This window comes from Burkholderia sp. 4NA327C6 (assembly GCF_005502655.1).
Lineage (GTDB): Bacteria > Pseudomonadota > Gammaproteobacteria > Burkholderiales > Burkholderiaceae > Burkholderia > Burkholderia contaminans.
The window spans coordinates 1-44,730 of the sequence record NZ_SCNZ01000059.1 but is presented as its reverse complement, the minus strand read 5'-3'; the positions used below and the strand labels follow the sequence as shown (position 1 = coordinate 44,730).

At 62.2% G+C, this 44,730-nt stretch carries 41 protein-coding genes and 3 pseudogenes; 25 read left to right on the top strand and 19 right to left on the bottom strand.

The genetic code is table 11. From position 1 onward, the window contains the following. Positions 1-129 precede the first annotated feature (129 nt). Complete coding sequence (locus FFS49_RS36615; RefSeq protein WP_007182647.1) at positions 130-861, top strand: IS6 family transposase; 732 nt, start codon at positions 130-132, stop codon at positions 859-861. Positions 862-906: 45 nt separating this feature from the next. Here the strand turns inward: FFS49_RS36615 and FFS49_RS36610 are convergent, their stop codons facing one another. Then, complete coding sequence (locus FFS49_RS36610) at positions 907-1,803, bottom strand: LysR family transcriptional regulator (RefSeq protein WP_060091940.1); 897 nt, start codon at positions 1,801-1,803, stop codon at positions 907-909. 105 nt (positions 1,804-1,908) lie between these two features. Between FFS49_RS36610 and FFS49_RS36605 the strand changes: the two genes are divergently transcribed. The 6 genes from FFS49_RS36605 to FFS49_RS36575 all read left to right on the top strand — a co-directional run bounded on the left by FFS49_RS36605 (position 1,909) and on the right by FFS49_RS36575 (position 10,990). Continuing rightward, on the top strand, positions 1,909-2,715 hold the full coding sequence (locus FFS49_RS36605; protein ID WP_060091938.1) for a phytanoyl-CoA dioxygenase family protein: 807 nt from the start codon (positions 1,909-1,911) through the stop codon (positions 2,713-2,715). Positions 2,716-3,029: 314 nt separating this feature from the next. Beyond that, positions 3,030-4,334, top strand: a complete 1,305-nt coding sequence (locus tag FFS49_RS36600) for an MFS transporter (protein ID WP_060091936.1) — start codon at positions 3,030-3,032, stop codon at positions 4,332-4,334. A gap of 369 nt (positions 4,335-4,703) precedes the next feature. After that, positions 4,704-5,606 (top strand): TnsA endonuclease N-terminal domain-containing protein, encoded by a 903-nt coding sequence (locus FFS49_RS36590; protein ID WP_223274428.1) that lies wholly within the window; start codon positions 4,704-4,706, stop codon positions 5,604-5,606. 1 nt (position 5,607) lies between these two features. After that, entirely contained in the window at positions 5,608-7,812 is a 2,205-nt protein-coding gene (locus tag FFS49_RS36585; protein WP_027813535.1) for a Mu transposase C-terminal domain-containing protein, read from the top strand. Then, positions 7,809-9,299, top strand: a complete 1,491-nt coding sequence (locus FFS49_RS36580; protein WP_046196986.1) for an ATP-binding protein — start codon at positions 7,809-7,811, stop codon at positions 9,297-9,299. The genes FFS49_RS36585 and FFS49_RS36580 overlap by 4 nt, the downstream gene beginning before the upstream one ends. 5 nt (positions 9,300-9,304) lie before the next feature. Continuing rightward, on the top strand, positions 9,305-10,990 hold the full coding sequence (locus FFS49_RS36575; protein ID WP_027813537.1) for a TniQ family protein: 1,686 nt from the start codon (positions 9,305-9,307) through the stop codon (positions 10,988-10,990). 161 nt (positions 10,991-11,151) lie between these two features. Here the strand turns inward: FFS49_RS36575 and FFS49_RS36570 are convergent, their stop codons facing one another. From FFS49_RS36570 to FFS49_RS36550, 5 genes are read right to left on the bottom strand one after another with little or no spacing between them, the layout of a single operon-like run. Continuing rightward, positions 11,152-12,195 carry a YncE family protein gene (locus FFS49_RS36570; protein WP_027813538.1) on the bottom strand — a complete coding sequence of 348 codons (1,044 nt, stop codon included), beginning with the start codon at positions 12,193-12,195 and terminating at the stop codon, positions 11,152-11,154. Then, positions 12,192-13,433: an MFS transporter gene (locus FFS49_RS36565; RefSeq protein ID WP_027813539.1), complete on the bottom strand. Its 1,242-nt coding sequence runs from the start codon at positions 13,431-13,433 to the stop codon at positions 12,192-12,194. Before FFS49_RS36565 ends, FFS49_RS36570 begins: the two co-directional genes overlap by 4 nt. Positions 13,434-13,482: 49 nt before the next feature. Then, positions 13,483-14,217, bottom strand: coding sequence for a superoxide dismutase (locus FFS49_RS36560; RefSeq protein ID WP_223274430.1), 735 nt, complete (start codon positions 14,215-14,217; stop codon positions 13,483-13,485). A 34-nt stretch (positions 14,218-14,251) separates the two neighbouring features. Beyond that, positions 14,252-15,436, bottom strand: coding sequence for a chromate transporter (locus FFS49_RS36555; RefSeq protein WP_027813541.1), 1,185 nt, complete (start codon positions 15,434-15,436; stop codon positions 14,252-14,254). Further along, a complete protein-coding gene (locus FFS49_RS36550) occupies positions 15,433-16,413 on the bottom strand; it encodes a chromate resistance protein ChrB domain-containing protein (protein ID WP_027813542.1) in 981 nt (326 codons plus the stop codon). The genes FFS49_RS36555 and FFS49_RS36550 overlap by 4 nt, the downstream gene beginning before the upstream one ends. Before the next feature lie 253 nt (positions 16,414-16,666). Here FFS49_RS36550 and FFS49_RS36545 point away from each other — a divergent pair, with 253 nt between their 5' ends. The 9 genes from FFS49_RS36545 to FFS49_RS36505 all read left to right on the top strand — a co-directional run bounded on the left by FFS49_RS36545 (position 16,667) and on the right by FFS49_RS36505 (position 27,370). Further along, positions 16,667-17,356: a response regulator transcription factor gene (locus FFS49_RS36545; protein ID WP_027813543.1), complete on the top strand. Its 690-nt coding sequence runs from the start codon at positions 16,667-16,669 to the stop codon at positions 17,354-17,356. Beyond that, positions 17,346-18,626, top strand: coding sequence for a HAMP domain-containing sensor histidine kinase (locus tag FFS49_RS36540; RefSeq protein WP_027813544.1), 1,281 nt, complete (start codon positions 17,346-17,348; stop codon positions 18,624-18,626). The genes FFS49_RS36545 and FFS49_RS36540 overlap by 11 nt, the downstream gene beginning before the upstream one ends. A gap of 124 nt (positions 18,627-18,750) precedes the next feature. Then, positions 18,751-19,032, top strand: coding sequence for a DUF4148 domain-containing protein (locus tag FFS49_RS36535; RefSeq protein ID WP_046543880.1), 282 nt, complete (start codon positions 18,751-18,753; stop codon positions 19,030-19,032). A 161-nt stretch (positions 19,033-19,193) separates the two neighbouring features. Further along, on the top strand, positions 19,194-20,588 hold the full coding sequence (locus tag FFS49_RS36530) for a TolC family protein (protein WP_027813545.1): 1,395 nt from the start codon (positions 19,194-19,196) through the stop codon (positions 20,586-20,588). Then, positions 20,588-21,655, top strand: coding sequence for a metal transporter (locus FFS49_RS36525; RefSeq protein WP_027813546.1), 1,068 nt, complete (start codon positions 20,588-20,590; stop codon positions 21,653-21,655). Before FFS49_RS36530 ends, FFS49_RS36525 begins: the two co-directional genes overlap by 1 nt. Before the next feature lie 65 nt (positions 21,656-21,720). Then, entirely contained in the window at positions 21,721-24,858 is a 3,138-nt protein-coding gene (locus FFS49_RS36520; RefSeq protein ID WP_027813547.1) for an efflux RND transporter permease subunit, read from the top strand. 63 nt (positions 24,859-24,921) lie between these two features. Beyond that, positions 24,922-25,422, top strand: coding sequence for a DUF2127 domain-containing protein (locus FFS49_RS36515; protein WP_034176083.1), 501 nt, complete (start codon positions 24,922-24,924; stop codon positions 25,420-25,422). A gap of 108 nt (positions 25,423-25,530) precedes the next feature. Continuing rightward, on the top strand, positions 25,531-26,736 hold the full coding sequence (locus FFS49_RS36510) for an MFS transporter (RefSeq protein WP_046196988.1): 1,206 nt from the start codon (positions 25,531-25,533) through the stop codon (positions 26,734-26,736). 31 nt (positions 26,737-26,767) lie between these two features. Next, positions 26,768-27,370, top strand: a complete 603-nt coding sequence (locus FFS49_RS36505) for an undecaprenyl-diphosphatase (RefSeq protein ID WP_027813550.1) — start codon at positions 26,768-26,770, stop codon at positions 27,368-27,370. 566 nt (positions 27,371-27,936) lie between these two features. Here FFS49_RS36505 and FFS49_RS36500 read toward each other — a convergent pair. The 3 genes from FFS49_RS36500 to FFS49_RS42235 form a co-directional block, all read right to left on the bottom strand. After that, positions 27,937-28,158 (bottom strand): hypothetical protein, encoded by a 222-nt coding sequence (locus FFS49_RS36500; protein WP_027813551.1) that lies wholly within the window; start codon positions 28,156-28,158, stop codon positions 27,937-27,939. Between the two features lie 198 nt (positions 28,159-28,356). Continuing rightward, positions 28,357-30,015 (bottom strand): NRAMP family divalent metal transporter, encoded by a 1,659-nt coding sequence (locus FFS49_RS36495; protein WP_027813552.1) that lies wholly within the window; start codon positions 30,013-30,015, stop codon positions 28,357-28,359. A 113-nt stretch (positions 30,016-30,128) separates the two neighbouring features. Next, complete coding sequence (locus FFS49_RS42235; protein ID WP_164531308.1) at positions 30,129-30,269, bottom strand: hypothetical protein; 141 nt, start codon at positions 30,267-30,269, stop codon at positions 30,129-30,131. A 708-nt stretch (positions 30,270-30,977) separates the two neighbouring features. Here FFS49_RS42235 and FFS49_RS36490 point away from each other — a divergent pair. Genes FFS49_RS36490 through FFS49_RS36480 form a run of 3 tightly spaced genes read left to right on the top strand, consistent with a single transcriptional unit; the run spans position 30,978 to position 32,795 of the window. Continuing rightward, complete coding sequence (locus FFS49_RS36490; protein ID WP_027813553.1) at positions 30,978-31,250, top strand: metal/formaldehyde-sensitive transcriptional repressor; 273 nt, start codon at positions 30,978-30,980, stop codon at positions 31,248-31,250. Positions 31,251-31,259: 9 nt separating this feature from the next. Further along, positions 31,260-32,567 carry a CDF family Co(II)/Ni(II) efflux transporter DmeF gene (gene dmeF, locus FFS49_RS36485; protein WP_027813554.1) on the top strand — a complete coding sequence of 436 codons (1,308 nt, stop codon included), beginning with the start codon at positions 31,260-31,262 and terminating at the stop codon, positions 32,565-32,567. A 3-nt stretch (positions 32,568-32,570) separates the two neighbouring features. Then, on the top strand, positions 32,571-32,795 hold the full coding sequence (locus tag FFS49_RS36480) for a DUF1289 domain-containing protein (protein ID WP_027813965.1): 225 nt from the start codon (positions 32,571-32,573) through the stop codon (positions 32,793-32,795). Positions 32,796-33,287: 492 nt separating this feature from the next. On the opposite strand, the gene merE (FFS49_RS36475) is transcribed toward FFS49_RS36480, so the two are convergent. From merE (FFS49_RS36475) to merT, 6 genes and pseudogenes are all read right to left on the bottom strand, one after another. Beyond that, a complete protein-coding gene (merE, locus tag FFS49_RS36475) occupies positions 33,288-33,524 on the bottom strand; it encodes a broad-spectrum mercury transporter MerE (RefSeq protein ID WP_027813555.1) in 237 nt (78 codons plus the stop codon). After that, on the bottom strand, positions 33,517-34,173 hold the full coding sequence (gene merB / locus FFS49_RS36470) for an organomercurial lyase MerB (protein ID WP_027813556.1): 657 nt from the start codon (positions 34,171-34,173) through the stop codon (positions 33,517-33,519). The genes merE (FFS49_RS36475) and merB (FFS49_RS36470) overlap by 8 nt, the downstream gene beginning before the upstream one ends. A 17-nt stretch (positions 34,174-34,190) precedes the next feature. After that, on the bottom strand, positions 34,191-35,870 hold the full coding sequence (gene merA / locus FFS49_RS36465; RefSeq protein ID WP_027813557.1) for a mercury(II) reductase: 1,680 nt from the start codon (positions 35,868-35,870) through the stop codon (positions 34,191-34,193). Positions 35,871-35,915: 45 nt separating this feature from the next. Beyond that, a pseudogene (gene merC / locus FFS49_RS36460) lies at positions 35,916-36,349 on the bottom strand (organomercurial transporter MerC). Between the two features lie 18 nt (positions 36,350-36,367). Further along, entirely contained in the window at positions 36,368-36,643 is a 276-nt protein-coding gene (gene merP / locus FFS49_RS36455; RefSeq protein ID WP_027813558.1) for a mercury resistance system periplasmic binding protein MerP, read from the bottom strand. 14 nt (positions 36,644-36,657) lie between these two features. Continuing rightward, positions 36,658-37,008, bottom strand: coding sequence for a mercuric ion transporter MerT (merT, locus tag FFS49_RS36450; RefSeq protein WP_027813559.1), 351 nt, complete (start codon positions 37,006-37,008; stop codon positions 36,658-36,660). Positions 37,009-37,078: 70 nt separating this feature from the next. Here merT and merR point away from each other — a divergent pair, with 70 nt between their 5' ends. From merR to FFS49_RS36420, 6 genes and pseudogenes are all read left to right on the top strand, one after another. Beyond that, positions 37,079-37,513 (top strand): Hg(II)-responsive transcriptional regulator, encoded by a 435-nt coding sequence (gene merR, locus FFS49_RS36445; RefSeq protein WP_027813560.1) that lies wholly within the window; start codon positions 37,079-37,081, stop codon positions 37,511-37,513. 71 nt (positions 37,514-37,584) lie between these two features. Next, positions 37,585-37,994 (top strand): annotated as a pseudogene (locus FFS49_RS36440) (DMT family transporter); the annotation flags it as partial. 386 nt (positions 37,995-38,380) lie between these two features. After that, positions 38,381-40,063 (top strand): Mu transposase C-terminal domain-containing protein, encoded by a 1,683-nt coding sequence (locus FFS49_RS36435; protein ID WP_011494284.1) that lies wholly within the window; start codon positions 38,381-38,383, stop codon positions 40,061-40,063. Between the two features lie 2 nt (positions 40,064-40,065). Continuing rightward, positions 40,066-40,974 carry a TniB family NTP-binding protein gene (locus FFS49_RS36430; RefSeq protein ID WP_013741668.1) on the top strand — a complete coding sequence of 303 codons (909 nt, stop codon included), beginning with the start codon at positions 40,066-40,068 and terminating at the stop codon, positions 40,972-40,974. Next, positions 40,971-42,188 (top strand): TniQ family protein, encoded by a 1,218-nt coding sequence (locus tag FFS49_RS36425; protein ID WP_060091933.1) that lies wholly within the window; start codon positions 40,971-40,973, stop codon positions 42,186-42,188. Before FFS49_RS36430 ends, FFS49_RS36425 begins: the two co-directional genes overlap by 4 nt. A gap of 60 nt (positions 42,189-42,248) precedes the next feature. Continuing rightward, on the top strand, positions 42,249-42,863 hold the full coding sequence (locus tag FFS49_RS36420; RefSeq protein WP_000904941.1) for a recombinase family protein: 615 nt from the start codon (positions 42,249-42,251) through the stop codon (positions 42,861-42,863). 52 nt (positions 42,864-42,915) lie between these two features. On the opposite strand, the gene merE (FFS49_RS36415) is transcribed toward FFS49_RS36420, so the two are convergent. The 4 genes and pseudogenes from merE (FFS49_RS36415) to FFS49_RS36400 all read right to left on the bottom strand — a co-directional run. Next, positions 42,916-43,152, bottom strand: coding sequence for a broad-spectrum mercury transporter MerE (merE, locus tag FFS49_RS36415; protein ID WP_001087806.1), 237 nt, complete (start codon positions 43,150-43,152; stop codon positions 42,916-42,918). Beyond that, a complete protein-coding gene (gene merD, locus FFS49_RS36410) occupies positions 43,149-43,514 on the bottom strand; it encodes a mercury resistance co-regulator MerD (protein ID WP_060091944.1) in 366 nt (121 codons plus the stop codon). Before merD ends, merE (FFS49_RS36415) begins: the two co-directional genes overlap by 4 nt. Positions 43,515-43,554: 40 nt before the next feature. Continuing rightward, the gene (gene merB, locus FFS49_RS36405) at positions 43,555-44,181 is read right to left on the bottom strand and encodes an organomercurial lyase MerB (RefSeq protein WP_060091931.1); all 627 of its coding nucleotides are present in this window, start codon (positions 44,179-44,181) and stop codon (positions 43,555-43,557) included. 39 nt (positions 44,182-44,220) lie between these two features. Further along, positions 44,221-44,730, bottom strand: a pseudogene (locus tag FFS49_RS36400) (mercuric reductase); the annotation flags it as partial.

The following is a 44,730-nucleotide window of genomic DNA, read 5'->3' as shown; positions in this document are numbered from 1 at the left end:
GTGATCACCTTTGTATCCCCTGCTCAAAGATTGAGCAGGGCATTCAATCACGTGGGTCAAAATTCGATGAAAATTTTCAGCTCTAGTGGGTCAGTTCTGTGCGGACATCAACAGCGGTAGAATGGCGAGATGAAAAAGAGTACCTCGCCGTATCACGGTTTCCGTTTTCCATCCGCAGTCATCAGCTGCGCGGTGCGCTGGTATTACCGCTTCAACCTTAGCCTGCGTGACATCGAGGAATTGCTGCTCGAACGCGGCGTCGTGGTCAGCTACGAGTCGGTGCGCAACTGGTGCGACCGGTTTGGTGCGATGTTCGCCTGCCGGGCCAAAGCAGTTCGGCCGCGATCGGGCGCGACCTGGCATCTCGATGAGGTGTTCGTGAAACTGCGCGGGGAGCCATACGTGCTGTGGCGCGCAGTAGACGAACATGGGACCGAACTGGATGTGCTGTTGCAGAAGAAGCGCGACAAGGCCGCCGCAAAGCGCTTCTTCAGAAAGATGCTGCGCTCGTACCCGGTACCGCGCAGGATTGTTACCGACCAGTTGCGTAGCTATCCGGCGGCAAAGGCCGAGGTGCCACAGTTGGCCAATGTGAAACACGTGTTCGTGAAGGCGGCGGCCCGGGTAAACAACCGGGCGGAAAACAGCCACCAGCCAACGCGCCGACGTGAGCGCCAGATGCAGGGTTTCCGTGATCCACGACGCACGCAGCGCTTTCTGTCGAGCTTCGGACCGATCCGGCAGCACTTCGCCTTACCCCGTCATCGCATAGACGCTGCTACACACCGTGCCCAGCTGAAGCAACGTCTGGACAGCTGGTATGGCTGGAGCGCAACCGATCTGGGCACCGACACCCCATAATCAGAAGGAATCCTACACACTGTCGATTCGTACGGCCATCTGCCTTCAATTTGACAAGGCCCGCGCGGCTATTTCGCACGCGAGTTGAACAAAAGCGCCTAGCGCAGCGGGCGGGTTGGGTTCCTTCCACGCGAGGTACAGTTCGCTTTTCGCGTGCTGTTCACGCAGCGGACGATAAACGACGTTGTCCATGTGCGTTCGTTGAACCGACGCAGGTACGAGCGTTACACCAAACCCGGCGCTTACGAGGCCAAGGGACGCGTAGATCTGTCCCATTTCGAAGCTTGCGGAAGGAGAGAAGCCTGCCAGGGCGCACAACTGGTTGATGGTGGCGTGATAGTCCGGCGCGACATCTTTCCGGTAATTGATGACGCGCAGGTGCATACAGTCCTTGATGGAAATCTGCCGTTTCGCTGCGAGAGGGTTGTCCTTCGCGATGGCAACGTAAAACGGCTCCTGAAGCAACAAGACGCTGTTCAGTTGGGTATCCGACGGCACAGAGCGAACGAAGGCCAGATCGACGTCCCCTCGATCCAGCGCATTGATCTGCTCCGCAGAGGAAAACCATCGAAGTTCGACTGTCACCGCAGGGTAATGTTGCTGGAATTCACGCAAGAGCGGCGGCAGCAGCGTGTACGCGATGTGCTCAAAAAACCCGACCGCCACCCGGCCGATTTCCCCTCTTGCTGCGCGTTGCGAATCCACGATCGCGGAGTTCGTATCCGCCAGAATTCGCCTGGCCCGTTCTTCGAAAACCTGGCCCGCCGATGAAAGGAACACGCGTTTGCCCCGGCGCTCGAAAAGCGCCACGCCGAGTTCCTCTTCCAGTTCGCGGATCTGGCGGCTCAGCGGCGGCTGCGCCATGTGCAGTTCATCCGCCGCCTTCGTGAAGTTGAGTGTGCGTGCCACCGTCAGGAAGTAGCGAAGATGACGCAGCTCCATTTTGGAACCTCTTAGGTATCGATACGCAACTTATTATATCTTTTACATTGGACGCGACGGGTCGTAGGATCATGACATCACACCAACAACTCAGGAGATGCCCTCATGAAACTTACCGCGTCACAATTGGAAGCGTATGAGCGCGATGGGTTCCTTGTTCTGCCGGAGCTTTTCTCGGGAGAAGAAGTCGAGCATATGAAGAGCGAGTTGCGCCGAATCCAGAAGATTGACACCGACCATCTCGTCCGTGAAAAAACGGGCGGCATCGCGAAGACGATCTACAAAGTTCACGAAGCAGAGAGTCCGACGGCATCGGCGGTCTTTCACTCCGCAGTGCGCTCCCCCAGATTGCTCGATCCGGCACAACAACTGATCGACGATCCCGAACTCTACGTCTATCACACGAAGTGCAATCTGAAGACGGCTATCGACGGCTCCGTCTGGCAATGGCATCAGGACTTCGGAACCTGGCATATCGACGGCGTGAAAGAACCGCAGATGACAACCGCGTTGGTCATGCTCGACGAGCCGACCGAAATGGGCGGATGTCTCTACTTCATCCCGGGAAGCCACAAGCTTGGTTCACTCGATCCGACCTTCGATGAGGCAACCGGTTACCGCTTCTACGTTGTACCCAAGCCGACGATGCTCGATATTTTGTCCAGCCATCCCAAGGCCGTGCCTATCATCGGCCGCCCGGGAACAGTCGTGTTCTTCGACGCCAACATCGTGCATTCCTCGGGTCACAACTTGTCCGGTGACGATCGATGGCAAGCCTATGTCGTATACAACCAGGTGAAGAACAAGCCTGAACCGGTCGAGCAGCCGCGACCGGATTATGTGCGCTCGACCAATTTCGTTCCTCTCGAGCTTGGCTCAGACGAGATTCTCGACAGAGTTCAGATCGGCTGAACTTGCGCGCGCGTCGCTCGCCGGGACGCATGTACCTGGCGAGCAGCGGCAAGTCATATCAACAGGGTAAGCCTTATCTCCTGAATGTCGGGCAGCCGAAGCGTGACCTCGCGTTTTCTCTCCGAATGCGGCCATCACGACGACGCGTCAGGCCTGTTGCTCTGATGGACGCAGGTGAAGCAATACGTACGCAGAGTGCCGCGCAAGGACGCATGAAAGGTATCTACCGCCAATAGTCGTTAGATGTAACTCCGGACGTAGCGCTGTGCAATACGAAAACTAATACTTATTTTCCGAGAATATAAGGAGACGGAATGATCGAGAAGTCCAAGAAATTAAAGCGCATACAGGTAGCATCAATAGCGCTTCTGACGCTGGCCGGGATTGTGAACTATCTCGATCGGAGCACGTTGTCTATCGCGAACCATTCCGTCAGCAGTGAACTCGGGTTGTCGGCATCTCAGATGGGAATGTTGCTGTCTGCCTTTTCGTTCGCTTACGCCTTTGCGCAACTGCCGGTCGGGGTGCTTCTCGACAAACTTGGTTCGCGAGTGATGCTCGGACTTGGAATGTTCGTCTGGTCCGCCGCTCAGTTTAGCGGAGGGCTCATAACAAGCCTTCATCAGTTCATCATTGCGCGTATCGCGCTCGGAGTAGGTGAATCGCCAAACTTTCCGGCTGGCGCAAAAGTAGTCAGCGAGTGGTTTGGCATTCGTGAGCGAGGTCGACCGACGGGCATCTTCATTACTTCCTCGACGATTGGGCCGGCTCTCGCGCCCCCGATTTTGACTGTGATGATGCTGTCGTTCGGTTGGCGGCAAATGTTCATGATCATGGGAGGCTTCGGAATTGCGGTGTCGATCGGCTGGTACTTGATCTATCGTGACCGGAAAAGCGTAAAGCTCTCGGATGGAGAAACTGCCTATCTGAACGAAGGTGCGAGCGATGCTAAGGTCGAGCGCAAGATGACCATGTCGGAATGGCGCAATCTGTTTCTGACGCGCACCACCTGGGGCATGATTCTCGGCAATGCGGGCATCATCTATATGCTGTGGCTCTATCTGACATGGCTGCCTGCGTATCTCGAGCGCGAGCGTCATTTGTCGCTCGCCAGCACCGGATGGTTGGTGTCGATCCCCTATCTGTTCGGCACGATCGGCATGCTATCGAGCGGCTTCGTCGCTGATGCGTTGCAGGCCCGCGGTGTCGCGCCGATTCGCAGTCGAAAATGGCCTATCTGTGTCGGTCTGATCGGTGGGGCTTTATTTACGGTTCCCGCTGCGTTCACGCCGAATCTGACACTTGCGATTCTCTATCTCTGCGTCGCGATGTTCTTTGTCCAGATGGCATGTGGCGCGAGTTGGGCACTTGTGTCTGTGGCTGCGCCGCGGCACATGGCGGCATCCCTTGCGAGCATTCAAAACTTCGGCGGTTATTTCGGCGGCTCGTTCGCGCCTTTTGTCACCGGTATTGTCGTCGATCGGACGCATTCGTTTGTCGACGCGTTCCTTATCAGTGCTGGAATCGCGCTTCTGGCTGCGCTCGTCTACGCACTGATGGTTGGGAAGCGCGTCGACGAGCCGAAGGTCGCCGTGTCGGCACCGCCGCTCGCGACATAACCAGTTTGCGCAGGCCGGTATAACCGTTCTATAAGATTTCCGGCACACGGAAAGACTTTCTTTCATTTGGCGAAGTTAAATGAATCAGTATAGAAACCTGATCAACGGTGAGTGGGTAGCTGGCGAACACTGGCGACCCAACGTGAGTCCGTCGGATAGCAACGATGTAATCGGTGAATACGCCGACGCCAATGTGCTACAGACCGAGATCGCAGCCGCTGCGGCACGTGAGGCCTTTTGCTCATGGTCAAAGAGTGGTGTCATTTTCAGAAGACGACTGCACCAATCAACGAGACATGAAGCCTGCTGTTGTGAACCGACAATAGAGCTCGACACAAGACAATAGTTCTTGACACAAAACAATAGAGTTTGACACAAACGAATGCCTCGCTATACTGCACGATTTTGTTCGACCGGGCGGATATGCGAGGGCGACGTTTCAAGACGCAGAACGACATCGACAGGTACGTGGCGCAAGGCTACGGACAGGGTTCCGGTGTGGACTACAAGCCGTGGCTTCGCGTACAGGACGTGCCATCGCGTGGCCGTTCTCGAAAGGTTAAGGGCCTCAAGACTGGGCGCGTCCACCACGTGCTCTCCGATCTCGAATACGCGTACCTTGTGGTACTCGAATTCTCCGAGCGCGTGATCGATATCCGGGAGCAGTTCCCGTTGCTCCCAGTTTCGCCGATCCAGGATGTCGCGACGCAGCGTGGCATTCGATATCCGCGTTATGCTCAAACAACGGTGCCGTTCGTGATGACGACCGATTTCGTCGTCACCGTCAGGACAGACGACGGTTTGGCGCGTGAATACGCTCGTACCGTGAAATACGCGGACGAACTGTCGTCAGGGAACAGGCTCCTGCGCACTCTGGAAAAGCTCGAGCTCGAGAGAGCCTGGTGGTTGCAGCGCGGGGTTGACTGGCAGATCGTCACCGAGCAGAGCGTGGATCCCGTGCTCGCCAGAAATCTCATCTGGCTTCGCGGCAGCGCGCAGATCGAGCGAGACATGCAAAGTGATGAGCTACGCGCCCGGTTCGTTGAGGGCATTGGGGATGCCGGAAGCCATGACCGGACCCTGTCGTCGCTTCTGCGCACGGTCAGCTATCGGCTGCGCATGCCTTATCCGGATGCCGTCAAGCTTTTCAAGTATCTGATCTGGCACAAGGTACTCCTGGTTGATCTCAGGACGCCGATGTTGTTGACATCGCAAGCACCTAAGATTCAGGTCATGGCGAGTGGTGCGGCGCCCATAAAGCGGGCGGCGTGACATGGCCAATACGATTGCATTGCCCAATACGGTTATCGAAGCACTGTCTGATCAGCTACCGTTTGAAGGGATCGCCCGTATTCTCTGGATCGACGAAGCGGCTGCAAAGACCACGTTGATTACGATAGCGGAGACGCCAAGGAAGCCGTGGGTCGTCGCGAGTGAGGATGTTCGCATGTGGTTCCGGCGCGGCGACGTCCGGCCCAGTCAGTTCCGGTTGCCGGCCTATATGCTTCAGGTTGAAGAGGATATCCCGAAGGGCGAACGGGAAATACGGGATCGCAACTGGGAGCGCATTGCTCGTCTGGTCGACACGGCAGTACCGGGTGAAATTTTCGAGGGACGCGCGATGGGCGCGCTCGTCGCGCTGCATGCCGAAGCGACAGGGGCGCAACGCAAGACCCTGTACCGCCTTCTCTATCGATACTGGACGTTCGGGCAAATTCGCAATGCATTGTTGCCGAACTACGAGAACGTCGGAGCACCTGGTAAGGCTCGCGTGTTCGCTGCCGGCAAGCGCCCCGGGCGTCCGCCGAGGCATTCCGCGACGCGCGGCGCACATTGCGGAAAGATTCTTGGCGAGGACGACAAGAGCTTTATCAGGATCGGGTACTCCCTCTTCAAGAACAACGAAGTGGCGTCCGTGACGGACGCTTACCATCGCACCTTGAGACGATTCTACGTCGAGGAACACGTTGTACCCGGCACATCGACGGACGATCTCACGCTCAAGCCGCTAGACCAGTTGCCGAGTCTGCGGCAGTTCAGCTACTGGGGGAAAAAGGCGTTTGACGATCTGACCGTCCAGCGCTCGCGTGCGGGCGAGCGGCGCTGGCAGAAAGATCATCGCGGGCTGACGGGACGCGCTGGCGACGGGGTGTATGGCCCCTGTCACCGCTTCGAAATCGATGCGACGATCGCCGACATTTATCTCGTGAGCCGGTACAACCGGAACTGGGTGATCGGTCGTCCTGTGATTTACGTCGTCGTCGACGTGTTTTCGACCATGATCGTCGGTATCTTTGTTGGCCTGGAAGGACCGGGCTGGAACGGCGCCCGTCACGCGCTGTTTAACGCGTTCACCGACAAGGTCGCGTTTTGCCGCACGTACGGCATCGAGATTGAGTCGTCCGCGTGGCCCTCGCACCATCTTCCGCACGAACTGATGGCCGACCGGGGCGAAATGCTCGGGCAGGCGGCCGAGGGCCTTGTGGCTGGGCTGGGCATTGATATAGCGATCGCGCCACCGTTCCGGCCCGACTGGAAGGCGATCGTGGAGAGCCGGTTTCGCCTGCTGAACAAGACGTCGCAGATCCACTGGATCCCGGGCGCAGTCAGGGAGCGGATTGCCGAGCGCGGCCAGCGCGATTACCGCCTGGATGCCGTCCTCGATCTGGCGGAGTTCACCAACATCATGATCAGCAGCGTGCTGCATTACAACCACCACAGCCGCCGACCGGACCGGCTCACAACGGACATGATTCACGAGGAACTCGAACCATCGCCCATCAATCTGTGGCGTTGGGGGATGGAAAATGGGCTGGCAACTCCCAATACGCAACCTCATGACCTCGTGTATCTGCATCTGCTGCCACGCGAAAGCGCCTCGATCCAGCGCGGTGGGATCTGCTTCAAGGGCATGTACTACACGTGCGCCTACGCGATTGAGCAAAACTGGTTTGCGAGGGCGCGCAGAGACGGGCGCCGCACCGTAACCGTCTGGTACGACCCGAATGATACGACGCACGTGTGGCTCCAGGACAGCAAGCGCAACTTTGTGCGCTGTGACCTGCTCGCTTCGGAGGAGCGGGTCGCACAACGCCGGCTGGAGGAAGTGCTGGACATGCTCAAAATGACTGGATCGCCGACAGGCGAAAGCACATATGCGGCGCTCAACGACAGGATCCGCCTGGACGCGCATATTGGTGCGGTAGTTGGACAGGCCCAGATGGACAAGCGAGCGGCGCAGCCGGTCGCGCCAGTGCCGGTCAGCAACCAGGCAGCGGACATCAAAAGGCATCGGGCGTTCGAAAAGGCAGCCGAGCGGCAACGCCCGGTGACGTTGCCGGGCCCCGATCAGCATGCGGTGGATGTGCCCGTAACCACGCCGGCTTCGTCGAGTGTGGCCGAGGCTTATGCTGGCGAGCGCGGCGGCGAAGTGTTAAGCCTGCTTGGACGACTACGCGACAAGGGGACGAGGTCATGACGCCTGCCGGAATACTCGTTGCCGCCGAATATGCCGATTCGCCCATTGCGCAATATCAGGGCAATCCCCTCATTGAGGCATTGCCGCCGATCCGCTCGGAAGCGGACGCCGCGGCTTGCATGGCGCTGTTTCCCGATGAGCCCGGCGGCGAAACCGGGCTGTCGAAGGAAGTCCGCCTGCACTGTATCGACCGGTTGCTGCACCTGGTTCAGCCACTCCCGATTCATCTGGAACTTGAGTCGGCGTTGTCCGCTTTGATACGCAGCGGCTATGTCGGCCGCAATCCCCTGTCGCAGTCGACGTGGCGGCACGTGTATTCGCTTGCCCTCGGTCAGGCAAAAGAAAGCGGCTTCCGTTCGACGGCTTCCACGCTGAGTGTCGTGGGCTTGAGCGGGATCGGCAAATCGACGGCACTGGAGTCCATCCTGCGACTCTACCCGCAGGCGATTCGCCACCGGCAATACCGGAGGCAGGAACTGGTTCAGGTCCAGATCCCGTGGCTGAAGATCGAATGTCCATTCGACGGTTCGCTTACCGGGTTATGCCACGCGTTCTTTCGCGCTCTCGACCGGGCCATCGGAGAGGAACGGTATGCCAGACGCTATCGTTCGATCCGGGGCATTGTCCAACTCGTCCATCAGATCGAGCAGATCGCGAGTACCCATTTCGTCGGCGTGTTGATCATCGACGAATTGCAGCATCTGCGGGTTGCAAAGACGGGCGGCAAGGAGAACATGCTTAATTTCTTCGTCAACCTCATCAACAGCATCGGCATTCCGGTCGTGTTTGTGGGGACCAATTCCATGATCGAACTATTCTCCGACGTGATGCGTAATGCGCGACGCGCCACAGGTCTGGGGCTGAGCGACTTCCGGCAACCGAAGCGCGATGATCCGGCGTGGGCACTGCTAGTCGATGCCGCGTGGCAATACCAGTGGGTTCGTCATGTCGAACCCCTGACGGACGAGCTTCGGAAGGTGCTGTACGATCTAACTCAAGGGGTGACGGACTTTCTGATCAAACTGCTCGTGCTCGCCCAGCGACACGCGATTCACACGGGTGAAGAGCGGCTGACGCTCAAGCTGTTGCGTACGATTGCCGACACCAGGATGCAGTTGCTTAAGCCGGCGCTCGACGCGTTGCGAAGCGGTGACACGAAGCGCATGTCGAAGTTCGAGGATCTGCTTCCACCCGACAGCCAGATTGCCGCGATGATGGGAGCGATCGATGGGGATGCGCGCGTTTCGTCGCGCCTGGCGATGCTTCAGGACATGCGGCGTCCTCCCGCCGGAAACGCTGAGGCATCCTTGTCCCCCATCGCGGTAACGAGCGGAATTCCATCGACCGGTGTAAAGCAATCGGGAGTTCCGGTTCCTTCCGAAGCCCGGCGCCTCGTTGAATGCGATGCACCGTTTGTCGCCCTGCGCGATGCCGGATGGCTGCAGGCAGACGCGCTGGAATTCTCCACGGCATATGCCGATTGCTAGTGCCGATGCGGAATCTGCTGTTCTTTGTCCCGTCTTTACCTGACGAGACCATCCAGTCGCGCGTTGCCCGACATCATGTGCTGTCGGGCAACCGGGTGGAGAGCGACACCTTTCTTGACCTGTTCGACAGTGCGCCGTTTTCGCTCGAGCAAATCGTACCGCCATCCCTCATGCGGCTTGCGGATCGTGTGAACGACGGCTCGCAGGCAGCCCTGCAAACGCTTCTGGCAGGCAACACCCTGTGGCCGCTTTTCGAGCCGTTTCTGGACGGCGTGTTGCAGCCGCTGACGGCTGACGTTGGAGCGATGATGAGCCGGTTACCACGTCGTGTTGTCGGCCTCTACGGCGAAGCGCATCTCTGCCCGGCCTGCGTTGAAGAGGACATTCATGCGTTCGGGATGGGGTACTGGCACCGGGCGCACCACGTCCCGGGCGTGAGCATGTGTTGGCGGCATGGCGCGCGCCTGCTTTCGAGTTGCCCGCAGTGCCACCGGCCTTTCCAGTTTCGCCAGCGACTACTACGCCAACCGTGGCTAGCTTGCCGCTGTGGCTGGCAGGTGACTGCGGCGGAAGATGATGGCATGGCAGGCTCACCGATCCCGCTGCAATACGCGCGCTTTGCTCGCGATCTGCTTAACCGTCCCCTGGGCCGGGTGGACCCCTTTCGCCTGCGCGTGGCGTACCAGAACCGCATTCGAGAGCTAGGCTTCAAATGGGGGGCAAGGCTACAGGCGAAAGCGTTCCAGGAACACCTGATTGAAGAACTGGGCGAAACGTTCCTCTCTGCAGTGGATCCGGCGTTCGCCGCGAAGCGGATGAGCTTCTGGATACGCTTTGCACCGGGCAACAGCACGGTATGCGATATGCCGATTACGCGGCACCTGTTGCTCGCGATGTATCTGTTTGGTACGCGGGACGAACTTGCATTGAGCCTGCAGCGTGTGTCCCAGGAAGAGACTGCGATTAGACGCACCAGGACAGTTGAGGAAGGCCCGACACTTGAGGGGGCGGCGGTGTCGATGCCGCGTATAGCGCACCGGCGTCGAATACGGGACGAGCTGAGAAGAAACCCGCAAACGACCATCCAGGATCTGTGGCGCAAGGTATATCGTGTCACCTCGTGGCTCTACGAGCATGACCGGGAGTGGATACAGGAGACCCTCTCGATTTCGGCAGCAGATAGAGTGGGCGGTGGTCAGTCCGCAGCGAAAACCGTATCTCCGGACGACGAGCGCTTCGCCGCACTCGTCGACGAGGCCGCCGTTGCGATGCTCGCTAGGCCGGGAAAGCCGCAACAGGTGACAAAGGAGCGATTACTCGCGGTTCTTCCGGTGCGCATTGCCGACACGCCCCGGCAACGCGAGCGATATCCCGACACGCTAACGCGGGTCACGGATAACCGGGAATCCACGTGGCACTTCAGGGCGCGGCGACTGTGGTGGGCATACGCACTGATGAGCGCACGGGGCGACGCCGCGCCGGCGAGAGAAGCCGTGATCTTGTCTGGCGTTGGCCATTACGCGGCCCAGGCAATCATTGAACATTGCGGATGGGAACCTGTGTTGCCACTTGCTGCGAAGTTTGATGCGCTGGCGAAGCTGTCTGAAGCGGGAATTACGCCGAAATGGGAGGGGCCGCCCGCGTGGCAAGGCCGAGCCATTGGAGGGCGTGCCTATCAACGTCGGCCGTAAGGCGATTCGAGAGAAAATCAAGCTCGGCGTCTGGTGATCCTTGGCTGGCGGGGGCGGCTACCGTCGCCACCCAGATCCTCAACGAAAGGTTCCTGCGCCAGGCAAAACTCGATCGCGATGCGCCTCATGCGGCAATCTAAACTGCGCTCCGCGCCTGTCCCTCATCGCGGCGCCATGATCCGTAACACGGGATGTCCATCGACGTCCTTGAGCGCAAACCAGGCATCGTGTGATGCTGCGTCGACACTGACGACGTGGGCATCCGGTCCCACACGGCCATCCCCGATTTTCACCACGTGCGAAGTGTCCACGTGGAACATGGACACCACGCCCGCCTCGCCCGCGACATAGACCGTGCGCAGCGCCGGATCGTACGCCAGCACGTCCGGCGTGCCGCCGACATCGAACGCCGCGATCTCCTTCATTGTGCGCATGTCGAGCACTAGCAGACGATCGTTGTCCTCGCAGGCAATCAATGCCAGACGGAATTCCGGCACGATCAGCAGACCGTGATTGCCCCGCGCGCCAGGCAGCTCAGTGCGGGCGACCACGGTGTCGGTGCGGGGATCGATCTCCACCAGTTGGCGTCGCGACTGCACATTGACGAAAACGTGCCGCGATACTGGATCGTACTGCGTGTTCCCCACTTCACCGCCGAGGGACACGGTCGCGACGCGCCGGTTCGTCGAGCCGTCGATCACGGTCTCTGTCTCGCCGGTTTCGTCCGATACGTAAAGCTTCTGAACGTCAGGCACCCAGGCCATCCCATCGGGATAGACGCCACCGGGCGTCCTCGCGACAATCTTCAGCGTGTCCGCGTCGATCGCGACGATCTTGTTCGTGCCGGTGGCCGAGGCGTAGACACGGGACAGCGCCGGAACAGCCAGCACACCATGTACGGCGGACACACCCGGAATGCGCGCGACAACGCGCGAAGCGAGCGTGTCGAAAACGACGACTTCGCCGTCGCCCAGATGAGCGATGAACAGCAGGTGCCGCTGCGGGTCGTAGCTCTCGTAGTCGAACCGCGACGCGCAGCCGGGTAGTGGCACATCGCCGATCAGCTTCAGTGGCAGGGTATCGATGGCCGGGTCATCCGAACCGTGCGCGACGCACCCTGTGCCGCCCCCGGCGATCACCGCGAACCAGACGACCATGGCGACCCTCGCCGCAAGTTGCCCACACAATGAACTGCCGCGAATCATGGCGCGCCTCCATCCGGCCGGATATGGCGGAAGGCGGCAAGCACGGCGAGATCGTAGGCAATCTTGAGCGTCCCGCACGCGATCAGCGGCGCAGCAAGCCATCCGGCTGCGAGCATCGCTGCGGCAATCGACGGCGCCACGGCCGCGGCAAGGCTGCGCGGCACAGCCGTGAAGCTCGCGGCAGCAGGCCGCTCAGCGGGCGTCACGACGGCCATCACGTAGGCGCTACGCGTCGGCACATCCAGCCGGGAAAGTGCACTGCGCAGGAGCAGCAACGTCAGGGTCAGCGGCAGGGATGCCGTCAATGCCGCGGCAATCAGGCACACGCTCGACGGGATGTGGGTGAACACCATCGTGTTGAGTAACCCGATCCTGCGCGCGATCGGCGCCGCGGCAAGCAGCGAGCCGGCACTGAGCAGCCCCGACCAGAAGAAAAACTGCCCGGCCGCAGCCAGCGAAAGTCCGAAGCGCTGGATCAGCCACAGCGTCAGCAGCGAGTTGACAAGCAGGCCGCCGGCGAACGCATCGACGCTGAACAGGAGCGCCAGACGCGTCACAATCGCGCGCGATGGACCCAGTGGCACGTGCGCCTTCGCGGCGTGCACTGTCTCCTTTGGCAAACCCAGATACAGCAGGAAGACCACGCTGCCCGTCAGCGCGTAGACGACGAACATCGCGCGCATGGCGAACAGTCCGGACATGCCGGAGCGCACCGCGAACCATTGCGGCAAAGCTGCGAGCAGCGAGCCGAGCGCCGCCGACAGCCCGCCCACGAGGCTGTAACGCGCGAACAGCGCTGTCCGGGAATCGGGGTGCGACGCTTCGGCGAGGCGTGCGTGTTCCAGCGGCAGAAAAAGACTGACGTCCCCTGAACTGGGATTGAGGGTGCCGATAAAGGCCACCACGAGCAACGGCCACAGGGTTGAGAGGCAGCCGAACGCAAGCCCTGTCGCGCCCATCAAGGCCGCGGCGAACAGCAGCAGCGGGCGGTGCGGGTAGCGGACGCTGGTCACGCCGACCAGGATCGTGGCGAGAGCTGATCCCAGCAATGTGGCCGTGCCAATCAGGCCGACCGTGAGTTGCTCGAAGCCGAGGGCGAGAAGATACGCGGGCAGCAGTACCGCAACGAAACCATCACAGACTCCGCGCAAACCTCGCGCCGCGAGCAACAGCCGCGCGCTGCGATCGATGCCCGGCGGCCGCAGCAGGTCCGACAGGGGTGCACGGACAGGGGGCATCAATGTCTCCACATTCGGGCCTGCATGCGGCCTTGTACCGCCCCCCTTGTCAGGCCAGGGCGTGCGACTGCATTGCGGCCTGCAGTCTCAACGCTGCGTTGTCCCAGTTGAGGATGCTGAACAGCTGGTTGACGTATTCGTTGCGGCGGTTCTGGTACTTCAGGTAGTAGGCATGCTCGAACACGTCGAGCACCAGAATCGGCTGGATGCCCCACGCGGTGAGTTTCTGGTGGTTCTCGCACTGCAGGATCATGAGCTTGCCGGTCGCCGGCAGATAGCCGACGACACCCCAGCCCGAGGCCTCGGTGGCAATGGTCGCAGCGACGAGTTGCGCCTTGAATTTCGCATACGAGCCGAAATGGCGGTCGATCGTTCTGGCGAGCTCGCCTCCCGGCTCACCAACCTTGCCAGAAATGCTCGTCCAGTAGATCGTATGCAGGATATGGCTGGAAAGCTGGAACGCCAGTTCTTTCTCGTGGAATTTCACCAGCGCAAAGTCGCCGGTTTCCCGTGCCCGGGCCAAGCCTTCTTCCGCCTTGTTCGCCGCAGCGGCGGCGGGCTTGTGATGGAAGTTGTAGTGGAGTTCCACCGTGTGGGCGTCGATTACCGGTTCGAGCGCATCGTACGCAAACGGCAGCGGTGCCGCCGCGTAGTTGCCGTCCGCGTTGACCAGTCTGTCGGTAAAGCCCGACGCACTAGCCGCGTGAACCAGCTGCGCCTGGGCCAGCATCATGCCTGCCCCCACTGTGGCGGAATCATGCAGAAACGTGCGACGTGTCTTCATTTGCAATCCTCACAGTTTTCGTGAACGCACCCGATTAATGGGCGTGCAGATGGACAAGCGGATAGAGGGCGAGACCCGTCAGGGCCGCGGCAACCACGATTGCGGGTTCCGGAAGCTTCTTCACACGCCAGAGCAGCAACGCGGTCGCGAGCGCGATGAGCGCGGTCGGCCAGTCGATGACCGAGCGCTTTGCGATCACAATGACCGAGCCGGTAATCGCCCCCACGGCTGCGGCGGTAATGCCGTCGACAAACGCCTTGACGGCGGGGAGCCGCCCATATTTCTTGAAGTACGGCGCAGGCAGCACCGTGAACAGGTAGCACGGGATGAACGTCCCTAGGGCAGCGATGCAGGCGCCAGCCAGCCCGGCGACGAGATACCCAATGAAGCCCACGGTAATGACGACCGGCCCCGGCGTGATCATCGCAACGGCCACCGCATCGACAAACTGTTTCTCGTTCAGCCAGTGGTGTTCCGTCACGACACCGCCGTAGAGGAAAGGCACGATCGCGAGGCCTGAGCCGAACACGAACGCGCCCGCCTTCGTGAAGAAAAGCGCAATCTGACCGAGCAGCGGAAGGTCCAGACCGCTCAGCGGCCCGGCAAGGGCCGGTGCCTGTGTCGCGGCCAGCGCGTTGATCCCGCCTTTGCCCAGCCATTGAGGCGGCGCGCGGCGTAGCCAGTTGACGATGCCACCGGCGATAAAAAGCCAGGCGATTTCAGACTCGGTCACGACGGTCACTGCCGCGAGGATCAGGAAGACCGCCCAGAGCAGCCGGTCCTTTCCGAGCGTCTTCGTCGTGAGCTTGTATGCGCTCATCGCAATGATGCCGACGACCGCCGCGCCGACGCCGTAGAAAACGGCCTGCATCCACGACAGTCCGCCGAAATGCGCGTAGGCCCAGCCCAGCACCACCACCATCAGGAACGACGGCAGCACGAAGGCGAGACCGGCGATGGTCGCGCCCAGCAGCCGGTAGTGCACGAAGCCGAGATAGATGCCGAGTTGCGCCGCAAGCGGGCCCGGCATCATCTGCGCGAGGGCCAGCCCTTCGCGATAGTCTCCCTCGGTAATCCAGCCACGCTGTTCGACCAGATCGCGGCGCATGTAGCCGACCAGCGCGACCGGGCCACCGAATCCGATCGTGCCGAGTTTGAGCATGTAGAGCGCCATCTGGCCCAGGCTGTATCCGGGCGCGTGTGCGGTGGTTGTGCTCATGAACGTTTTCCCGTGTCGCGCGCTTTTTCGACCGCGGCGAAGTGTGTGTACATCGAGTCGAGGACGGGACTCATGTCACTGAGCAACTGGTCGTCGTCAGCTGCACGCTCGCGCGTGCCCGCAATGATCGCTTCGAAGCCGATGGCCTCCGGCACCGGCGTGCCGCCCACGTCGAGCGCATGCACCATTGAGCTAAGCCGCATGAGCGCCGGATCACCTTCGAGTCCGAAGCTCGCCAGCAGCACTTCGAACGTCACACGTTCTCCCACATGCGTGAAGACCGCGCCGTCGAAATCGAAGCCGAGCGCGTCCTTCGGGCAATCGTCCGGCGAGGGCAGCCAGACGAAGCGGGCCTGCACGTCGATAAACCGGCGGATCAGCCAGGCGCTTGCCACGCGATCCACCCACAGCCGTCGGCGGGTTGCCCACGTGCGCCCCTGGTAGTCCAGGACGGACAGCAGGCGGATTGCGCGGTCCGCCGAGTGGGGCTCGCCAGGCGAGAGCACCGTATCGACGTGGGCCACGAAATCCTGCCACGCCACCTCCGCGCGCGTAGTCGCTTCCCCAGGGAAGAAGTCGATCGCGACAATGGTCTCGTAGTCCTTGCGCAGGCGTCGCTGCAGTTTCGTCAGTTCGGTGGCGGACTGCCCGGACACGGTCTTGCGCGCTTCGGCCAGTGTCCGGATGAAGCCATCGTACTCATCGGCCAGGTCGAAGAGTCCGCGGAATTCCGCGTCCTGCGAAGCATCGAGACTGGGGGCGCGCAGAAGGTGCGCTGCGCCACCGCTCTCGCCGATCGCCGCGACCAGCTCGCGCAGCATGTTTTCCCCTTCAGGACTGTAAGGAAGCAGATAGATGCCGTCGCGCAACACCGCGCAGCCTTTCCCCTTCAGGGCGCGCCAGAAGCGCATGCGGGCTGTCGCATTCCCGGTGGGTAGCGTCAGGACAAGGACGGACCAGGTCATCAACGTATTCATGTAGACAATGCTACGTTTATGTAGCGATATCTACAAGTTAACTTTGTGGGCGTGATGCAGAAGACTGACCAGATGCGATGTCATCCGGCCGCGCCAGTCCGCTCGTTACACTGATGAACCACAGGCCACGGATGCCCCAGCGCTGCCACAATAGGGATGTGCCCATCGTCTATCCGGCTTTCCCGACTCCAGTACACGCAGTCTGCGGTAGCATCAAGCTCTCTTCCAGCCGAGACGTGACGAACGCAAGTCCATGAAGGTTCTTATTGTCGAAGACGATTCCGCGATCGCAGCGAACCTCTACGACTATCTCGAAGGTAACGGCTATGAGGTCGACATTGCTTCCAATGGCAAGGCAGGACTGCGGATGGCGATCGCCGACTCGTGGGACGCCATCCTGCTCGATCTGGCGCTGCCCGGCATGGACGGACTCACGCTCTGCCGCAGGTTGCGCGAAGAGGCGCGGCGGGACACACCGGTGCTGATGCTCACGGCCAGGGACGCACTGGACGACAAGCTGGAGGGCTTCGTGCACGGTGCCGATGACTATCTGGTCAAGCCGTTCTCGCTGAAGGAGGTCGGTGCACGTCTTGGGGCCCTGATCAAGCGCTATCGCGGGCAGGTCGCCACCATGGATCTTCTATTCGCCGACGTAAGACTGGATCTGTCGACGATGACCGTCGAACGGGCCGGGCATCCGGTCAAGCTTCCCCCAAAATGTCTTCAGTTGCTGCGCATCCTGCTGCAGTCGCCTGCGCGCATGTTCACTCGCGCCGAGCTTGAATCTGAAGTCTGGGGTGAGGAGCTGCCCGACAGCGACACACTGCGCACGCACATCTACACCCTGCGCAGGGCGCTCAGCGAGCAGGGCGAGGCCGACCTTGTCGAGACCATCCATGGCGTCGGCTACCGGCTCGTTGCACCTGATCAAGATGCGAAATAGCCTGCGCTTCAAGGTCGCGCTTTTCTTCTCGGTGCTGACCATCGCGTTGCTGGTCGCCCAGGCGCTCGGCGTGAGGACACTGGCCGAGGCACAGGAAGAGCGGCTGATCACGGCACTCATCCATGACGACATGACGAATGTGCTCAAGAGTTACGAAGCCAACCCGTCCCTGCTGCCGCCCTTCGATGTCCGAATGAATGGCTATGTTTCGGGCGCGGACAGCCGGACCATTACGCTGCCGGTGACGATCGGGAGTCTGCCTGCCGGCACGCACGAAATCATCATTGACGGACGGGAGATCCACGTCGCGATCGAGCCGCTCGGCGCGGCGCGGCTGTACCGCGTTTACAACTTCAGTATTTACGAAAAGCATTTCAAGGAAGTCATCAATGCCCTGATGGCAGGCACAGGTGTCTTTGCATTGCTCACGATCTGGCTGTCCTTCGGCCTGTCGGGTCTGTTGGTGCGGCAGGTTGCCGGTCTCGCGCGGCAGGTCAAGGAACTGCGGCTCGGCGGGGCGGTACCGATCCAGCCCGGCAGGTACGATGAGACGGAACTCGTCGGGCTCGTGGAGGCTTTCAACGACTACCACCGGCGCATTGCCGACATGATTGCTCGCGAGAAGGAGTTCACGGGGAATGTGAGCCACGAACTGCGAACGCCGCTTACGGCAATCAAGACGAGCTGTGAACTGCTTGAACAGGATCCGGCGATCAGCGGCAAGTCGCGCACACGTCTGCAGCAGATCGAGCGTGCGGCCGACAACATGCGCGAACTCGGCAACGCGCTGCTGACGCTCGCGAGAGAGGATTCGGCACGCGAGGTCGAGCCGATGGCGCTCGCGAACCTGATTGAAACGTCGCTGACGCGTTTCGCCGACCGTTTTGCCCGAAAGGACCTGGCGGTCGTCAATGCTGTGGAACGCGGTGTTTGTGTGCTGGCAAACCGGTCGGCGCTCGCGATCGTGCTGTCCAACCTCATCGACAACGCCGTCCGGCATACCGAACACGGACGCCTTCAGTTTCGCTACGCAGACGGCTGGTTGCACATCGAAGACACCGGGCCAGGCATTCCGGCACACGCACTCCCCCATGTCTTTGACCGGTTCTACCAGGCCGGGTCGCCGCGCACTGCGACGCCTGGCGTCGGAATCGGCCTGTCGATCGTCAAAAAGGTCTGCGATCGCTATGGATGGTCGATCCGGATCGACAGCGAGCCAGGCGTTGGCACCTGCGTCTCGCTGCGCCTGCCGGCGACGAGCCGGACCTGAGTCGACTGCACGCTTGCTGATGCGTTCTTGACGAAAACTTCACAAACCCCTGCGTAGCATGGGCTTATGGGCTGTTCCGTAAGTTACCGGAACAGATATTGACCAGATTGTGAAGGAGTCGCTCATGAAATCGCTAATCGCTGCACTCTTCGTCGCATCCTCTGCGATTGCCCCCTTACTTGCATTTGCCCAGCCAACCCCCGGCCCGACGCGCGCCGCGGTCCGTGCCCAGTTGGCGTGTGCGGAGCAGTCAGGATTGATGCGTCTACCCAGAAATAGCTACCCCGACAAGATGTCCGAAATGAACTGCGACACCTCCGGTTCCGGGGCATCCATGAACGGGAACGCCCAGGCGGGCGCGCCAACGTGGCAGCAATCGAACCCGACCCTGTTCAGGCACCACTGAGAGCGGCACATGTGGCGTTGACAGAGCTGGCGTCAATACCGCATGCCCGCCCCGGCGGCGTCCTGGCCGTTCCTTCTTGACGAAAACTTCACAACCGGTGGCGTAGCATCCGCCCCGGACGCTGCCCGGGTGGGCGGCACACCATCCGATGGGATGCAAGAATGCGCCGCACATTATCGTTTGTCTTTATCGCCTTCGCCGGGATGGCCGGTTGCACGACCTACCATCCCGAGCCGATCGCCCCCGCCCAGCTTGCCCGGCAATTCGAGGAGCGCACGCTGGCGAGCGAGGCGCTGCAGGCCTACGTGGCGCGCGAGACCGGTCACGACGTCACGCCCTGGCCGCCTGCAGTCTGGAATCGTGAGATGCTCACCCTGGCGGCCTTCTACTACAGCCCCGCCCTCGACCTTGCCCGTGCGCAATGGAGCACGGCCAACGCCGGTATCGACGTCGCCAACGCGATTCCCAACCCGGTCCTGCAGTTGCCGTTCCAGTACAACACGCCTAACCCGGGGCCGGGAGCGCCCTTCACCTGGGGGCCGTCGCTCGATATTCCGATCGAGACCGCGCACAAGCGCGGCTATCGCGTCGATCAGGCGAACCACCTCTCGGAAGCGGCCCGGCTGAACATCGTCAACGCAGCGTGGAGCGTTCGCGCTCAGGTCCGGGATGCCATGCTCGCCCTCTACGCCGCCCGCGAACGCATGGCCTTCCTGTCCGCCAAGGCCGACGCCGAGCGGCAGATCACCGTGATGAGCCGCCACCGCCTCGCTGTCGGCCAGTACTCGCAGCCCGACGTCGACGCTGCCGTCCTTGCCGACACCCAGGCCCAGAGCGAGCTGGCCGCCGCGCGAAGCGCCGAACAGGACGCGCTCGCACAACTGGCTGCCGCCATCGGCGTGCCGGTCACCGTGCTCGACCGCGTCACGCTCGACCTGAGCGCCTTCGATACGGTTCCGCCTGCGCCGCCCGCAACGGATGCGCAGCGCGCGGCGATCTTCCATCGCGCCGATCTGCGCGCCTCGCTGGCCGATTACGCCGCGGCCGAATCGGCGCTTCAGCTCGAGGTCGCGAAACAGTATCCGGACATCCACCTCGGCTCCGGCTACACGTACGACACGGGCACCAACAAGATTGGCTTCGGGCTCGCCGGCATTACGTTGCCGATCTTCGATCAGAACCAGGGCGGCATCAGGGAAGCCGAGGCGAAGCGCAAGGAAGCTGCCACGCGTACCGGCGCGTTGCAGGACAGGATTCTCGGCGATCTTGCGCACGCGCTGGCACGCTACCGGGCGAGCCTCGAAGCGCTGCAGCTGTCCGACGCCCATCTGGCAAGTGCCCGCCGGCAACTCGAAAGCCAGGCGGCGGCTTTCGCCAGCGGCAATGCGGACCGGCTGACCTTCACGCAGGCGAAAGCTGACTACCAGACCAGCAAGAGCGCCCACCTCGACGCCGTAGTCGCGGTCCAGCAGGCCGCTGGCGCGCTCGAAGATGCGATGCAGCAACCCCTGGGTCATGAGGCGGTGAGCGATACCCTCAGTGAAGAGACACCATAATGAAACTCCGGCTGATCCTACTTTCCGTCATTTCGCTGGCCCTCGCTGCCGGTGCAGGCTGGTACATCCTGAACCAGGCGTTTGACGACGCCAGTGCATCGACCGCCACGGCAGCCCGGTCGGCTCCGACGCCCGCCGTACAGACGGTCAACGGTGAAACGGTCGTGGTCGTGAGCCCCGAGGCCCAACGGGCCAGCCACATCGAGGTGGCGCCGCTTGCCGCCGTCATGAGCCAGTCCGGCATCAGCGCCGACGCGATGGTCATCGATCTGCAGCCGCTCTTCGATCTGCGCAACCGGCTCGCGAGCGCGCGCGCGGACGTTGACACCTTCACCGCGCAGGCGGCCAGTTCGAGGACGCAGTACCAGGGCAGCCGCACACTGTTTGCCGACGACCGCAATGTTTCGCAGAAGAGCCTGCAGGCTGCACAGTCGACGATGCAGGGCGACGAAGCGAAACTGCAGTCTGCCCGGGTCACGCTGAACGGGCTGGACGGCGCGATGCGGCAGCAGTTCGGCGACGTGCTCGCGAATGCCGCGGCCGCACCGGCCTCGAGGCTGTTCCAGCTCCTTCAGTCGGGCCAGGCTGTCGTGCTGCGCGTCACGTTGCCCACAAGTTTTGGTATGGCGCCACCCGAGCGCATCGCCGTCGATACGGCTGACGGCCGCGTGGTGCCGGCCCAACGGCTTTCCGCCTCGCCACTCGTTGATCCGGCCGTGCAGGGGAGCCCCTGGCTCTACGTCGCCGACGCCACGCTGCCCGCCAATCTGCGCACGAGTGCACGCGTGCCGACGTCAAGCGAGGCCGTATCGGGGCTGCTGATCCCGGCGCAGGCGGTGGTGTGGTACGGCGGCCAGACGTGGGCCTGGGTGCGCACGGCCCCCGAGCGCTTTACGCGACGCTACGTGCCGGCCGGCAACGAGGACGACCGCGGCTTCATGGTCACGTCGGGCTTTCACGCCGGCGACCAGATCGTGACGCAGGGTGCGCAACTGCTGCTCTCCGAAGAGCTCAAGCCTCAGGGCATCGCCACCGCGTGCAAGGATCCGCCCGAATGTGATGACTGATCCTGCGACCGTACCGTGCATGACCTGCCCAGAACAACGCGACTCCACGTCCCATTCCACGCCCCATGCTTGACGCGATCATCCGCTTTTCGCTGCGCTTTCGCGGCGTCATCTTCTCGCTGGCCGTGATGGCGGCCGGCTACGGGCTCTTTACGCTGACGCGCGCCAAGCTCGACGTTTTTCCCGAATTTGCGCCGCCGATGAGCATCGTGCAGACGGCCGCTCCGGGCATGACCAGCGAACAGGTGGAGAGCCTCGTCACCCAGCCGGTTGAAAATGCCCTCGGCGGCATGACGGGCCTGAAGTCGATTCGCTCGCGGTCCATGCAGGGCCTCTCCTCGGTCACGCTTGTGTTCGATGACCACGCCAACGTGATGCAGGTCAGGCAGCTCGTCACCGAGCGCATCGGCGGGCTTGCGGGCTCGCTACCAGTGGGCGTCACCGCACCCCAACTCCTGCCGCTCACCACGACAACGAGCGTCGTGCGCACCATTGGCCTGACGTCGACGACGCGCTCGCTCGCGGACCTCTACGACATCGCCCAGTGGACGGTCAAACCGCAGCTGCTCGGCACTCCCGGCGTGGCCGACGTGATTGTGTTCGGCGGTGAGACGCGCCAGCTGCAGATCCAGGTCGACCCCGCGAAGCTGATGCGCCACGGCCTGTCGATCCCGGACGTGATTGCCGCGGCGCGCCAGGCCACCGGCGTGCGCGGCGCCGGGTTCATCGAGAACAGCAACCAGCGCATCGCCGTCAACGCCGATGGCCAGATCGCGACACCGCAAAAACTGGCCAGTGTCGTGCTGCGTTCCAGCAACGGCGCGGCGGTTCGTGTGGGTGACGTCGCCAACGTGACCTGGGGCAGTGCACCTGCTGTTGGCGCAGCATCGATCATGGGCAAGCCCGGCGTGATGGTGGTGATGGAAAGCCAGTACGGGACCAACACGATGGCCGTGACGCGCGACATCGAAAGGACGCTCGCGGGACTCGGACCCGCGCTCGCCCGGCAAGGTGTGGACGTAAACACCAACGTCTTCCGGCCCGCCAACTTCATCGAGGCCGCCGTCGGCCACCTGCGCACCGCGCTCATCGTCGGCGCCGTGCTGGTCATCGCGGTGCTGTTCCTGTTCCTGCTCAACGTGCGCACCGCCGTGATTTCCGCGGTGGCGATTCCGCTGTCGCTGCTGGTCGCGATCATCGTATTGACGTCGTTCGGCGTCAGCCTGAACACGATGACCCTGGGTGGGCTCGCCATCGCGCTCGGCGAGGTGGTCGACGATGCCATCATCGACGTCGAGAACATCTACCGGCGCCTGCGCGAGAACCGCACGCTGCCCCAGCCGCTGCCCGCTTTCCGGGTCGTGCTGCGTGCTTCGCTCGAAGTTCGCAGCGCCGTGGTGTTCGCCACCTTCATCGTAACGCTGATCTTCCTGCCCGTGCTCACGCTCACGGGTATCGGTGGACGGCTCTTTGCGCCGCTGGGTATCGCCTACATTCTCGCCGTGCTCGCGTCGCTCGGCGTCGCCCTGACGCTCACGCCGGCGATGGCACTCGCACTGCTGGCGAAGGGACCCTTGCCCGAGCGGGAGCCGCGCCTGATCGGGCGCCTCAAGACGCGTTACATCGCGCTGCTGACGAAAGTCGAACAGCATGTGAAGGCGGTCATGGTGATCGTCGCGGTGATGTGCGCCGCGGCGCTCGCGTCACTGCCATTCATGAGCGGGAGTTTTATTCCGCAACTGCGCGAAGGCCACTACACGGTTCACATGGGGCTCGCACCGGGCACCTCGCTCGCCGAATCGCTGCGCATCGGCACGCAGGTCTCGAACGCGCTGATGCAGGTGCCGGGCGTGCGTCTCGTGGCACAGCGTGCGGGCCGCGCGAATGGCGTGGTCGACCCCACCGGCGTGCAGCTCTCCGAGTTCGAAGTCGACCTCAAGCCGATGGGGGCATCGGGCCAGAGCTGGGCGCTCTACCGGATTCGCCAGGCGCTGGCGCGCTTTCCGGGTCTCTCCACCTCGGTCAACACGTTTCTCGAGGAACGGATCGACGAAACCATTTCGGGCACCACGGCCCCGGTGGTCGTGAATGTGTTCGGCAACAATCTCGACGTCATCGATCGCACGGCGCAGCAGATCGCCCAGCTGATCGGCACGATCCACGGCGTCGCCAGCGTGCGGGTGGATTCGCCGCCCGGGATTCCGGAACTGGACGTGCGGCTGAATCCCGACGCCCTGAGCCGCTGGGGCTTCCGGCCCGTCGAGGTGCTCGATGCTCTCCAGGCTGCCTACGCGGGCGTGACCGTATCCCAGATCTACGAGGGTAGCCGCAGCTATGACCTCGCCGTTGTGCTCGACCCGGCCCAGCGTCAGACCGTCGGCGACATTGGCAAGCTCATGGTGCGCAATGGCGACGGCCTTGCCGTGCCGCTGGGCTCGCTCGCGACGATCCGTCAGGTCGCGGGACGCTACCAGATCACACATGACGGTGGCCAGCGCGTGCAGACGGTATCGGTCAATCTCGGCAGCCGGCCCGTCAGCGACTTCGTAAAGGAAGCACAGGCGCGTGTGAATCACGCGATCAGGATGCCGCCGGGCACGTATGCCGTCTTCAGCGGTGAGAGCGAAGCGCGCGCGCAGTCGCAACGCGACCTGCTCGCATACGGCGGGATTGCGCTGGTGGGCATCGCGCTGCTGCTGTTCCTCGCAATGAAGAGCCGTCGCGGCGTGCTGCTGGTCATGATTAACCTGCCCTTCGCGCTCGTGGGCGGGGTTCTGAGCGTCGTGCTGACCGGCGCGAACCTGTCGCTGGGCAGCATGGTGGGATTCGTCACGCTGCTCGGCATCTCGCTGCGCAATTCAATCATGCTGATCAGCCACTACGAGCATCTGGTGCACGTCGACCGGCTGGCCTGGGACATAAATACGGCGGTGCGCGGTGCGTCGGAACGGCTGGTGCCGATCCTGATGACTGCACTGGTGACTGCGCTCGCCCTGCTGCCGCTCGCCGTGACGAGCGGCGCGCCGGGTAACGAAATCGAGGGGCCGATGGCGATTGTCATTCTTGGCGGCCTGCTCACCTCGACCGCACTGAACCTGATCGTACTGCCCACCTTGGCACTGCGTTACGGGCGTTTCGCGCGCGAGGAACTGGTCGAACCCGGACAAGCAGCGGTATCAGGAGAAACGGGCGATGGCCAGTGACGAGGTGTCACGGTAAAGACGAAGCGAACGCGACCCGCATTGCGAACCATTGGAGAGATCCCCGTGATTGGTCTGAACAAGCTGCTTGACGGGAAGAAGCTCCATCTGGTGTTTGAATTGAGCCTGTGGTTCAAGGCGATTTTCGCGCTTTCAGAAATCGCTGCCGGCGTTGTCACATACTTCGTTCCGCAGCGGCTTTTTCTGACTTTTGTGCGTTTGGTCACGCAGGATGAGTTTGCGGAAGATCCCCATGATCTCGTCGCCAACTTTCTCCTTCATACCGTACAGCACCTTTCTGTCGACACCCAGAAATTCGCGGCGATTTATCTGCTCGGACACGGCGTGATCAAGCTGTGGCTGATCATCGGTTTGCTGTGCGAGAGACTTTGGTACTTTCCCATTTCCATGATTGTTTTCGGCCTGTTCATTGGCTACCAGGTCTATCGATTTACATTCACGCACTCAGTCTGGTTGTTGCTCGTCACGGCCTTGGACATCGTCGTTATCGCCCTCACCTGGCACGAATACCGATATCTCCGAAACGGGCAGAAGGCGGTAATGTAGAGCGCCTGGCTGGGATCCCGTGTCGGGCGGAGCTGATACAGTCCGCGGCGCCGCACCGGCCTGATGCCCGGTAGAAAACAGCTTTCTCCCGATTCCAGACAACGAACGATGCTACCTGATACATCTACCATCGACCGCATTCCGATTCCCCGTGCAGTCCGGATGCTGGGGTTTGTCAGCCTCTTCATGGACTTTTCGTCCGAACTGGTTCATGCGTTGCTGCCCATCTTTCTCGTCACCACGATGGGCATGAGCGTGAGCGCGCTGGGTGTGCTCGAAGGGGCAGCCGAAGCGACCGCAATGATCGTCAAGATCTTTTCGGGGCCCGTAAGTGATTGGCTTGGCAAACGCAAGGCGCTGTTGTTGCTCGGCTACGGGCTGGCCGCGCTTTCCAAGCCGCTTTTCCCGCTGGCCGGCACACCCGGGATTGTCGCGGCCGCACGACTTGTCGATCGCGCGGGCAAAGGGATTCGCGGTGCGCCGCGTGACGCCCTCGTCGCAGACGTCTCGCCCCCGGAGATTCGTGGCGCCTGCTTTGGACTGAGGCAGTCGATGGACACGATCGGAGCATTTGCAGGACCCCTTGCCGCAATCGTATTGATGCTCGGGTTTTCCGATCACATTCGCACTGTCCTGTGGTTCGCGGTCGTACCCGCGTTCATCGCGGTCGGCCTGATCCTGTTTGGCATTGAGGAGCCGGTCGGTGAAGGTGCGCCTCGTCGCTTCCGGTCCCCGCTGCACTGGCGGGCATGGCGTGAATTTCCGGAGCGCTACTGGTTCGTGGTCGCGATCGGTGCCACCTTCACGCTTTCGCGCTTCAGCGAGGCCTTCCTTGTCTTGCGCGCGCAGCAGACCGGGTTGAATATCGCGTGGATTCCCGGCGTGATGGTGGTCATGAGTCTCGCCTATTCGCTCTCCGCCTACCCCGCGGGAGCACTTTCGGATCGCATCGATCGCCGGTTTCTACTCGCCTGGGGGCTCGTGCTCCTGATCGCGGCAGATCTTGTGCTGGGCACGAGCGCGTCGATCATCACCGTCCTCCTCGGCGTTGCGCTCTGGGGCCTGCACATGGGTTTCACACAAGGCATTCTCGCGGCGATGGTCGCAGAAACAGCGCCGCAGACACTTCGCGGAAGTTCGTTCGGCCTTTTCAATCTCGCGAGCGGCGTCTGCATGCTGGTCGCGAGCGTCATCGCCGGTTGGCTGTGGGATCGCCATGGCGCGTCGGCGACGTTCTTTGCCGGAGCCGGTCTGGCTGTCGTCCCACTGGTGATGTGCCGTTTCGCGCCACGCCTGGAGAAGCGCAACCGCTGACCGATCCTGATCTTCACGACAAAAGCCTCTTATGGAAACGCTCGAAGCGCTCAATCAAACCATTTTTCTCGTGCTCAACGCCACGCCAGCGACGCCGCATTGGCTCATCGGAATGGGAGTGATCATCGCCAACTATGCTATCTGGGCGGCTCCTGTCATACTTGTCTGCCTGTGGTTGGCGGGCGGCGACGAGAGGCGGGAAATGGCCCTGCGTGCATGTTTTGTTGGCTTCCTGGCACTCGGCATTAACCAGTTGATCGGAATGGTGTGGTACCACCCCCGGCCATTCGCAATCGGAATAGGGCATGCATTCCTCGCGCATGCTCCTGACTCGTCATTTCCGAGCGATCACGCCACATTGCTTTCTGCGATCTCTTTCACACTCTTCTACGCAGGAAAAAGACGACTTGGACTGCTTGCACTGATCGTCGATATCGCCGTTGCGTGGGCCCGCTTGTTTGTTGGCGTGCACTTTCCGTTTGACATGATCGGGGCGGCAATTGTCGCCTGGATCGCCTACATGCTTGGCAGCCCGTTCTGGCGAGTCGGGGGCAGGGTGGTAACCGGGGCTTCGATTGCCTTGTACAGGAAGGTATTGGCTATGCCGATTGGCCGACGATGGCTGCGACCTTAACGGAGCCGTACATGCAGCAAACAGGTCCGCGACATCCCTTGGTTGAAGCAGTCCTATGACGAACTTGCGAGCGGTTTTTGCGGGTGGGCCAGCGCTGCCCTATCACTCAACTCACTTTTCTTGGACGCCATCGACTTCGGCGATCAGATGCTCCGTCTCTCGCGATCGCTATTTCTGTGGGCGCGGACGCCAAGTTGCCGTTGGTACTGTTAGCCATGCCTGAACTCATTGGGGGGCCAGGTTCCTCAAACCCCTGGAGCGAGCGGGCATGTCTTTGCCGAAGGGGGCACAGTCTCCAGAATTCAGTATTGCGAGATACCACGCTCCTTCGACGACAACGAATTTCTTTTACTCACCAATGCGTTAAACCGCTTCTGGCGAAAATTTACGAATCCCGGCCGATCCTCATCACGGCATCAGCCGGGCCGAACTAGAGGGTTGGCCGTGATTCGTTAATACCCGAAGCTTCAGATATTAACGATTACCCGCACCGGGAAATTAGGCGTAGGCGCGTCGCGCACCCTGCGTTCAGGTGCGAGGCCGGGGCATACCCGGCTCGCCACTGCTCAGCCCTGGCTTGCACGTAACGACTCGCCGAGGCAGTACTTCCCGTAAATCAGGCAGTGGGTCGTAACCTGATGCGGTGCAGGCGCTCTCGCACCCGCGCTCGAGGTGTCTCCCAATGTGATATCGCCGGTGTTTCTGGCTGCGAACATGAAAGCCAGGACCACAAACCCGGCCAGAAGCATCGCGATCCACGCTGCATCCCGGTTTTTCAGGTACTTCACGACAATTCCTCCTCAGCAAGATCGGCCACTGCGGTTACCATTTCCTGTCGCGCCCCGCTCAACGGCCATCCGGCCGGCATCTGGCGTCCACCGGGCGTCCCGCTGTATGCTCCGGCGGGATTGAGGTGCGGGTCACAACAAACGCGCCCTGAACTGAGCTGCGTGCAGCTGCACGCGTGAAACGACTGATGCAGCGCGCTATTTCAACAGGGTCATCTGCACGACCTTGAGCACGACGAGCCCCACGGCCAGCAGCAGGTAGCCGCGCAGGACTCCCATCCAGACACGCTTGGCCAGCGTCAGGTTCGGCGCCGGCAGATCGTTCAGCGGCGGCATGCGCCACGTGTCGCGTGCGCCCTCTGGCCATGCCTGGGTTGAGCCCACGGGGTCCCTGCTACCTCTGCGCAGCGCAGCCGTCACGGCATAGCCAGCGATGGCCAGCACGGTTCCGCCCGCGAGTACTACGAGAATCGTCTCACCGCTGATATCCGGGTACATCACCGACGCGGTCAGGATGATCGACAGCATCACCAGCACCCAGATCACCGCCCCTGTGAACAGGTTGAGCTTTCTGGAGTTGACCCATGGTCCGAGCACGGCCTTGTCGTTGCACAGGAGCAGCAGGAACACCGTAGCACTCGGCAGCAACACGCCGGCGAGCGTCTGGACCGCTTCGGTCAGCAGTCCGAGGGGGCTACCGGGAATCAGTACGATTACGGCAGCCAGCGCGACAATGCCGAAGTACACAAGGTAAAAGCCTTTCGCGTCCGTCACGCCCCGATGCAGCGAGTGACGGATCTTGAACACGTCGCCAATCGCATAGGCGGTCGACAGCGAGACTGCCGCTGCGCCGATGATCGCCGCATCGAAGAGCGCAATCGCAAACAGCACGGCCGAGGTACGGCCGGCGTATTTTTCAAGGCCGGTGATGACGCCGCCCGCATCCGTAAAATTGCCAAATTCGGGCTTTCCCGAGAACAGCGCGGCACTGAACGCCATCATGGCCACTGCGCCGATCAGCACCAGTGCGATGCCGATCCACAGGTCGGCTTTCTCGTACTTCATGAAGCGCGGCGTAATGCGCTTGTCGATCACATAGCTCTGCTGGAAGAACAGCTGCCAGGGTGCGATCGTCGTACCAACGATACCAATGACGAGCAGCATCACATCCGAAAGCTTCGAGTGCGCAGGCCAGTTCGGGATGAAGAAGTCGCGCGTCATCTGGCCAACCGGCGGATGTATCGACACCAGCACGGGAACAAGGAGCAGGCTCAGCGCACACAGCACGACGGCGAAGCGCTCGAAGCGCCGGAAATTCCCCGTACTGACAGCGGCCATCGTCAGCGCTGCGGCGATGCAGACGCCCGCGATACGGGAGAGGCCGAAGAAGTCGAGCACAAACGTGATGCCAATGAATTCGGTGACGATCGTGAGCGCGTTGAGCAGGAAGAGATCGATCACGCTGAACGCCCCCCAGAACTTGCCAAAGCGCTCGAAGATCAACCGCGCATGCCCGACGCCGGTGACCGCACCGAGCCGCAGGACCATTTCCTGGTTGACGAAGAGGACGGGCACGAGCAGCAGAAGCGTCCACAGCAGCGTCGTGCCGTAGTTCTGGCCAGCCTGTGTATAGGTGCTGAAGGCGCCCGCGTCGTTGTCGCCGACCATGACGATCAGGCCCGGGCCCAGAATAGCCAGCAACGTTCGAAAGCGCGCCCACCATGTCGTGCGCGGGGCGGTGTCGTGGTGGGCAATGGTGCCGAGCGCTCCCTTGATGTCGCCCAGATGGGCCGAATCGAGGACTGCGGTGCGTTCCCGCCCGAGCGTGGGTGGTGAGAGATCAGTTGGCGTAGACATTTTTATGGTTCCCGGATTGCGCTGGAACAACTCTGTGGCGGTCAAGCATGCGCGAGCGGACCGGTCGCTGGAAAAACGCGTCCGTCGCGCATGCCGAAATGGCTTACGGCCTGTTACGAGATGAGTCGGCTGACGCAGCGCCAGAATGCAGCGAAGCGGTTCGGTGTGCGGGGCTGCAGCGACAGCATGGTGTCGTAGCAGGCACGCGAGTCGTCGATGTGCGGGTTTTGCGACACGAGAAGGCCAAAGTTCATGATGTTCTCCGTGCGTCTGGCAGGACGCGAAACGTGGGGCGCGGGCAGACACGGAGACCGGCGCATCATGGGCGCCGTGAGGTGCGTGCTACCCGTTTGCCCTGATGAAAAGCAGGGATGAGCGGCATATGGGGTAACTGTCACAGTCCGGCATTTCGGCTCCTTTCTGGCGCCAGATGCGCCCGTACAGGTTCACGCGCTGCTCACAGGGAGCAGATGCGCACGCGAGTGGGACTCGCGTCACGATGCCATTGACTTCGCGCAAGCACGCGGGTCGATGGCGCTTTCTGGGGTGCACGGGGCTGCGTTACTGCGGCGCGCACCGTCTGCCTGACGGCAGGACGGCGGCTGATAGGTGAGCGCGGGGACGTCCTGCCAGTCAGGCAGCGAAACGGATCAAAGGTCGACTACTGCAGGTGTCCAAGGCAATTGCCCCGTCCGTGAAGATTGTTGGATTGTAGGGGGTGGGGGTATCCTGAGTCAACCGGATCTAAGCTGGGGGCAAAAAATTCGTGTTGCGTGCCGATCCTGGCCCCATGAATCGCCAATTCAGGCGGTTTTGTGGGTGACGCGGTCATCGCCACGGGTCCAACTCGATCAACGAACGGGCATGATGCCGGAGAATTTCCGGCCAAATAATATACCTATACCCCCTATATCTTTGTAAATGTGCTACAGTCCCGTCCAGTCTTCACGGAGATGCCTTTCATGAGCCACACAATTCGCGAGAAACAGAAGCTGCTCAACCGGGTGCGCCGCATCAAGGGGCAGCTCGAAGCGGTGGAGCGCTCGCTCGAGGAAGAGCGCGGTTGCTCCGAGGTGCTGCAGCAGATTACGAGCTGCCGTGGCGCGATGAATGGTCTTCTGGCAGTGGTGCTGGAGGACCATGTCCGAACTCATCTGGTCGATGCCGATCCGTCGCACGGGCATGTCAGCGGCACAGAGGAGCTGATCGAAGTGATCCACAGCTATTTCAGGTAAGAGGGCAACATGAGCGATTTCCAGAGCGCAGCCTTTGGCGCCGGACACGATCACATCTATCTCGGCGCGGCACACGCGCAGAACGAGCGGCGGACCTGGGCAGTCATTGCGCTTTGCAGTGCGATGATGGTGGCCGAGATTCTTGGCGGCAGTCTGTTCGGCTCACTGGCGCTGGTCGCCGACGGTCTGCACATGTCAACGCACGCGGGTGCCATGCTGATCGCGGCGCTTGCTTACACTTACGCGCGCCGGCACGCGTCGGATCCGCGCTTCGTGTTTGGAACCGGCAAGCTTGGCGATCTGGCGGGGTTCACCAGCGCCATCGTGCTGGCGATGATTGCGCTGCTGATCGCCTATGAGGCGGTATCCCGTTTCTTTTCGCCGGTGCCAATCCATTTCGGGGAAGCGATTCCCATCGCGGTGGTCGGACTGCTGGTCAACCTGGCGAGCGTCTGGCTGCTGAGCGGTGACCATCACGGTCATGGCCACGGGCATGCGCATGGACATGGGCACGGTCACGGTCACGGCCATGGCGACGAAGATCACGGCGACCATGCTCATGACGATGAGGTCCGGCGCATATTCACTCCGTCTGGCGTGTTCGAGGTTTCGGTTTTCGAGGACGGCGTGCCGCCCGTCTTCCGCATAACGCCGGCGACGGAGGATTCGCGCCTGGCCGCAGACGGGGTTTCGGTCACGACGGTACGCCCGGACGGCGCACGTCAAGCGTTCACGTTCGTTGACCGGGGCGGCTACCTGGAGTCAACCGACCAGATTCCGGAGCCGCACGAGTTCAAGGCCGTCGTCCGGTTGAGCGACGGCTTGCACGAACTCGCCTTCGAGGAGCATGAGCACGACCATGACGACGCAGTCACCGCTGCGAACCGGGATCACAATATCCGTTCGGCGTACGTCCACGTGATCGCGGATGCAGCCGTCTCCGTGCTGGCCATCATTGGGCTGGTGCTGGCGCGTACGTTCGGCTGGATGTGGATGGACCCGCTTGCCGGCGTGATTGGCGCACTGGTGATCGCGAACTGGTCGTGGGGTTTGATGCGCGACACGGGCGGGATTTTGCTCGACATGAATCTGGACCGCAAACTGTCTGACAATGTCCGTCGCACGATCGAGGGCCATGGCGACCGGGTAATCGACCTGCACGTATGGCGCCTGGGACCCGGTCACATGGGCGCGGTGGTGTCGGTTGCGACTACCGAGCCGCAACGCAGCCCTGGCTTCTATCACGCAGCACTCAAACGCTTCCGGGGCTTGTCGCACGTGACGGTGGAAGTCAACCCGACGCGTGTCGCAGCCTGAGCGATGGCCGTCAGGTCACCGTGCATCGACGTGTGCGTCATGGATGGTCGGACAGGGTTCTGCACCGGCTGCCTGCGCACACGCGATGAAATCCGCAACTGGAAGACAATGACGGACCATCGGCGGCATCAGGTCATCAACGATCGCGCGCGACAGCAGGCAAAACTTGTACGAGGGCCGGCGCACGGCGATGGCCGGGGCGCCACGGGCTCTGGAACTCCGGAATGACGAAGTGCGGTGTAGCGCCGTGAAACACACTTGCCTGAAGGGCGCCGCAGCCGCCTTGTACGGCCACACTAACACTACCGGCGACGCCCCGTTGCTATAGCAGATGGCGTCAGACCCGGAGCATATCAACCTGACCGGCGACTCCCGGCGGCTTCCGCAGCGCCAGGACTGGCTTGCGCGAATTCAGGCCGTTGCTGCCGCGGCAGCAGGCTTGACGTGCCTTATGTTCTCTGAGGCCGCCGCTGGAGCCAAACCAGCGCGATGGTCACGGCGCAAAAAGCGGCGCCCGCATAGGGGTGCCGTCAAGATTCGGACTTTTTCGTACGTTTAGCGGCGAGATCGTCAGGTTAGGGTCTTCGACACGGAGAAACGTGTGTCCACCAATGAGGAAGTCAACCCTAACGTGACGCGCTTTGGTCGCAGGCCTGACGTCAGGTTGAAGCATGCCTCAGCCTGACACCCGACGCGTGACTGAGCGCACCGATGCGCAGATCACCGGGGCGCCCGGAACGCGCGCAGCGCCCATGTGAGCGACAAGGCAAAAAACGCCAGCAGCACGACCACGGCGATGCCCTGATGCTGGCTGACGAGTGCTCCGGCCGCCGTGCCGGACAGTGCCAGCAGCACGATCGGCAAATGGCATGGGCACGTGAGCGCCGCGAGCGCACCCCAGAGCCAGGCGCGCCAGCGGGCGCTACGAGTTAATCCGGGTGCAGTTGGATCACGCACGGTTTGTGCTCCCCGCGTTTCGCAGGCAGGTGGCCCCCAACAGCCGCTCGGCACACTCGCGGCCCACGGCGAAGGCGTCCCGGACGCTCACAACCTCGATGCCGGGGCGTGTCGCGGCCCACTGCTGACCCGCGGCGGCAGAGGCAAAGAAATGCACATGACAGCAGAACGCAGCGCGGATGTCAGGCGTGTTCTGCGGGAGGATCAGCGACACGGCCGCGCCCGTCGGCTCGATGTCCTCTATCGCGGTGGGCGTGACCGTGAGCGAGACCGGTGTGCCGGTGGCGGCACATCGCGAGACCACGTGGGCCGTCCGGTCGATCAGCGCCGGGAAGAACAGCGTATCGAAGGCACACCACGTGTACAGGCGCCGGCCGTCGACCTCGAAAGTGTGCGGGGTCTCACGCAACGTCAAGCCGTAGCCGACGACGTTGCCATAGTCGTCCCACTCCGTGCTTACCGCCTGTTCGAGTGCCACGCTCACCCGCTCGATGGGCCAGTCCAAGGCCAGGGCCAATGCGGCCGGAGAAACCGGCGCCCCCTTGCTGAGTTCACGCAGCAGCACGACAAAGAGATCTGCAAAGCCTTCCAACTGGTTGGCCATCGCCAGGCGCTCGACCAGTTCGGCCGTATGGCGCGCAAGGTTCATCGTCGTCCCCCCACAGGTTATCCCGCGCAGCATGAGAGCTGCTTCACATCCTTCGAGAAGGTCTGCGCAGCGAGCTTGAGCCCCTCGACCATTGTCAGGTACGGGAACAGCTGGTCGGCGAGGTCCTGCACGGTCATCCTTGCGCGGATCGCGATCGCGGCCGTCTGGATGAGTTCGCCCGCCTCGGGCGCCACCGCCTGCACGCCGATGAGCCGGCCGGTGCCGGCTTCCGCCACCAGCTTGATGAAGCCGTGCGTGTCGAAGTTCACCAGCGCACGTGGGACATTGTCGAGCGTTAGGGTGCGATTGTCGGTCTCGATGCCCGCCCGGTGCGCCTGCGCCTCGCTGTAGCCAACCGTCGCAACCTGTGGCTCAGTGAAGACGACCGTCGGCATCGTATCGAGATTGAGACGTACATCACCTCCGGTCATGTTGATCGCCGCGCGTGTACCGGCAGCCGCCGCGACATAGACGAACTGCGGCTGGTTGGTGCAGTCGCCCGCCGCATAGATATCCGGTGCGCTCGTGCGCATGCCGCCGTCGATCACGATGGCGCCGCGCTCGTCGAGCTGCACGCCGGCGCCCGCCACATTCAGACTACCGGTGTTGGGAGCACGACCTGTTGCCACCAGCAACTGGTCGGCCCGCAGCTCGCCGTGGTTCGTGGTGACGACGAACTTGCCATCGGCGTGCGACACGTGGGTTGCCTGGGTCTGTTCCAGCACCTCGATGCCCTCGGCGCGAAAGGCGGCCGTCACGGCTTCGCCGATCGCCGGGTCCTCCTGGTAGAGCAGCGTGTGACGGGCCAGGACCGTAACATGGCTGCCCAGCCGTGCAAATGCCTGGGCCAGTTCCAGTGCGACTACCGACGAGCCGATCACAGCCAGTCGCTCGGGAATCGCGTCGTTCACCAGCGCTTCGGTCGAGGTCCAGTACGGCGTGTCCTTCAGGCCCGGAATCGGCGGCACTGCGGCAGTTGCACCTGTGGCAATCAGGCAGCGATCGAACGACACCGTACGTTCGCCGCCGGCGGTCAGCGTGATCGTGAGCGAATGGCTTCCCGTGAACCGCGCCTCGCCGTGCAGGACGTTGATGTTCGGGCTCGTGTCGAGAATGTTTTCATATTTGGCGTGGCGCAGCTCGTCCACGCGCGCCTGCTGCTGGGCGAGCATGCGCGGCCGGTCAATGGCCGGTGCCGTCGCGGTAATGCCCGCGTCGAAGGGACTCGTCTGCCGCAGATACGCGATATGGGCGGCACGGATCATGATTTTGGAGGGCACGCAGCCGACGTTCACGCAGGTGCCGCCGATGGTGCCGCGCTCGATCAGCGTCACCTGCGCGCCGTTTTCGGCAGCCTTTAGCGCAGCCGCCATGGCAGCGCCACCACTGCCGATCACGGCGACCCGCAGCGCGCTATCACCGCCGCTACGCTTCCCACCAGTTTCCGCCGAGCCGGGCGTCTTGCCGGGCAGGCCTGCTGAGTGGGGTGGCACGTCAGCCACCCTGGCGTGATAGCCGGCTGTCGTCACCGCGGCAGTCAGCGTGTCGTGACTAACCCCTTCATCGACCGTCAGATCGGCTAGGGCTTTGGAATAGGAGACCGCTGCCGAGCGCACGCCGGGCACCTTTTCCAGCGCCTGCCTGACATGCTCGGCGCAGGAAGCGCAGGTCATCCCGTCAATCTTCAAGGTCATCATCGCCTTGCTCCGTTCTTTCATGGATTTAGTTAGATGCGCCACTACTCAACCCTTGCGCACGCTGCCCGTGCACGAATCACACGTATCGGTGGCACAGACGCGTTGGGCCGGGGAGAACAGGTCCCAGAGCGATGTCGCCACCATAATGGCGAGACCGGGATAGAGCAGCCAGCCGCTGCGCTCGCCATAGGCGCGCATCACAAACACGGCTGCCAGCACCAGCAGCGGCCCGATCAGGCCGGGCACGGTACGGCGCCACTGCCGATGCTTGAGCCAGCCGACCGCATTGGCGAACAGCGCGACGCCGGCGAAGGCCGGTAGCAGGATGCGGATGAACAACCCTTCGTACTGGCTCAGGAAGCCCAGACCAATGGTGGCGCCCAGACTGGCGATCGCGGGAAGCAGCTCGCACAGCCCATCGCCGACACGATGCTGCCAAGCAAACCGGCCTTATCGGCCGCGCGCGTGACGAATGACATTGCAGTACCTCTGTAGTTTCAGGGCTTGACCGACGACGGATAGCCCGCGTCCGCCGTAGCCTTGGTCAGTGCCTGGACGCTCGTCTTGCCATCGTCGAACGTCACGACGGCTTCGCGCTGCTCGAAACGGACATCCGTTTTTTCGACGCCCGTAACTTGGGACAGCGCGTGTTTGACCGTAATGGGGCAGGCGGCACACGTCATGCCGGGCACAGACAGCGTAACCGTCTGCGTCGCGGCCCAGACCGGGACGGCAACAACGGCGAGCGCGAGTGCTGCAAGCAGCTTTTTCATGATGAACTCCAGGTTCAATAGAACAGGGGCAGTACGTAGGGGAAACCAACCGCGATCAGTACCAACGCGACAACGATCCAGAAGATGAGCTTGTACGCGGCGCGCACCTGTGGAATCGCGCACACCTCGCCGGGCCTGCACACCGCAACGGGCCGAAAGATGCGTCGGCCGGCGAAGAACAACGCCACCAGTGCCACGCCGATGAAAGCCGGCCGCCAGGGTTCGAGCAAAGTCAGATTGCCGATCCAGGCGCCGCTCACACCCAGCGCGACGAGCACCAGTGGCCCGAGGCAGCAGGTCGACGCGAGGATAGCGGCCAGTCCGCCGGCGGCAAGTGCGCCGCGCCCATTCTGCTGTTCCGCCATACGCTGCCCTTCCGAATATCCACTGAGTAGCGTAACCTTACTTCCGTACCTATGTACGGAGTCAAGCGGTATGGATAACGGTAGCGAAAGCCTGACCATCGGCGCCTTCGCGAAGGCCGCCGGCGTCAATGTGGAGACGATCCGGTTCTATCAGCGCAAGGGATTGCTGCTGGAACCGGATAAGCCGTATGGCAGCATTCGCCGCTATGGCGAAGGCGATGTGACGAGGGTTCGGTTCGTCAAGTCGGCCCAGCGGCTGGGCTTCAGCCTCGACGAAATAGCGGACCTGTTGAAACTGGAGGATGGGACGCATTGCGACGAGGCGAGCAGCCTCGCGGAGCACAAGCTCCGCGACATTCAGGACAAACTCGCCGATCTCGAACGCATGGAAGCCGTGCTCACCCAGCTCGTGTGCGCGTGCCATTCGCGCAAGGGCAACGTGTCGTGTCCGCTGATTGCCTCATTGCAGCGAGGCGAAGAACCACGTGACGTCGGCGCCGCGTAAGTGCCATTCGCCATTAACGTACGCAAAAGTCCGTTTCTTGAGGGCACCCGTTACCGGGCGCGATCACGGTCGCTGCTGCGATGCTGACCGGGCTTGCCGGCTACGGCGTGAGTCTGGTGTTCTTTGTGATCGCGCTCCGGCACCTCGGTCAGCCCGGGCCGGCGCCTACTTCTCGGTTGCGCCGCTTTTCGGCGTGGCGCTATCGTTGCTTATCTGGCCCGAGTGGCCGTCCGTGTCTTTCTGGATCGCCACCGCCATGATGGCGCTGGGCATTTGGCTGCACGTGCGTGAACGACATGAGCATGAGCATACGCACGAGCCTCTCGAACACACGCATCGCCATCGCCACGACGAACATCACCAGCACGAGCACGATTTCCCATTCGATAGCGATGAACCCCATACCCATCCGCATGTGCACCTGCCCATCACCCATTCGCATGCACACTTCCCGGATGTGCATCACCGGCACAAGCATTAGGTGCGCGAACTGAGCGCGTGCAGAACGGCGAGCAGGCGATATGCCACGGGCAAGACGAAGATTACGAGGTGCCGTTCCCGCTCTGATCAGAGGCTAGAAGCTTCGGCAGTCGGCGCCGGTGTACCCTTGGGGCATTACAACTTGTGTCAAACTCTTTTGTCGCAAAATGCTTCTGCGAATTGTGTTGGATTGCGTTAGTGTCAAGCTCTATTTCATCGGTGCCTAACCCAGTAGATCGCTAAGCATCTGATTTTATTGTGCGCGCTGTGTCAAACTCTATTGTTCGTTCACAGCTGTGCATACGGCTCCTGACAGCCCGATATCAGGACTCCTCTGCACGAAACTCGTCTATGCTCAATACTCGTGTGCACCAAAGCGAGGCGAGCATGGCGACCGATACCGTACCGATTGCCGAGCGCGGCGTAGCCACCCTGTCAGAACAGGCATGGGAGCGTGCTCGCTGCCGCGCGGAGATCATTGGGCCGTTGGCGCAGTCGGAGACGGTCGGGCATGAAGCGGCCGACGCAGCAGCCCAGGCGCTGGGTCTGTCCCGGCGGCAGGTCTACGTCCTGATCCGCCGTGCCCGGCAAGGTTCGGGGCTGGTCACTGATTTGGCTCTTGGACAGTCGAGCGGTGGCAAAGGTAAAGGCCGCTTGCCGGAGTCGGTCGAACGAATCATCCGCGAGCTACTGCAAAAGCGCTTCCTGACCAAGCAGAAGCGCAGCTTGGCGGCGTTCCACCGTGAAGTTGCGCGGGTGTGCAAGCTGCAAAAGCTGCGGATGCCGGCGCGCAACACGGTCGCGTTGCGGATCGCCAGCCTTGATCCACTCAAGACCACTCGACTTCGGGAAGGCCAGGATGCGTCCCGCATCCTGCAAGGTGTTGGCGGTGTTCCTCCGCCAGTCTCCGCACCGCTGGAGCAGGTACAGATCGACCACACAGTCATCGACCTGATCGTGGTGGACGAGCGCGACCGGCAACCGATTGGCCGTCCGTACCTGACCCTCGCCATCGACGTGTTCACCCGCTGCGTGGTTGGCATGGTGGTCACGTTAGAAGCGCCATCTGCCGTCTCGGTCGGCCTGTGCCTCGCACACGCCGGTTGCGACAAGCGCCCTTGGTTGGAAAGGTTGGACGTGGAAATGGACTGGCCGATGAGCGGCAAGCCCGCGCTGCTCTACCTGGACAACGCGGCCGAATTCAAGAGCGAGGCGCTACGCCGTGGCTGCGAGCAGCATGGCATCCGGTTGGACTATCGGCCTCTCGGGCAGCCGCACTATGGCGGCATCGTGGAACGGATCATCGGCACGGCGATGCAAATGATCCACGACGAATTGCCGGGGACGACCTTCTCCAACCCTGACCAGCGCGGGGAATACGCCTCCGAGAAGATGGCCGCCCTGACACTGCGCGAGCTGGAACGCTGGCTCGCATTGGCGGTTGGCACCTATCACGGCTCCGTGCACAACGGCCTGCTCCAACCGCCGGCCGCACGCTGGGCCGAAGCTGTCGCGCGTACCGGCGTTCCAACCGTCATCACTCGCACCACGGCTTTTCTGGTCGATTTCCTGCCCGTCCTCCGCCGCACCCTGACCCGCACTGGCTTCGTCATCGACCACATCCACTACTACGCCGATGCGCTCAAGCCGTGGATAGCTCGGCGCGACCGCCTGCCTGCGTTCCTGATCCGGCGCGACCCACGCGACATCAGCCGCATTTGGGTGCTGGAGCCGGAGGGGCAGCACTATCTGGAAATTCCATACCGTACCTTGTCGCACCCGGCTGTCACCCTCTGGGAACAACGGCAGGCGCTGGCGAAATTGCGGCAGCAAGGGCGCGAACAGGTGGATGAGTCGGCGCTGTTCCGCATGATCGGGCAGATGCGCGAAATCGTGACCACTGCGCAGAAAGCCACGCGCAAGGCGCGGCGCGACGCGGATCGACGCCAGCATCTCAAGTCAACGGAACAACCTGTCAAAACCACGCCACCAGCGGACACGGACATGGCAGACCCGCAGGCGGACAACCAGCCACCTGCCAAACCGTTCGACCAGATTGAGGAGTGGTAGCCGTGGACGAATATCCCATCATCGACCTGTCCCACCTGCTGCCGGCGGCCCAGGGCTTGGCCCGTCTCCCGGCGGACGAGCGCATCCATCGCCTTCGCGCCGACCGCTGGATCGGCTATCCGCGAGCAGTCGAGGCGTTGAACCGGCTGGAAGCCCTGTATACGTGGCCAAACAAACAACGCATGCCCAACCTGCTGTTGGTCGGTCCAACCAACAACGGCAAGTCGATGATCGTCGAGAAGTTCCGCCGCGCCCACCCGGCCAGCTCCGACGCCGACCAGGAGCACATCCCGGTATTGGTCGTGCAGATGCCGTCCGAGCCATCGGTGATCCGCTTCTACGTCGCGCTGCTCGCGGCGATGGGAGCACCATTGCGACCGCGCCCACGGCTGCCGGAAATAGAGCAACTGGCGCTGACACTGCTGCGCAAGCTCGGTGTGCGTTTGCTGGTGATCGACGAGCTGCACAACGTCCTGGCCGGCAACAGCGTCAACCGCCGGGAATTCCTCAACCTGCTGCGCTTCCTCGGCAACGAATTGCGCATCCCGCTGGTCGGTGTGGGCACACGCGACGCCTACCTGGCCATCCGCTCGGATGACCAGTTGGAAAATCGCTTCGAGCCGATGATGCTGCCGGTGTGGGAGGCCAACGACGATTGCTGTTCACTGCTGGCCAGCTTCGCGGCTTCGCTCCCGCTGCGGCGACCTTCGTCGATTGCCACGCTGGACATGGCTCGCTACCTGCTCACGCGCAGCGAGGGCACTATTGGCGAGCTGGCGCACCTATTGATGGCGGCGGCCGTGGCCGCCGTGGAGAGTGGTGAGGAAGCGATCAACCACCGCACGCTCAGCATGGCCGATTACACCGGTCCCAGCGAGCGGCGGCGGCAATTCGAGCGGGAACTGATGTGAAGCCAGCGCCACGCTGGCCACTGCATCCGGCACCCAGGGAAGCCGAAGCCCTGTCTTCGTGGCTCAACCGCGTGGCCCTTTGCTATCACATGGAGGTGTCCGAGCTGCTGGAGCACGATCTTGGTCACGGCCAGGTTGATGACCTGGACACCGCGCCACCACTGGCGCTGCTGGCGATGCTCTCCCAGCGGAGCGGTATCGAGCTGGATCGGCTGCGCTGCATGAGTTTCGCCGGCTGGGTGCCTTGGCTACTGGACAGCCTTGATGATCAGATTCCAGACGCATTGGAAACCTATGCGTTCCAGCTCTCGGTGCTGCTGCCGAAACTCCGCCGTAGGACGCGATCCATCACGAGCTGGCGTGCCTGGCTGCCCAGCCAGCCGATACATCGCGCCTGTCCTCTCTGTCTGAACGACCCGGCAAACCAAGCCGTACTGCTTGCATGGAAGCTGCCCCTGATGCTGAGCTGCCCGCTGCATGGCTGCTGGCTGGAATCCTATTGGGGCGTGCCTGGGCGGTTTCTCGGCTGGGAGAACGCCGACACTGCGTCGCGCACCGCCAGCGACGCGATTGCAGTGATGGACCGGCGTACCTGGCAGGCACTGACGACCGGCCATGTGGAACTGCCGTGCCGACGCATCCACGCTGGATTGTGGTTTCGACTGCTACGCACGCTGCTCGATGAGCTGAACACCCCGCTTTCGGCGTGCGGAACCTACGCGGGGTATCTCCGCCAAGTCTGGCAAGGCTGCGGGCATCCGCTGCGTGCTGGGCAAAGTCTGTGGCGACCGTATGAAACCCTGAACCCGGCAATACGGTTGCAGATGCTGGAGGCGGCGGCAACGGCAATCAGCTTGATCGAGGTGAGGGATATCAGCCCGCCAGGCGAGCATGCAAAGCTGTTCTGGTCCGAGCTCCAAACCGGGTTCACCAGTGGTCTGCCGGCGAAACCGCCGAAGCCCGAACCCGTCAATCATTGGCAACGGGCGGTCCAAGCTATCAGTGAGGCGATCATTGAAGCCCGGCACGACCCCGAGACGGCACGCTCGCTGTTCGCGTTGGCTTCCTATGGTCGGCGCGATCCCGCTTCCCTGGAACAGTTGCGCGCCACCTTTGCAAAGGAAGGCATTCCCCCGGAATTTCTGTCACATTACGAGGCTGATGGACCCTTTGCATGTCTTAGACAGAATGACGGGTTAAGTGACAAATTTTGACGACCAGAACTTTCCGGTTCACACTGTCACATAATCGAACGTATATGTGACAGGTACGACATGCTGATAGGCTACATGCGGGTATCGAAGGCGGACGGCTCCCAGGCTACCGATTTGCAGCGCGACGCGCTGATTGCCGCCGGGGTCGATCCAGTACATCTTTACGAGGACCAGGCATCCGGCATGCGCGAGGATCGGCCCGGCTTGACGAGCTGCCTGAAGGCGTTGCGAACTGGCGACACACTGGTCGTGTGGAAACTGGATCGGCTCGGACGCGACCTGCGACATCTCATCAACACCGTGCACGACCTGACTGGGCGCGGCATCGGCTTGAAGGTATTAACCGGGCACGGCGCGGCCATCGACACCACGACCGCCGCCGGCAAGCTGGTCTTTGGCATCTTCGCCGCCCTGGCCGAGTTCGAGCGCGAGTTGATCGCGGAGCGCACGATTGCCGGCCTAGCCTCGGCCCGCGCGCGCGGGCGGAAAGGCGGCCGGCCGTTCAAGATGACCGCCGCCAAGCTGCGGCTGGCGATGGCGGCAATGGGTCAGCCAGAGACCAAGGTCGGCGACCTGTGCCAGGAACTTGGCGTCACGCGGCAGACCCTGTATCGGCATGTTTCACCCAAGGGTGAGCTACGTCCAGATGGCGAGAAGCTACTCAGCCGAATTTGATGCCGGCATGAGGCAACGTAGCGACAGCGTGGTTTGTCTCAATGGGAAGCGCTCATGATCGATCTTTGAAGGCCCGCAGCAGTCGTGTCACAGACAGGACGAACAAACCGGTCAGCGTGAGGGCTGCAATACCCCAGTGCTCCCCGATGAACGCGCCGGCCGTCGTGCCGGCTAGCACAATGGCGAGAATCGGCAAATGGCAGGGACAGGTGAGCACGGCCAGCGCGCCCCACAAGTAGCCGGTGATCGGTTTGTGCGTCTCAGACGGCAAGTGCTCTGGGCTGTTCATGGCAGACTCTCCGCGTGCTGTGCCGGTTCGGTTGGCATGGCGGCCAGTTGCATTTCGAGGCTGGCCAGGGCCTCGCGCCGACGCTCGACGAGTTGCCGCAACACGGCAAGCTGCGCAGACGCACCGTCGCCGTCCGCCGCATCCAGCGCCCGGCACAGCCGCGCCAGCGCGTCGAGGCCGATGCCCGCCTCGAAGGCCGCCCGCACGAAGCACAGCCGTTGCAAGGCGGCGTCATCGAACAAGCCGTAGCCGCCTGGGGTGCACGCCACCGGCCGCAGCAATCCACGCAGCAGGTAGTCGCGCACGATATGCACACTCACGCCCGCGTCATGTGCTAAGCGGGAAACTGTATAAGCGCTCACTGAACACCTCCTTTTCCTCACCCTGCGCAGCACAGGACAGTTACGTCCCGCTAGGCGATGACAGCTGTCGAGCAAGCTCTTGCCCAAGGCGAAAGGCCTCTTCGACGCCCACAACTTCGGCACCCTCATGCTGCGCGACCCAATCGTCAGCGGCAGCGGCGCTGGCAAAAAAGTGGACGTGGCAGCAGAAGGAGCAGCGAATGTCGGATGACGCATTTGGTCGCACCAGTGACACAACTGCGCTCGCCGGTTCGAGCCGGTGCAGCCCATCTGGCGCCACCGTAAGCGATACCTCTTCACCCGTTGTAGGGCAGCGCGAGGAGACGTACGCGCTCCTGCCGAGCAAAGCCGGGAATATTAATGCGTCTAGGGCGCACCACGTGTAGAGACGTTGGCCGTCAATCTCAAAGGTATGCGGGGTTTCGCGCAGCGTAAGGCCATAGCCGACAATATTGCCGTCGTCGTCATACTCGGTGCTGGGGACCTGATCGAGTGCTGCCGCGACTCTGTCGGCCGGCCAGTCGAGCACGGTCGCGAGCGTTTTCCGCGAGACGGGACTTCCCTTGGCAATCTCGCGAAGAAGCGGAAGCAAGAGTTCAGTGGGATGTAGTCGGTTGATAACCGAGAAACGCTCCGCGATTTCTTTGACGAAGGTTGATGTTTCCATAGTTGTTTGGCTCCTTGGGGTTTGGTGATTTGATTCCGATTACCCGGCGCAGCAGGAAAGCTGCTTCACGTCCTTGCTGAAGGTCTGCGCCGCGAGCTTCAACCCCTCGACCATCGTCAGGTAAGGGAACAACTGGTCGGCCAGTTCCTGCACCGTCATGCGGTTGCGAATGGCGAGAACAGCCGTCTGGATCAGTTCGCCCGCTTCCGGGGCAACCGCCTGCACGCCGATGAGCCGTCCGCTACCTTCCTCAATGACCAGCTTGATGAAGCCGCGTGTGTCGAAGTTGGCAAGCGCACGCGGCACGTTGTCGAGCGTCAGCGTGCGGCTGTCGGTTTCGATGCCATCGTGGTGCGCTTCCGCCTCGCTGTAGCCCACGGTCGCCACTTGCGGGTCGGTGAACACCACGGCCGGCATCGCGGTCAGATTGATGGCGGCGTCGCCGCCGGTCATGTTAATGGCCGCACGAGTGCCGGCCGCTGCCGCCACATAGACGAACTGCGGCTGGTCGGTGCAGTCGCCGGCCGCGTAGATGTTCGGGCTACTGGT

Excerpts from the sequence above, each read along its gene's own strand:
- FFS49_RS36615 (WP_007182647.1), top strand. The coding sequence starts at position 130 with ATGAAAAAGAGTACCTCGCCGTATCACGGTTTCCGTTTTCCATCCGCA.
- FFS49_RS36610 (WP_060091940.1), bottom strand. The coding sequence starts at position 1,803 with ATGGAGCTGCGTCATCTTCGCTACTTCCTGACGGTGGCACGCACACTC.
- FFS49_RS36605 (WP_060091938.1), top strand. The coding sequence starts at position 1,909 with ATGAAACTTACCGCGTCACAATTGGAAGCGTATGAGCGCGATGGGTTC.
- FFS49_RS36600 (WP_060091936.1), top strand. The coding sequence starts at position 3,030 with ATGATCGAGAAGTCCAAGAAATTAAAGCGCATACAGGTAGCATCAATA.
- FFS49_RS36585 (WP_027813535.1), top strand. The coding sequence starts at position 5,608 with ATGGCCAATACGATTGCATTGCCCAATACGGTTATCGAAGCACTGTCT.
- FFS49_RS36580 (WP_046196986.1), top strand. The coding sequence starts at position 7,809 with ATGACGCCTGCCGGAATACTCGTTGCCGCCGAATATGCCGATTCGCCC.
- FFS49_RS36575 (WP_027813537.1), top strand. The coding sequence starts at position 9,305 with ATGCGGAATCTGCTGTTCTTTGTCCCGTCTTTACCTGACGAGACCATC.
- FFS49_RS36570 (WP_027813538.1), bottom strand. The coding sequence starts at position 12,195 with ATGATTCGCGGCAGTTCATTGTGTGGGCAACTTGCGGCGAGGGTCGCC.
- FFS49_RS36565 (WP_027813539.1), bottom strand. The coding sequence starts at position 13,433 with ATGCCCCCTGTCCGTGCACCCCTGTCGGACCTGCTGCGGCCGCCGGGC.
- FFS49_RS36560 (WP_223274430.1), bottom strand. The coding sequence starts at position 14,217 with ATGAAGACACGTCGCACGTTTCTGCATGATTCCGCCACAGTGGGGGCA.
- FFS49_RS36555 (WP_027813541.1), bottom strand. The coding sequence starts at position 15,436 with ATGAGCACAACCACCGCACACGCGCCCGGATACAGCCTGGGCCAGATG.
- FFS49_RS36550 (WP_027813542.1), bottom strand. The coding sequence starts at position 16,413 with ATGAATACGTTGATGACCTGGTCCGTCCTTGTCCTGACGCTACCCACC.
- FFS49_RS36545 (WP_027813543.1), top strand. The coding sequence starts at position 16,667 with ATGAAGGTTCTTATTGTCGAAGACGATTCCGCGATCGCAGCGAACCTC.
- FFS49_RS36540 (WP_027813544.1), top strand. The coding sequence starts at position 17,346 with ATGCGAAATAGCCTGCGCTTCAAGGTCGCGCTTTTCTTCTCGGTGCTG.
- FFS49_RS36535 (WP_046543880.1), top strand. The coding sequence starts at position 18,751 with ATGAAATCGCTAATCGCTGCACTCTTCGTCGCATCCTCTGCGATTGCC.
- FFS49_RS36530 (WP_027813545.1), top strand. The coding sequence starts at position 19,194 with ATGCGCCGCACATTATCGTTTGTCTTTATCGCCTTCGCCGGGATGGCC.
- FFS49_RS36525 (WP_027813546.1), top strand. The coding sequence starts at position 20,588 with ATGAAACTCCGGCTGATCCTACTTTCCGTCATTTCGCTGGCCCTCGCT.
- FFS49_RS36520 (WP_027813547.1), top strand. The coding sequence starts at position 21,721 with ATGCTTGACGCGATCATCCGCTTTTCGCTGCGCTTTCGCGGCGTCATC.
- FFS49_RS36510 (WP_046196988.1), top strand. The coding sequence starts at position 25,531 with ATGCTACCTGATACATCTACCATCGACCGCATTCCGATTCCCCGTGCA.
- FFS49_RS36505 (WP_027813550.1), top strand. The coding sequence starts at position 26,768 with ATGGAAACGCTCGAAGCGCTCAATCAAACCATTTTTCTCGTGCTCAAC.
- FFS49_RS36495 (WP_027813552.1), bottom strand. The coding sequence starts at position 30,015 with ATGTCTACGCCAACTGATCTCTCACCACCCACGCTCGGGCGGGAACGC.
- FFS49_RS42235 (WP_164531308.1), bottom strand. The coding sequence starts at position 30,269 with ATGAACTTTGGCCTTCTCGTGTCGCAAAACCCGCACATCGACGACTCG.
- FFS49_RS36490 (WP_027813553.1), top strand. The coding sequence starts at position 30,978 with ATGAGCCACACAATTCGCGAGAAACAGAAGCTGCTCAACCGGGTGCGC.
- dmeF (WP_027813554.1), top strand. The coding sequence starts at position 31,260 with ATGAGCGATTTCCAGAGCGCAGCCTTTGGCGCCGGACACGATCACATC.
- FFS49_RS36480 (WP_027813965.1), top strand. The coding sequence starts at position 32,571 with ATGGCCGTCAGGTCACCGTGCATCGACGTGTGCGTCATGGATGGTCGG.
- merB (WP_027813556.1), bottom strand. The coding sequence starts at position 34,173 with ATGAACCTTGCGCGCCATACGGCCGAACTGGTCGAGCGCCTGGCGATG.
- merA (WP_027813557.1), bottom strand. The coding sequence starts at position 35,870 with ATGATGACCTTGAAGATTGACGGGATGACCTGCGCTTCCTGCGCCGAG.
- merP (WP_027813558.1), bottom strand. The coding sequence starts at position 36,643 with ATGAAAAAGCTGCTTGCAGCACTCGCGCTCGCCGTTGTTGCCGTCCCG.
- merT (WP_027813559.1), bottom strand. The coding sequence starts at position 37,008 with ATGGCGGAACAGCAGAATGGGCGCGGCGCACTTGCCGCCGGCGGACTG.
- merR (WP_027813560.1), top strand. The coding sequence starts at position 37,079 with ATGGATAACGGTAGCGAAAGCCTGACCATCGGCGCCTTCGCGAAGGCC.
- FFS49_RS36435 (WP_011494284.1), top strand. The coding sequence starts at position 38,381 with ATGGCGACCGATACCGTACCGATTGCCGAGCGCGGCGTAGCCACCCTG.
- FFS49_RS36420 (WP_000904941.1), top strand. The coding sequence starts at position 42,249 with ATGCTGATAGGCTACATGCGGGTATCGAAGGCGGACGGCTCCCAGGCT.
- merE (WP_001087806.1), bottom strand. The coding sequence starts at position 43,152 with ATGAACAGCCCAGAGCACTTGCCGTCTGAGACGCACAAACCGATCACC.
- merB (WP_060091931.1), bottom strand. The coding sequence starts at position 44,181 with ATGGAAACATCAACCTTCGTCAAAGAAATCGCGGAGCGTTTCTCGGTT.